Source organism: Pararhodobacter sp., assembly GCF_036802785.1.
In the GTDB taxonomy this organism is placed as follows: domain Bacteria; phylum Pseudomonadota; class Alphaproteobacteria; order Rhodobacterales; family Rhodobacteraceae; genus Pararhodobacter.
Window position 1 is genome coordinate 1 of record NZ_DAIRVN010000006.1, and the last position, 55,834, is coordinate 55,834.

The following is a 55,834-nucleotide window of genomic DNA, read 5'->3' on the forward strand; positions in this document are numbered from 1 at the left end:
CGCCTATACGGTGCCCGAAACCGGCTGGTCCAGCCCCCGCCCCCGCCCGCTGCGTCTGTTTGCGCCTGAGCCGATTGTGGGCGGGCCGGGGACTGAAGGGGCAAGCGATAAAGGGCAGGGCGCCACCGAGCCGGGCACCAGCGCGCAGCTCAGCCAGCCGCCGGACCATTTCCGCTGGCGGGGCATGCGCCTGCGCACGGCCCGCGCCACCGGGCCTGAGCGGATCGCGCCGGAATGGTGGCTGGAGGATGAGAACTGGCATTCCGGGATGCGCGATTACTGGCGGGTGGAAACCCGGCAGGGTCGCCGCCTCTGGCTGTTCTACACGCCGCAAAACCCCGGCTGGTTTGTGCAGGGGGAATTCGCATGAGCTATGCCGAGCTTTGTGTCACCTCGAATTTCACCTTTCTGACCGGCGCCTCGCACCCGGAGGAGCTGGTGCTGCGCGCGGCCGAGCTGGGGCTGGCGGCGGTGGCGATCACTGACCGGAACACGCTGGCGGGGGTGGTGCGTGCCTGGAAGGCGCTGAAAACCCTGCGCGAACAGACCGAGACGGCGCTGCGGGTGCGCTCGGGCACGCGGATGGATGCCTCGTCCCGGCAAGAGGTGGCGTCGCGTGAACTGCCCTGTCCGGCCCCGGGCCCTCTGCCCCGGCTGATCGTGGGGGCGCGGCTGGTGCTGCGCGACTGCCCGGTGGAATGGCTGGCTCTGCCCACCGACCGCGCGGCCTATCAGCGGCTGGCCCGGCTGCTGACGCTGGGCAAGGGGCGGGCGGCCAAGGCTGAATGCCATCTTGATCTGTGCGATCTTGAAGCCGGGTGTCAGGGCATGATCCTGATTGCCCTGCCGCCCGACGGCCTGACCGGGGCCGAGGGCCCTCTCCGGCGGCTGCGGCGCTGTTATCCGGGGCATGTCTTTCTGGGGGCCGCCCCGCGCTATGACGGCAGCGATCAGGCATGGTTCGATGCCTGCGCGGGCCTGGCGCTGCGGTGCTCGGCCCCCATGGTGGCGGTGGGGGATGTGCTGATGCACCGCGCCGCCCGGCGGCAGCTTGCGGATGTGCTGACATGCCTGCGCGAGGGGATCACCATTGACCAGATCGGCACCCGCGCGCTGCCCAATGCCGAGCGCCGCCTGAAGGGCCATGCCGATATGGCGCGCCTTTACCACCGCCATCCTGCCGCGCTGCGCCGCACGCTGGAGATTGCCGCGCGCTGTTCCTTCGATCTGCGGCAGCTCAGCTATGAATATCCCGATGAGGTCGCGGATGGCGAGGCCCCGCAGGCGCGGCTTGAACGGCTGGCCCGCGCAGGCCTTGCCCGCCGCTATCCGCAAGGCGCGCCGCCGCGGGTGCTGTCGCTGATGGACAAGGAACTCGTGCTGGTGGCCGAACTGAACTATGCCGCCTATTTCCTGACCGTGCATGACATCGTGACCGAGGCGCGCCGCCGCGGCATTTTGTGTCAGGGGCGCGGGTCGGCGGCCAATTCCATCCTGTGCTACCTGCTGGGCATCACCGATGTCAGCCCCGACATGATCGGCATGGTGGTGGAGCGCTTCATCTCGCGCCATCGCGGCGAGCCGCCGGATATCGATGTGGATTTCGAGCATGAACGGCGCGAAGAGGTCATCCAGTGGATCTATGAACACTACGGCCGCCACCGCGCCGGGCTGTGCGCCACGGTGATTCACTTCCGCTCCCGCGCGGCGATCCGCGAGGTGGGCAAGGTCATGGGCCTGAGCCTGGATGTGACGGCCGCGCTTTCAGGGCAGATCTGGGGCATGTCGAATGGCGGGGCCGATCCGGCGCGCATCCGCGAGCTGGGCCTTGACCTGCGCGACCGCCGCCTTGCCCAGACGCTGCGCCTGATTACCGAGATCATCGGCTTTCCGCGCCACCTTTCCCAGCATGTCGGCGGCTTTGTCATTACCCGCGGGCGCCTTGATGAGCTGTGCCCCATCGAAAACGCGGCGATGAAGGACCGCACCGTGATTGAATGGGACAAGGACGATATCGACGCCCTCAATATCCTCAAGGTTGATGTCCTCAGTCTGGGGATGCTGACCTGTATTCAGAAATCCTTCCGGTTGCTGGCGCAGTATGAGGATACCCTGCTGACGCTGGACAGCGTCCCGCAGGAAGACCCGGCAACCTATGCGATGCTGCAAAAGGCGGATGCAGTCGGCGTCTTTCAGGTGGAAAGCCGCGCGCAGATGAATTTTCTGCCCCGCATGAAGCCCGCCACCTTTTATGATCTGGTGATCGAGGTTGCCATCGTCCGGCCCGGCCCCATTCAGGGCGGTATGGTCAAACCCTATATCCGCCGCCGTCAGGGGCTGGAAAAGCCCGAACCCTTTGGCCCCGCACTGGCGCAGGTCACGCACAAGACACTGGGTGTGCCGCTGTTTCAGGAACAGGCGATGCAGATTGCCGTGGTCGGCGCGGGCTACACCCCCGAAGAGGCCGACCAGCTGCGCCGCTCGCTGGCCTCGTTCCGGCGCATGGGCACGATCGGCGCGCATCGGGAGCGTTTTGTCAACGGGATGCTGAAGAACGGCTACACCCCCGAGATTGCGGCGGCCTGTTTCAGCCAGATCGAGGGCTTTGCCGATTACGGTTTTCCCGAAAGCCACGCGGCGGCCTTTGCCATGCTCACCTATGTCTCATCCTGGCTGAAATGCCATCATCCGGCGATCTTTGCCTGCGCGCTGCTCAATTCGCAGCCCATGGGCTTTTACGCCCCCGCCCAGATCGTGCGGGATGCGCGCGACCATGGCGTGGAGGTGCGGCCGGTCTGCGTGAACCAGTCGGTCTGGGACAATACGCTGGAACGGCGCGGCGACGGCGTGCTGGCGCTGCGGCTGGGGTTTCGCCAGATCAAGGGTTTCCGCGAGGGCGATGCCGAATGGATCAGGGCTGCGCGCGGCAACGGGTATCCTGACCCCGAAAGCCTGTGGCTGCGGGCGGGGCTTGCCCCTGCGGTGCTGGAACGTCTTGCCGATGCCGATGCCTTTGCCGGTATGGGGAGGATGACGCGGCGGGATGCCCTTTGGGCGGTGCGGGCCATCCGTGCGCCCGCGCCTCTGCCGCTTTTTGCCGGTCCCATTGACGGGGAAGGGCTGCGCGAACCCGTGGTCACCCTTCCCGCCATGCATCTGGGCGAGGAGGTGGTCGAAGATTACATTGCCCTGCGCCTGAGCCTGCGCGCCCATCCGATGGAGCTGCTGCGCCCCTCGATTGCGGGCCTTACCGCGCATGACCAGTTGCCCACCGTGCCCGCCGGGCGCCTGAGCGTCTGCGGTCTGGTCATCACCCGGCAGCGGCCCGGCACCGCCTCAGGGGTGATCTTTCTGACGCTGGAGGATGAAACCGGGGTGTCGAATGTGGTGGTCTGGCCCACGGTCTATGCGCGTTTTCGCCGGATGGTCATGGGCGGGCGGCTGCTGCGGGTGCGCGGGCGGCTGGAGCGCGAAGGGATTGTGGCGCATCTGATTGCCGAACAGATCGAGGATCTGTCACCGCTGCTGTCAGACCTTGGCCACCCGATGGACGAGGCCGTGGGCCGGACCCATCCGCAGGCCGATGATGCCCCCCGGCCCCCACGCCCGCCATCCCGCTACCCGCCCCGCGCCCGCCATCCGCGCGAACAGGCCAAACGGCTGTTCCCCAGCCGGGATTTTCATTGAGCACCGGCTGCCGCACTTCCCGCATGGCTTCCGGATTCCCTTGGAGCATGGCGCGCAAAGATGGGCGCGGTTCTGCGCTTCCCGGGCAGGTGAAATTAGCGGGTCAGCGCGTATCGCGTGAACGCGACAGGCTCTAACGGGGGCGGCGCAGCAGGCTGCGGCGCAGAAACTGGGCGCCCTTGCCCAGACCGCGCCCCGCGCGGCCAAGATTTTCGCGCAGTTGCAACCCGCCCTTGGTGCCCGTCAGGCGGCGGCGGTTGCGCTGGGTCATCAGCGCCTCGCTCAGCGCCGTGCGCAGCGCATCATGCAGCGTATCGATGTTCCATTCCGGCGCCTCGGAACAGACCGGGATGACTGCCCCCGCCCCCATATCCGCCGCAATCGCCGCCATCGCCTGCCCCAGCTTATGCTGCACCCCCTGCGGCAGGCGGTTCTCGGTATAGGGCCAGCCGGGCACCAGCGTATCGGCGGCGGTTGCGACAAACAGCACAGGTGGGCGGCGGCGGGTAGGATCGGCAGTGAACAGCGCGTTGAACCGTTCCAGCAGTGCCACATCCAGCCCCCGGCCCGGGCGGCTGGCGCGTATTGCCCAGACAATCAGATCGGCCTCGGCCATTTCCGCCGCCATTTGGCGCAGCACCTTTTCTGATCCGTCCAGCCCCATCGTATCGACAAGGCGCACGGGAATGTCGTCAATCTCGGTTTCATGCGCGGCCAGGCGGTCGGTGGTGGGGGCCATGTCGGTTTCCGCAGCCGCATCGCCCATTCCCGTCTGACCCAGTAACGCGTTGATCAGCGATGATTTTCCGGCGCTTACCTGCCCCACCACCAGAATGCGCACCGGGTCATCCTCCTGCGCAAGCTGGGCGCGGTCGCGCATCTCTGAGCCCAGTTGAATCTGCATCAGCTCGGCCTCGGAAAACCGCAGCCGCCCCGAATACAGGTCAACCGACGCCTGCGCGACCTCTTCCAGCAGGATCGCCTGCGCATCGCGCATGAACTGATCGCTCAGCTTGTCCTGCATCCCCGAGGTAATGGCGCGCTCAGCCTCGCGCAGCAGGCCAAGGGCGGGGTTGAGCACCAGCCGCACACCGCGATAGGCCAGAAACCCGGTTTCCCAGGCGGCCAGCGCCTGATCCTGCCGCCGCCACAGCCAGTAGAGGGTACGCACCGAAAACTGATCGGAAAAAGGCACATGGCGGCGCAGAAACTCGCGGTAGCGCAGCGAAACGCGGTCAACCAGCAGCAGCGCCTCGGGAACCGTGAAATCAAGCGCGGTGCGCTTGCCGCCGGAAAGATCGGCGGCAACCAGTTCAACCACGGCCAGCGCTTCAGCAGGCAGCTCCTGCCAGGGCAGGGGGGCAGACAGGCGGCTGTTGATAAGACCCTGCGCACGCTCATAGGCTGCAACCTCACGCGGGCTCCATTCCGGGTCGATGGCGGGGGAGTCGACCTGCCGGGGCGTTGGCTCCTGCGGTTTGCGACGGCGCAGCACGAAGCGGGTGGCGCGCGCCCCGGCAAAGAGCGCGATCGAGGCCAGCACGAACCACATCAGCCAGCCGCGCTCAAGCAGCCAGAGGAAACCCAGAACCGAGGTGATCGTCAGCGGCAAAAGCAGCAGCCCGGCCGACCCCAACCTGCTCCAGCGCAGGAAAAACAGCCTGAGCCGGTCAGCGATTTGCATGCCGCGCCCTGGTGAAGGCCTCATCATACAGATGGCGCAGATCCTCGGAATCCAGCGTCTCACCCCGCGCGGCGCGGTAAAGCCAGGCCGAGGCCGCCCGCCCCAGCGCATAGGTTGCCGCAAAACTGGCCGCCGCCGCTGCCGCCGCACCCAGCGTCTGGCCATACACCGGCACCAGCTTGGCGCCCTGACGCAGCATATGGCTGGCCGCATACTGAAGGATCGCTCCCGTCCCCAGCGCCGAGGCGAAAAGGGCAATGCGCGCGGTGGTCCATTCCAGCCCATGGCGCCGCGCCAGCGCATGCAGCAGGGCACCCTGCAACGCCGGAACGGAAACCGAGCCCACCAGCGGCGCAGCATCGCTGGCCCCGGCTGCCCCGGCATACCACAGAACCATCGGCCGCAGCGTGGCAAAGCGCGCGGCCTCTTCGCTCCAGTCGCGTTCACGCATCAGCAGAAGCGTCAGCTCCGGCAGCAGTTCGCCCAGCCGGGCGCGCAGATCGTCTATCCCTTCGGCGCTGTCCATATCCTCGGGCAGGGACAAGGTGACGGCAGGCAGGGCGCTGCGCGCCGCCGCTTCCATCACCGCCTGCGCCTGACCGCGCGCGCGCGCCTGCGCGCCTGCATCGCGCACCAGATCGCCGCCGGTATGGACAACCAGCACCGGCACCTTGGGCCGCCGCGCGCGCACCCGGCGCAGCGTATCGGCCACCGCACCCTGTGCCGGGTCATCCATCCGCATCACCACCAGCACCGCATGGCTGCCCTTTTCGGCGGTGGCCAGATCTTCGGCAGGGTCATACCCCGCCTCGCCCAGCCCGCGCGTATCCAGAAAGCGCAGAACGGGGTGCCCGGCGGGAAAGTCAAAGGCGCGCGCGGTGCGGGTGCAGGGCGCAAAGCCCGAGCCCACCTCGGCCTCGCCGGTCAGGGCGCGCACCAGCGACGATTTCCCCGCCCCGGTATTGCCCAGCAGCCAGAGCGTGGGCAGAGGCAGCTCAATGCTCTCAGGCGGCTCAAGCGCGGCGCCCAGCCCCAGTATCTTACGGATGTAACCCTTCACCAGATGCCCATTCCTGCCAGTTCGGCCCAACCTTTAACTTAGGTGACATGCACTGTCGCTTCAAACCCTGCGCGCAGACAAACCCTTTGCATAGCTCAAACTAACGCGCAGACACCGGCCGTGTTCCCTTGCGCGGTGCAAAATGACAGGGGGCCGGGGCATATGGCGATGCCCCGGCCCCCTGTTGATGGGCTCCCGGTTGGTGGGCCCGGTTGTTGCCGCCCGCTCAGCTTGCCGCGGCAACCGCCCGGCGGGTCATTACCCCCACCAGATGCGCGCGGTATCCGGGCGTGCCATGCAGATCGCCAATCATGCCACCTGCCGGCACGGAAAGGCCGCTCAGTGCCTCGGGGCTGAAATCGCCTGACAGCGTCGCTTCCGCCTCGGACCAGCGGAACACCCCGCCCTCTGACGCGCCGGTGATCGCCACACGGACACCGTCCGCGTATTGCGCCACGAATGCCCCGGTCAGCGCAAAACGCGAGGCCGGTTGCAGGAACTTGGCATAGGCTGATTTCGCCGGGATCGGGAAGCGGATGGCGGTGATGATCTCGCCCTCTTCCAGCGCCGTGGTGAACATGCCCTGAAAAAAGTCCGCCGCCGCGATTTCGCGGCTGTTGGTGACGATGGTCGCGTCTGAGGCCAGCACCGCCGCCGGATAGCAGGCGGAGGGGTCATTATTGGCGACCGAGCCGCCCAGAGTGCCCCGGTTGCGCACCGCCGGGTCACCGATCTGGCCCGCCAGCGCGGCCAGCCCCGGGTAATGCGCCGCCGCCTCAGCGGCGACGGTGGCATGGGTGGTGGCCGCGCCGATGACCAGCGTGTCGCCGTCACGGCGCACCCCCTGCAACTCGGCGATGCCGGTCAGACTGACCAGCGCATCGGGCGCGTTCAGCCGCTGCTTCATCGTCGGCAGCAGCGTCTGCCCGCCGGAGAAGGGCTGCGCCCCCTCCTGCGCCAGCGCCAATACGGCCTCATCCAGTGTTGAGGGTTTTACAAAGTCGAAAGCATACATCCCGTTTCCCCCTTACTTGCCGTTCATCGCCGCCCAGACGCGCGAAGGCGTCAGGGGCATGTCGATATGGGTGATATTGGTGTGCCCGGCGCGGTGCAGCGCGTCGATCACGGCATTGACCACGGCAGGCGGGCTGCCGATCGCCCCGGCCTCGCCGCAGCCTTTTACGCCCAGCGGGTTGTGGGTGCAGGGCGTGTTGCAGGAATGATCGACCTTGTAATTGGGCAGATCATCGGCGCGCGGCATCGCGTAATCCATGTAGGAGCCCGACAGAAGCTGACCGTTCTCATCATAGACGCAGTTCTCCATCAGCGCCTGGCCGATACCCTGCGCCAGCCCGCCATGCACCTGGCCTTCCACGATCATCGGGTTGACGACATTGCCGAAATCATCGGCAGCGGCAAAGGCCATGATTTCAACCTTGCCGGTTTCCGGGTCCAGCTCGATCTCGCAGCCATAGGCCCCGGCGGGGTAGGTGAAGTTGGAAGGGTCATAAAATGCCGTCTCCTCCAGCCCCGGTTCAAGGTCTTCCAGCGGGTAGTTGTGCGGCACATAAGCCGCGAGCGTGACACCCGCCCAGTCCACCGACTTGTCGGTGCCCGCGACCGAGAACTTGCCATCCTTCAGCTCGATATCCGCCTCGGCGGCTTCCAGCAGATGTGCGGCAATCTTCTTGGCCTTGTTGATGATCTTGTTCATCGCCCTGACCAGTGCCGACCCCCCCACCGCCAGCGAGCGCGAGCCATAAGTGCCCATGCCCATCGGGGTGCGCGCGGTATCGCCATGCACGATATCGACCTGCGTGGCGGGGATGCCGATCATCTCAGCCACGACCTGCGCGAAGGTGGTTTCATGGCCCTGCCCGTGGCTGTGACTGCCGGTGAAGACCGAGATGGAGCCGGTAGCGTTCACCCGCACGGTGGCCGATTCATATAGCCCCGCACGCGCCCCCAGTTGCCCCACCAGATTGGACGGCGCGATGCCACAGGCCTCGATGTAATGCGCCAGACCAAAGCCGCGGAGCTTGCCGCGCTTTTTCGACTCCGCCGCGCGGGCCTCAAACCCCGCATGGTCCGCGATGTCCAGCAATTTATCCAGCGTCGCCTGATAATTGCCGGTGTCATAGACCACGGCAACCGGGGTCTGATAAGGGAACTGGTCGGTCTGGATGAAGTTCTTGCGCCGAAGCTCTATCGGGTCCACGCCCAGCTGGCGCGCGGCCTTGTCCACGATGCGCTCAAGCTGGAATGTCGCCTCAGGCCGCCCCGCGCCGCGATAGGCATCGACCGGGACCGTGTTGGTAAACACCGCCTTGACGTTCACATAGATCAGCGGCGTTTTGTAGTTCCCGGCCATCAGCGTGCCATGCAGCCATGTGGGAACCGAGGGGGCGAAGGTGCTCAGATAAGCGCCCATATTGGCGTAGGTCTCGGTGCGGATGGCGGTGAAATTGTGCTCAGCATCCAGTGCCAGTTCCATTTTGGTGACATGGTCGCGGCCATGCGCATCCGACATGAAGGCTTCCGAGCGGCTGGAGGTCCATTTCACCGGGCGTTTGAGCTGTTTGGCGGCGAAGGTGCAGAAAGCCTCTTCGGCGTAATGGAAGATCTTGGTGCCGAAGCCGCCGCCGACATCCGGCGCCACCACGCGCAGCTTATGCTCAGGAATGCCCAGCACGAAGGCGCCCATCAGCAGCCGGATGACATGCGGGTTCTGGGAGGTGGTGTAGAGGGTGTGCATGTCATCCCAGGGGTCATAATCCCCCACGGCGACACGCGGCTCCATCGGGTTGGCGACAAGGCGGTTGTTGACCAGCTCCAGCGTGACGGTATGCGCGGCCTTGGCGAAAGCCTCCTCGACGGCGGCCTTGTTTTCCTCGACAAAACCCCAGTCGTAGCACAGGTTCGAAGTCAGATCGTCATGCACCTTTGGCGCGCCCTCGGCCAGCGCGGCCTTCATGTTCACCACAGCGGGAAGCTCGGTGATATCCACCTCAATCGCCTCGGCGGCATCGCGCGCCTGCTCATAGGTTTCGGCCACGACCACGGCGATGGGGTCGCCGACATGGCGCACCTTGCCGTCGGCCAGCACCGGGTGCTTGGGTTCCTGCATCGGGTTGCCGTGACGGTCGGTGATCTGCCAGCCGCAGGGCAGGCCGCCGACAGCAGCGAAATCCGCCCCGGTGAAGATGCGGACCACGCCGGGCATGCCCTCGGCGGCAGCGGTGTCGATGGCGTTGATCGTGCCATGCGCGACCTGACTGCGCAGAAAATGCGCATGCGCCTGACCACGCAGATTGATATCGTCGGTGTAACGTCCGTTTCCTGTCAGAAAGCGGATGTCCTCGCGCCGCAGTGTTGCCGCGCCGATGCCGTCCTTGGGCATGGTATCCTCCCTTGATCCCATTGCGGGGTGAGGCTTGCCCCCCCGTTGTTCATCCGTCAGAACGCGGCTGTCGGTGCCGGACAGAAGGCGCTTCGAAGTGCCTTCCCCACACGGTTTGCAAACCGCGTGCCAAGCCGCTTGCAAGCGGCTTGGTTACGGGCCTTTGACGGCCCGTTTACCCGCTCGCCCCCTGTCATCGCGCCCGCGCCGGTCATGACCGTCTATTCCGCCGCGATGGTGCCAAGGCCGGAAACCTCCTGCCCGCTGGCAGCAAGCACGGCCTTGACGATGTTGTGGTACCCCGTGCAGCGGCAGATATTGCCTTCCAGATAGTGGCGCACTTCGGATTCGGTGGGGCTGGGGTTCTCGGCCAGCAGTGCTGCTGCCGACATCACCATACCCGGCGTGCAGAAGCCGCATTGCAACCCGTGATGGTCCTGAAACGCCTGCTGGATCGTGCCGAGCGAGCCATCGGCATTGGCCATCCCCTCGATCGTGCGCACATCGGCACCGGCCACGTCCATCACCAGCACCGAGCAGCTTTTGACCGCCTTGCCATCGACATGCACAACGCAGGCCCCGCATTGCGAGGTGTCGCAGCCGATATGCGTGCCGGTCAGGCCCAACCCCTCGCGCAGGAATGCCGACAGCAATGTGCGGCCTTCCGCTTCGGCGGCAACGGCCTTGCCGTTTACCGTCATGGATACTTTTGTCATGCCGTCCTCCCCCTTGGCTCCGACCGGCAGTTAAACACGGCAGGTCCGGGCAGGAAATGCCACCTTTGGGCAATGTTCACCCTGTGCCGCCTGCCAGCGGCAACGCGCCCGGCTCAGGCGATGGTATATCCGGTGCCATGCACCGTCTTTATGAAATGCGAGGTGCCGGGCAGCGCCGGAAGCTTGCGCCGCAAACGGCTGATGAGCCCGTCGACCGAGCGCTCATAGCAGCGCCAGTCCCGGCCTTTTGACAGGCCGATGATCTCGTCGCGGCTGAGAACCTCTCCCTGCCGCTGCGCGAGAACGCTGAAAATGGTGTATTCGGCGGTCGTCAGCGCGATCTCCTTGCCCCGGGCATCAAGCACGCTCCGGCTTTCGGTGATCAGCCGGTAGCCCTTTACCGCGATACCTGCCTGATCGGGCTGTTGCCGGGCGGCGGCGGTGCGGCGGTGCACGGCCTTGACCCGCGCGGCAAGTTCGCGTGGCCGGAAGGGCTTGGTGATGTAATCATCAGCGCCCAGTTCAAGGCCCGCGACCTGGCATGCCTCACTGTCGTGCGCGCTGAGAATGATGATGCCGCTGCTTGAGCGGTCGCGCAGCTCGCGCACCAGATCAAGCCCGTCCCCTTCAGGAAGGGCGATATCGACAATATAAAGATCTATCGCAGATGTTTCTTTTAATTCACCAAGCGCCGTTGATGATTTTGTCGCCGATACAGAGAAGCCTTCTGGTTCAAGGATGTTTTGAATGAGCAGCCCGATGTTGGCATCATTATCCATCACCAGAACCTTCGTCATACCATCCACCCTTTTGCTACCGAACTGATACAATTGTGTATTCTTTTTGTAGATAAATTATGTTTAAAAGCAAGCGGGAACGTGCATATTTGTTGTGAACCTCCGGTTCGCCTTTCCGTGGTGCGGCCCGCAGGGGGCTTAACCGTGCTGCGAGGGCGTCAGGTCAGAAGCGGGAGCGTTCACGCGGGAAGGGCGGCAGGTGACAAAACTCTGGTTGCGAACACAAATTTTCAATTTTCTGGGCGTAAACTTCAGTTACCAATCCTCTTGCAGCGGCGAAAGCCGGTCAGCGGACAGGGGTTTTCTGATTCAGTTCCGGGGTTCTGATGAAATCTGGCAATGATACAAAGCTTCTCGTCCCACGGTTGGTGGAAGCGCAGGGTGCCGAGGGTGACAAGCATGCGCTGAAAGCTGCGCTTCTGGTCGATGATGACCCTTTGATGCTCGAATTTCTTCGTATCGCCCTGGATAAGGCCGGCTGGGTGACATTCTCTGCTGAAACAGTCGCCGATGCCAAAAACATACTGCATGCCCATCCTGAGATTATGGTCATCATCTCGGATATTCAGATGCCGTCTGAAACCGGCTTTGATCTGGTGAACTGGCTGCATGAAGCCCGGCGCGATGACCGGCATGCCGAGGTGATCCTGGCCACCGGGGAGGTCAATAGCGATGCCTTGATTGCCGCCCTGCGCTACCGGGTATTTGATTTTCTGCGCAAGCCCTTCGACATGCGCAACCTCGTTGCTGCGGCCGAGCGCGCCTATCGCACCGCCTTTGCCCGGCGCGACCGTTTCCAGCGGCTTGCTGCGATGGATCTGGCGCTTGAACAGGTCAGGAAAGAGCGGATGCATTATCAGGATCAGCTACGCCAGACCGAGGCGCGGTTTGAAGACACCCATGCCCGGCTGACCTATGTCGGTCAGACCATGGCCGGGATCGTCAGCCATGAGCTGCGCACCCCGCTGATACCGATTATCGGCCTGGCGCAGGTTCTGGAAAATGCCGATGCATTGTCTGCCGGGGAAATCCGCGATTTTGCCGCCGAAATCCGCCGCGCTGGCGAGAGCCTGGCCAATATCGTCGACAATGCGCTCAACTTCATTGATATCGACCGGCAGGTGCGCACCCAGCCGCATGACCTGATCGATCTGGCGGAGCTGGCGCGCGACATCGTCACCGAGCTGGCGCCGCAGACCGGCGCCAAAAGGGTGACGGTGACGGTTGCCTGTATGGCCCGGCTCAAGGTCCGTGGCCCGCGGTTTCTTCTCCGCAGCGCGCTGCGTTCGCTCATGGACAATGCGGTCAAGGCCAGCCCGGACGGTGGTACCGTATCCATGGCCGCCCGTATTGATGAGCGGGTCACCATCGATATCCGCGACCGTGGTCCGGGTCTGTGCGATCATGTCCGCGGAAATCTTGGTGCGCCGTTCATGAACGGCGACAATTCCGATACGCGCATCTGGCCTGGCATCGGGCTGGGCATTGCCAGCGCCCTGAGGATTGTCGAGGCTTGTGGTGGCAGCCTTGAAGTGGTCGCAACCGGCGTGGAAACCGGCACCGTCATGCGCATAACGCTTCCCGTGCCTGATCTGCACCCGCCGGGCGGCTGAGCGGTCGCACTGGCCTGCAGCGGGTGCAGGAATTGGCTTCAAGCCCGTCTGCCGTCACCACGCAGGTCAAAGCTCTTGTGGCCGCCGGTTTCATCGCAGCCGTGTCCCGCCCTTGCGCTCACCGCCAATGCCGAAGTCGTGGCGCGTTATGCGGCTGGCAGCATCCAACAGCCCTGAACACCAGCACTCTTGCCGAAATCAGACCGATATGCAGTGAAACCCCGGCTGCGGGCTAAGGCTCAGCCCTCCGCCTGATCGGCGTCGCGCGGCAGTCTGCGCGGGCGGGGGCGGCTGGGAATTTCCTTGAGCAGGCCACCCACGCCCATCCGGACAATCTCGTCCCCGCTGACCGGAATGCCGCAGATGATCCGCTCCATCACCCAGTCGGCACCGTTCAGCGCGGGGCTCCGGGCGCAGCCGGGCAGGCCCACCACGGGCCGCCCGGCAAGCTGGCCGATGAACAGCAGATTCCCGGGATCGACCGGCATGCCGAAATGCGCGACCACCCCGCCTGCCTGTCTGAGCGCGCCGGGCGCAACATCGCGGCTGTCCGATGTGGCCGAGCCGGTGAGGATCAGAAGCAGGTCCCCCTGTGCCTGCGCAAGCGCCCCGGCCAGCGCGGCTTGCGTATGGGCCACTACCGTTTCCGGCCCCAGCGCCACGCCCAGCCGCTCCAGCCGCGCGCCGATCACGCGCTGGCCTTTTGCGCCCTCCATCTCGCCCCCCACCGTGGTCTGGATCAGGCAGGCGGTTTTCAGCACCGGCGCGCAAAGGGACAGAGCACCGCGCCCCGCCGTGCAGGCGCGCGCCAGGGCCGCGCCGGGCAGAGCGTAGGTGATGATCTTGACGGTTGCGACCATGCCGCCCGGCTCCATCCGCGCCCATTCCGGCACCGTGGCCAGCGTGATTGACGCATCACAGGCGTTGACGGCATGAACCTGCCCCGCGTTGATCTGCGCAACGCCCGGCCCCTCCGCCAGAATGTTCACCCGTCCGGTGCCCACCGCCTGCAACCGCAGCCCGGCCCCTGCCGGGTCAGGCACCAGCGCCTGCGCCAGTTGCAGCGCGGCGCTGTCCTCGTCGATATCGCCTGCCTCCAGCCGCGCCACGGTAACGCTGTCCAACCCGGCGGCGGCCAGTGCGCGCAGATCGTCGCGCCCCAGCACCTTGCCCTTGCGCAGCCGACCGCCGCCGGGCAGCGGCACCGAATGCGCCAGCACCGCGCCCTCTGCCTGATCCAGCGGAACCGGGCCGAACTGCATCAGCCCTTCCTCAGCGCCTGAGTGACCTGCGCAAGCACCGACACCGCGATCTCAGCCGGGGTCTTTGCGCCGATATCCAGCCCCACCGGCGCATGGATGCGCGCCAGCGCCCCCTCGCTGACACCCGCTTCGCGCAGCCGGTCCAGCCGCTTGGCATGGGTGCGGGTGGAGCCGAGGCAGCCCAGATAGAACACATCGGACGCCAGCGCGCTGAGGATCGCCGGGTCATCCAGCTTGCTGTCATGGGTCAGCGTCACCACCGCCGTGCGCGTGTCCAGTCCCTGCGCCTGCAAGGCTTCGTCGGGCCAGTCATGCACGATGACTTCCCCCGGAAACCGCCCGGAGGAACCGAATGCCTCACGCGGGTCAATCAACACCGGGTCATAGCCCGCCAGCCGCGCCATCGGCAAAAGCGCCTGCGCGATATGCACCGCGCCCACCACCAGCATGCGCAGCGGCGGGTTGAAGATGGCGATGAACTCGCCGTCTTCCTCCAGCCCCGAACGATCGGCGCGGAAGCGGTCCTGCATGGCGGCGTCATCGGGCAGGATCAGCCGCCGTTCCCAAAGGTCAGGCCTGACGCCATAGGCCACGGGCTGGCGCGCGGCCCGGTGCGCGACAAGGGTTTCCAGCATCGCCACCGGCAGGCCTCTGCCGGTGCCCACCGGCTCCACCAGAATGCGGATCGTGCCGCCGCAGGCCAGACCCACCTCAAACGCGGTCTCATCGGCGACACCAAAAGTCAGCACGCGCGGTGTGCCATCCGCCAGCGCCTCCTGCGCCTCAACCACCACCGCCCCCTCGACGCAGCCGCCCGAGACCGAGCCCATGATCTCGCCGCCGCCCGAAATCGCCAGTTGCGAGCCCGCCTGACGGGGTGCCGATCCCCAGGTTTCAATCACCGTCGCCAGTGCCGCTCCGCGCCCCTCACGGTGCCAGTTGAGCGCGATTTCCGGTATCTGGTCATGGTCCATGCCGCTCTCCTTGTTGCGCTGAATATGGATGCCGCCCTGCCGCGCCGCCAGTGCAATCGTCTAGCCTTGCCCCATCATCGCCATCAGCCGTGCCTTTTCGCCCCGGTCCTGCGGGTCCGATATTGCCCCGGCGAGGGCGGCAAGCGAGGCCACCGAATGCCCGGCGCGCAGCGTATCGACATGCGGCAGGATCGCCCGGATGCCCTGCGCACGCGGCGCGAAGCCGTCCCAGCGCAACAGCGGGTTCACCCAGACCACCCGGCGCGCGGAAAGCTGCAGGCGTTCCATCGCGCGGGCCAGCAGCGCCGGGTCGTCGCGGTCCAGCCCGTCGGTGATCAGCAGGACCACCGCGCCTTGCCCCAGCACCCGGCGTGACCAGTCGCGGTTGAACGCATGCAGGCAGGCGCCGATCCGGGTGCCACCCTGCCAGTCCTGCGCCTGCGATCCGGCGGCATTGAGCGCGGTATCGACATCGCGCTGGCGCAGGTGGCGGGTGATGTTGGTCAGCCGGGTGCCAAAAGTGAAGGCATGCACCCGCGCCCAGCCCTGCCCCTGCCGGTTGGCGACCGCATGGATGAAATGCAGTACCATGCGCGAATACTGCGACATGCTGCCCGAGATATCGCAGAGCACCACCAGCGCGGGCCAGCGCGTGGCGGGGCGACGGCGCGCAATGGCGGAAATCTCGCCCCCCTGCCGCACCGCCAGCCGCATGGTGCGCCGCCAGTCGGGGCGATTGCCAAGGTTTGAGGGGGTCAGGCGGCGGGTAGGGACGGGCTGAACCGGCAGCGAAAGCCGCGCCAGCATGCGCCGGGCCGCGGCGGCCTCATCAGTTGACATCTGCTCGAAATCAAGGGTGCGCAGCCGTTCCTCGGATGAGGCCGTTTGCGTGGCGTCGATCTCGATCTCGGTCTCACCCTCCTGCGCCGCGTCCTGCTTTTGCTCCGGCCCCCCGGCCCCGTCCAGCAGCGCCTCGGCGGCACGTTTGGCGGCGGCTGCCGCCGCCTGCTCCTCCTGCGTGCCACGGATGGCGGGCAGCATCAGGGCCATCATATGCTCCAGATAGCGCGGGTCACGCCAGAACAGGCGGAACACCTGATGGAACACCTGCCGCTCTTCCGGGCGGTTGACGAAACAGGCGTGCAGCACCCAGTAGAAATCTGCCTTGCGGGTAAAGCCCGCCGCCTCAACCGCTTCAATCGCGGTCAGCACCCTGCCGGGGCCGATGGGCAGCCCCGCCTTGCGCAAGGCACGGGCGAAATGGGTGATATTGGCGACAAGGCGCGGGTTGTCCGGCAGCGCAAGGTCGGGCAGGGTAGTCATGCCCCGGCCAGCGACTGGCGCGCCTCATCAAGGATCTTCTTCGCTTCCATCCCCTGAAGGCGCTGAATATCGTCCTGATACTTGAGGATCGCGCCCAAGGTATCGGCGATCACTTCGGGCGACAGGTTTATCACATCCAGCGCCAGCAGGCATTTCGCCCAGTCGATGGTTTCAGCCACGCCGGGCTTCTTGAACAGATCCTCAGTACGCAGGCGCTGCACAAAGGCCACCACCTCACGCGACAGGGCCTCCGAGGCTTCGGGCGCGCGGGCATGCAGAATTTCCAGCTCACGCGCGAAATCAGGGTAATCGACCCAGTGATAGAGGCAGCGCCGTTTGAGCGCATCATGCACCTCGCGCGTACGGTTCGAGGTGAGGATGACGATGGGCGGCTCGGGCGCCTTGATCGTGCCCAGTTCGGGAATGGTCACCTGAAAATCGCTCAGCGCCTCCAGCAGGAAGGCCTCGAACGGCTCATCCGTGCGGTCGATCTCGTCGATCAGCAGCACCGGCGCGCCACCGGGCTGGGGGCGCATGGCTTGCAGAAGCGGGCGCTCGATCAGGTATTGCTCGCTGAAAAGCGTGTCGCGCAGATGCCCGGCATCACCGCCGCCGGTGACCTCGGCAGCGCGGATGGCGATCATCTGGGCGGGGAAGTTCCATTCATAGACCGCAGACGCGGCATCCAGCCCCTCATAGCATTGCAGCCGGATCAGCCGCCGCCCCAATGCCGCCGCGATGGCCTTGGCGATCTCGGTCTTGCCGGTCCCTGCCTCGCCCTCCAGAAACAGGGGGCGGCCCAGTTTGAGCGCCAGAAAAGTGACCGTCGCCAGCGACCGGCCGCAGACATAATCCTGCCCGGCCAGCAGCGCCTGAATGTCGTCGATCGTGCTGAATGTCACGAAGCCCCCCTCCCGTTGGTGATGCCATGCTCAGGGCTGGGCGTGCCGGGGTCAAGCACGATGGCGGCGCTTGCGACCAATGGACAGGTCAGGCCCGGGCTGGCCGACCGAGGCAATGAAACGCTCCAATGTCCGCGTGTCGATGGGCTTATACAGGATCGCCACACCTTGCGCGGCGGTCTGCGCGTGCAACGCCGCGCTGCGCTCGGCGGTGATCAGCCGCACGGGGATGGGGCCGTAACGCGCGCTCAGCGTGGCGATCAGCTCCAACCCCGTCGGCCCGTTGCCCAGTTGATTGTCGATCAGCATGAAATCGGGCTGAATGCCGATCTCGTCCAGCAGGGCCGTGGCCTCATCGGCACCGGCGGTTTCCAGCATGCTGACCCCCCAGCCTTCCAGCAGATGCACCAGCGCCCGGCGCAGCGAGGCGTCATTTTCCACCAGCAGACCGATCAGGTCTTGCCGGTGGCGGGCTTGCAGCGTGGTTTCGGGCAGTTCCGGGCGCCGGGCGGGCATTGCGGGCGCCAGACCCAGCCGCACCGAGAAGCGGGAGCCGTGGCCCATCCGCGACAAAAGCCGGATGTCATGGCCCAGCAGCGCCGCCGCGCGCTCGACAATCGCCAGCCCCAGCCCCAGCCCCTCGGAGGCCGAGGCGCGGGCATTGAGCCGGTGAAATTCGCGAAAGATGGCCTGATGTTCATGCGCGGGAATGCCGGGGCCGGTATCGGCCACCTCCATCCGCACCGCATCCGGCCCGGCCAGCCGCAGACCAACCACCACGCCGCCGCGATCGGTGTAGCGCAGGGCATTGGCAATCAGGTTTTGCAGGATGCGGCGCAGATAGGTGGCATCGGACAGCACCACGCGGTCGGTGGGCCGGATGTGCAGCCGCAACCCCTTTGCCGCAGCAACCGGGGCAAACTCACTGCCCAGCCGCTCCAGCATCGGCCCCAGCGCCACCGGGCCGATACTGACCGACAGCCGCCCGCTTTCCAGCCTTGAGATGTCAAGCAGCGCATCGAGAATGGTTTCCACCGATTCCAGCGCCGAACGCGCCTTGCCCAGGGCCTCCGCGCTGCGCGCGCCAAGGGGCTCATCCTCCATCGAGGCCAGGAACAGCTTGGCCGCTGACAGGGGCTGCAACAGGTCATGGCTGGCCGCCGCCACAAAGCGTGAGCGCGTGGCATTGGCGCGCTCGGCATTGGCCAGCGCATCTTCCAGCTCCAGCGTGCGCGCGGCCACACGGGCCTCCAGCGTCTCATTGGCGCGGCTCAGCGCGGCAATGGCGCGGCGCTCGGTGCTGACATCGGTGAACGAGAAGACAAACCCCCGGTCCGGCATTTCCTGCGCAAAGGCATCCAGCGCCATGCCGCCCCCCCCGGCGCTGCCATCGCGCCGCATCTCAAAGCGCAGGGGCAGGCGGGGGCTGTCCTGATAGGCCCAGTCGCGCAGGGCGGCGGGGCTGACCCCCTCACCCAGCACGATCCGGTCGCGCAGCCGGTCCAGCAGATCGCCGAACGCCAGCCCCGCCCGGAACCGCGCGCGCGGCACCGCCAGCAACTCACCCGCCCGCGCATTCCATCCGATCATCCGGGCGCGGGCATCGAAAATGCACACCCCCTGGCTGATATGGTCCAGCGTGGCGCGCACCACCCGCGCCTGATCGTCCAGCAGCTTGCCGCGCTCCTCGCGCTCGGCGCGGATGATATCGGTAACGTCGGTCTGCAAGATGACCGTGCCGCCATCGGCTGTGCGATGCTCGGACACCTGCACCCAGCGATCGCCCCGGAACTGCACGTTGAAAATGACATGCGCGTCGCGGTGCCGCGCCATCCGGGCCACCGCCCAGTCCTGCGGGGTTTCCCCCTCCGGCAGCGACAGATCGCGCGAGCGGCTGACCAGATCGACGTAATCGGCAAAGCGCAGTCCGGGCACCAGCCGCGCGCTGATATCGCTCATCTGCTTGCCGAAGCGCGCATTGCACATCACCAGCACCTCGTCCGGCCCAAAAAGGGCGAACCCCTCCTGCACGGTCTCGATGGCATTGGCGAGGTTCTGGCGTGCGGCCTCGGTGGCACGGTTGGCATCGGCCAGCCGCGCGTTGGACTGGTTGAGCAGGTCCAGCGCGCGCTCCAGATCGCGGGTGCGGGCGCGCACCTGATCTTCCAGCATCGCCGCACGCTCGAACTGGGCATAAGCCGCGCCCGACTGGTCGGTGCCCTGCTCGACGCGGCGCATCAGCGCCTCGACAATGGTCAGAAGCTTTTCGCGCTGGCGCTCTATCGGGTCAGCGGGGTTGATCAGCGGATGGTCCATCACGGGCTTTCCGGGGCATAAAGGGCCACGCCGGTGATGGTCTGGTTCACATGCATGGCGTTGAACTGCTCACCATAGGTGGAAAACCCGGTCACGCGGTTGTGGCGCAAAATCTCGGACAACTGCCCGGAAAGCTGCTTTTCCTGCGCCTCCATACGCCTGAGCATGCAGTCGCAGGCAAGGATGGCCTCGGGCTGGGCAGTCTCGCACAGGCTGTCAAACCCATCGGCCAGATGACCCACCATATCCAGCGGTTCGGCAAGGGTCAGCACCAGCCCCTCGTCGATGGCCGAATAGAAAACCAGATCGCCATTGTTCTCCACCTGCCGGATCGAGCGCACATGATGGCGCCCGCCGATCCGCACCACCACAGGATGCGCGGCAAAGGTGAAGGGGTTGAGCTGCGCCGGGTCCTTGCCCAGCAGGCGCGCATATTCGCGCGCTGCCGGTTCGGCATTGATCTGCCGCACGATCCGCCGCGCGGGGTCAGCGCTGGTGACCACCATGCGGGTCTCTGTCGGGCGGAAATGGTCGAACTTGAACACCCTGACCGGGCATTGCGTGCGCATCACCGCCAGCACGGCGGCATTGCGCAAAAGCTGGCCGCCATGCAGCACGAAGGTTTCCAGAAAGCGTGTGCCATCGGCGGCCGAGCCACCGAACAACGGCATCGCCCCCAACCCTGAGGCCAGCGCCGAGGCGAGCGCGTCTTCCTTGGTTGACAGCCCGTCCACCATCAGAAAGGCGAATTCATGCTCCCATCCCGGGCAGGCGCGGGCCATTGCGCCGCGCGCGCGGATCAGATCGCCGATCACCGCCTGCGCATCGAACCGCGCCAGATCCGGGATCAGCAGGGGCGAGGCGCGGAAATACCTTGAGGGCAGGGCGGCGGCCACGATCATGCCATCGCCATACCCCTCAGCGGTGATCTCGCCCGCTGTGGTGCAGCCGATGACCGGGGTATCGCCAAAACATTGCTGCAACTCCCGCGCCAGCGCAGGCAGATCGGCCTGGGGAGAGACAAAGACGATGACCAGTGCAAAGGGGCCATCGCCAAGCCGCGCCCGCAGCGCCTGCGCCGGAAAAGGCGCCTGCGCCGGAACCTGCGCCACTGATAGCACCGATTGCTGCATGCCCGCGCGCCCTCCCCTGGCAGGGTGAAGCTAGGCAGACCGGCGCTTCTTGGCAAGCGCCGTGGTCAGTCGGCATTGCCCATGGGGCCGGCACCCAGCTTGCCGGGCAGCCCCTCGCCCATCTGGCCACGGTGCAGCAGCAACTGGTCCAGCAACACGCAGGCCATCATCGCCTCACCCACCGGCACGGCGCGGATGCCGACACAGGGGTCATGGCGCCCCTTGGTAACCACATCCACCGCCTCGCCCTCGCGGGTGATCGACCGGCGCGGCGTCAGGATTGACGAGGTCGGCTTGACCGCAAACCGCACCACCACGTCCTGCCCGGTCGAAATGCCCCCCAGCACCCCGCCCGCGTGGTTGGAGCCATAGACCGGGCCATCCGGCCCCATGCTGATCTCGTCGGCATTCTCTACCCCGGTCAGCGCGGCGGCAGCGAAACCCGCGCCGATCTCCACGCCCTTCACGGCATTGATGGTCATCATGGCGCTGGCCAGTTCGCTGTCGAGCTTGGCATAGATCGGCGCGCCCAGCCCGGCGGGCACGCCGCGCGCCACCACCTCGATCACCGCGCCCACCGAATTGCCGTCCTTGCGCAGTGTGTCCAGATCATCAGCCCAAAGCACGGCGGTTCCGGCATCGGGGCACCAGAACGGGTTTTCCTCAATCGCCGCCGGATCAAGCCGCGCCCGGTCAATCGCCCGCGCGCCCATCTGTACCATATAGCCGGTGACCGACAGGCCGGGCGCAAGCTGGCCCAGCACCGCGCGCGCCACGCCGCCCGCCGCTACCCGCGCCGCGGTTTCCCGCGCCGAAGAGCGCCCGCCACCGCGCGGATCGCGGATGCCGTATTTCTGCCAATAGGTGATATCGGCATGGCCGGGCCGGAACCGCTCGGATATCGCGCTGTAATCCTTTGAGCGCTGATCGACATTGCGGATCATCAGCTGGATCGGCGTGCCCGTCGTCCGGCCTTCATAGACGCCGGACAGAATTTCCACCGCATCCGGCTCCCGCCGCTGGGTGGTGAAACGGTTCTGCCCGGGCCTGCGCTTGTCCAGCCAGTGCTGGATCGCCTCTGCTTCCAGCGCAATGCCCGGCGGGCAGCCGTCGACCGTGGCCCCCAGCGCAGGGCCGTGGCTTTCGCCCCAGGTGGTCACGCGAAACAGACGGCCAAAGGTGTTGACGCTCATGCACACCGCTCCTTTTGCGCATGGTCTAGCCGCGCGCCCGGCAAGGCTCAAGCGTAAACACCTTGTCTGCCGCCCGCTTTCATCTTGCCGGAAATACGCTCGGGGGTGAATTCGGCGCAGCCGAAGAGGGGGTGGAAACCCCCTTGCGCCCGGCTGCCCGGGCTTCCTGCGGCGCCGCTCGCGCGGCGCGCGCCACGCTCCGGTGCGGGGCTAGAAAACCGATGTCACTTCATACATCACCGGCTCGAACCGTGCGCAAAGCGCCGCGATCGCGCGGTTGCGCACCCGCATCTCGGGGGTGCGCAGCATCGCCTGAAAATCGCGCCGGTCAGTCCAGCGCGAATAGGTGCAAATGCGCGTCTGGGCATCGTTGACATGGATCGCCCCGCTGATGAAGCCGGGCTGAAGGCGGATCACCGTGTCATAGGCATCGGTCAGCGCCTCAAGGACATCGGCGCAGGTGCCCGGTGTCATCTCAAATGTGCTGATGACCGTCTGACCGTTGAAATCGGCTGAAATCTTCACCTTTGCCTCCTCCTGTTGCTCATATCTGGCCCAGTATGGCACAGAGCGCGCGGCCGCGCATCCGCCAGTTCCCCCTTGAACCTGCGGGCTGCAAGGGTTTAACCTTGATCCAGACCTCGGGGTGCCGTCACCGGCTGAGATGCGTCAAGCGAACCCGTTGAACCTGAACCGGTTAGGACCGGCGGAGGGAAGGTGACAGGGATCTTCCTCCACCCGGCCCCGCCGTTCGCAAAAGGAGGAAGAGACATGCGCTACCTGACACTTTCCGCAGGCCTGCTTGGCGCCGCGCTGGCAGGCCCGGCGCAGGCCGAAAACCCGGTGCTGACAGTCTATACCTATGACAGTTTCATCAGCGAATGGGGGCCCGGCCCCGCCGTGACCGAGGCTTTCGAGGCGGTCTGTGACTGCACGCTGAACATGGTTGCCACCGGCGATGGCGCGGCACTTCTGGCGCGGCTTCAGCTGGAAGGTGTGCGCACCGAGGCCGATATCGTGCTGGGGCTTGATACCAATCTCACCGCCCGCGCGCTGGAAACCGGGCTTTTCGCACCCCATGGCATCGAGGCCGCGCTGGACCTGCCGGTCACCTGGGATGACCCGGTGTTTCTGCCCTTTGACTGGGGCTGGTTTGCCTTTGTCCATGACCGCGCGCGCACGCCCGCGCCGCCCACCAGCTTCCGCGCGCTGATCGATTCCGACCTCAGAGTGATCATTCAGGATCCGCGCTCTTCCACGCCGGGGCTGGGCCTGCTGATGTGGGTCAAGGCCGCTTACGGCGACGAGGCCGCCGCGATCTGGGAGGGGCTGGCACCGCGCATTCTGACCGTCACCTCCGGCTGGTCCGAGGCCTATGGCCTGTTCCTTGATGGCGAGGCCGATATGGTGCTCAGCTACACCACCTCACCCGCCTATCACATCATCGCCGAAGAGGATGACAGTAAGGCCGCCGCACCGTTCGACGAAGGGCATTATCTGCAGATCGAGGTGGCAGGCATGGTCGCTGACACGGATCAGCCCGAACTGGCGCGCCGGTTTCTGGCCTTCATGCTGACCGATGAATTCCAGTCCGTGGTCGCAACGACCAACTGGATGTATCCCGCCGTCACGCCCGCAGACGGGCTGCCCGAAGGGTTCGAGGGGCTGCACCAGCCGGAAACCTCGCTTCTGTTCAGCGCCGATGAGGCCGCCACCCTGCGCGACGGCGCGCTGGATGAATGGCGGAATGCCCTCGCGCGCTGATCCGCTCTGGCGACACCGCCCGCCTGCGCTGCTTTGGGGGCTGGCGGCGCTTGCCGTGGCGGTGCTGCTGGCGCTGAACCTTGGGGCGCTGGGCGCGGTCTATCGCCGCGCGGGGCCCGCGGCGGCGGTGTTCGGCCCAGCTGACTGGGCGGCGCTGCGCTTCACCCTGTTGCAGGCCACGCTTTCCGCGCTGATCTCGGTGGCGCTGGCGATCCCGGTGGCGCGCGCGCTGGCGCGGCGGCGCTTTGCCGGGCGGCGCGCGCTGGTGGTGCTGACCGGCGCGCCCTTCATCCTGCCCACGCTGGTGGCGGTTTCAGGGCTGCTGGCGGTCTTCGGGCGCGGGGGGCTGGCCAATCAGGCGCTGGGCTGGGCCGGTTTGCCCACTGTCTCCATCTATGGGCTGCAAGGCGTGTTGCTGGCGCATGTGTTCTTCAACCTGCCGCTGGCCACGCGGCTGATCCTGCAAGGCTGGTCGCGCGTTCCGGCCGAGCATCTGCGCCTCGCCGCGTCGCTGGGTTTTGGCCGCCGCGCGATGTGGCGGCACATCGAGGGGCCGATGCTGACCCGCGTGGTGCCGGGCGCTTTGGCGGTGGTGTTTCTGATCTGCCTGACCTCTTTCGCGGTGGCGCTGACACTGGGCGGCGGGCCCCGCGCCACTACGCTGGAACTGGCGATCTATCAGGCCTTCCTCTTTGATTTTGATCTGGGCCGCGCGGCGCTTCTGGCGCTGGTGCAGGCCGGGCTGGGCATTGCGGCATTGCTGGCGCTGGCGGGTTTCACGCTGCCGGGCATGGCGATGACCGGGCTTGACCGTGACGCCCCCGCCGCCCCCGGCGGCATGGCGCGGCTGCTGGATGGCATCGCCATTGCGCTGGTCGCCGCGTTTCTCCTGCTGCCGCTGGCGATGATCGTGCTCCGGGGCGCGCCGCATCTGGCCGGGCTTCCCGCGTCGGTGTGGATGGCGACGCTGCAATCGCTCAAGGTAGCGGCGCTGTCGGTCGTCCTGCTGGCGGTCTTCACCGCTGCACTGGCGCTTGCGGCGGTCTGGTCTCGCCGTGCCGCCCCGCTGCTGGAAGGGGTGGGGATGAGCGCGCTGGTCGCCTCGCCCATGGTGATCGGCACGGGGCTGTTCATCATGGCCTTTCCGTTCATCGCCCCCGCGCGCCTTGCCCTGCCGGTGACCGCGCTGGTCAATGCCGCCATGGCGTTGCCCTTTGCCCTGCGCGCTGTTCTGCCCGCGCTGCACCGGGCGGAAGCCGATTATGCGCGCCTCTCGGCCTCGCTGGGGCTGGGGGTGGGGGCGCATCTGCGGCTGGTGCTCTGGCCCCGGTTGCGGCGACCGGCGGGGTTTGCGCTGGGGCTGGGGGCTGCGCTGTCCATGGGTGATCTGGGGGTGATCGTGCTTTTCGCGCAGACGGGGGGAGAGACATTGCCGATGCAGCTTCAGCGCCTGATGGGCGCCTATCGTACGCAGGACGCAGCCGGAGCCGCGCTTTTGCTGCTCGTGCTGTCGTTGGCGGCTTTCACCCTGCTGGAGCGCCTGATTGGCGGGAAGGAGCCACGCCATGCTGGAACTTGATGCGCTGGTCATCCGGCAGGGCGACTTTCGCCTCAGTGCGACACTGCAGGTTGCGCAGGGCGCGCGGGTTGCCGTGATCGGCCCCTCGGGGGCGGGGAAGACAACGCTGCTGGCGGCCATTGCCGGTTTTGTGCCGCTCACGCAGGGGGAAATCCGCTGGCAGGGCGCGCGGATTGATGCGCTGCCCCCGGCCAGACGCCCGCTCAGCATTCTCTTTCAGGACAACAACCTGCTGCCGCATCTCAGCGTCTTTGACAATGTCGCGCTGGGTATCGACCCGTCGCTTCGGCTGAACGCTGCGCAGCGCACGCAGGTAACGCAGGCGCTGGAACGGACCGGGCTGGCGGAGCTTACCGCGCGCCGCCCGGCAGAACTGTCGGGCGGGCAGATCAGCCGGGCGGCGCTGGCGCGGGTGCTGTTGCGCGCGCGGCCACTGATCCTGCTGGATGAACCCTTTGCCGCGCTTGGCCCCGCGCTGAGAGCCGAGATGCTTGATCTGGTCGCCCGGATCGCCATTGAGCAGGGCGCGACGCTTATGATGATCACTCATGAACCGTCAGACGCGCTGCGCATCTGCCCGCAGACGCTGGTGGTGGCCGATGGCCGCGCGGCGCCGCCTGAGCCCACCGAGGCGCTTCTGGCCAACCCGCCCCCGGTTCTGGCGGCCTATCTTGGCCCGCGGGCTGGCTAGCGCTTCCCGTCAAAGCGACCCGGCAATGAAAAACGCGCCCCGAAGGGCGCGTTATCCGTTTCCGGCAAAGGGTGGCAAAGGGTGCGGCCTCAGGCCTCCTTGGCCTTCTTCTTGACCGGCGCCCAGAGGCGCTTGTTCGTCAGATACAGAAGCGAGCCCAGCAGAATGAGGAAGACAGAGCCGACAAAGCCCCATTTCTTGCGCTCGGTCAGCTTCGGCTCGGCGGCCCACATCAGGAAGGCGGCAACGTCCTGTGCCTGCTGTTCGATCGTGGCGGGGGTGCCATCGGCATAGTCCACACCATCTTCCCACAGCACCGGGTTCATCGAAACCCAGCCGTCATAGGCCGTGTTGAAATAGAACATCGTGCCCGCCTGCATCTCTTCGCGGCCATCGAAACCGGCCAGGAACGAGGCGATGTACTCAGGCCCGCCGATGCCGCGCATCAACTGGTTGATGCCCAGCCCGTAGGGGCCGGAAAAGCCCACGCGGGCCTTGGCCATCAGGCTCAGGTCCGGTGCGGTTTCCATGCCCGACCCCGGAAAGTGGTCCGGGCCGCCAGCAGGCCGGAAGTCGCCGGTATCGGAATCGACAACCTCGAAATTGGCGGCATAAGCGCGCATTGCATCGGGCGACAGTGCCGGGCCGGTTTCCGCTGTCAGCGTGCGGAAGGGCACGTACTGCAAGCCGTGGCAGGCCGCGCAGACCTCGGTATAGACCTGCAGACCGCGCTGAAGCTGCGCCCGGTCATAGCTGCCGAACGGGCCTTCGAACGAGAAGGAATAATCCGTGATCTCGCCGTGGCCCCCGGCCGCCAGCGCCGGAGAGGCGGCCAGCGACAGGGCGGTCAGGGCCGAGAGGGCAAGTTTCCTGATCATGATATCACTCTATTCCTTTCTCTCACTCGGCCGGGATGTGCTCGGGCGGGACGCCCTTGCCGGCAGACTTCCTGACGGTCATCTTGAAGTCTTCCTCGATCGTCGCAGGCGGTACCGTCGGCTTTTCAAGCACGCCCAGCAGCGGCAGGATCACCAGGAAGTAGGCGAACCAGTAGGCCGTCGCGATCAGCGAGATGGTTGCATAGGGTTCTTCCGCCGGCATCGCACCGGCCCACATCAGGACAAAGAAATCGACGATCAGCAGCCAGAAGTACCATTTGAACATCGGGCGGTAGCGGCCCGAACGAACCGAGGACGTGTCCAGCCAAGGCACCAGCACCATCACGAAGATCGCACCGAACATCGCAAGCACGCCGAAGAACTTGGCGTCAATGATCCCGAAGCTGAGCCATTCGACCGCGATCACCACCCAGACATCGGCGGTGAAGGCACGCAGGATCGCGTAGAACGGCAGGAAGTACCATTCGGGCACGATATGCGACGGCGTGACCAGCGGGTTGGCCTCGATGTAGTTGTCAGGGTGGCCAAGGAAGTTGGGCATGAAGCCCACGATCATCCAGAACACCAGCAGCACCACGACCAGCGCGAACACGTCCTTGATCACGAAGTAAGGCCAGAAGGGCAGCGTGTCTTTCTCGGCCTCTTCTTTCGAGGCCTTGCGCACCTCCACACCGGCGGGGTTGTTGTTGCCGGTGGTATGGAAGGCCCAGACGTGCACGATCACCAGCCCCAGAATGACGAAGGGCAGCAGATAATGCAGCGAGAAGAAGCGGTTCAGCGTGGGGTTGCCCACGGCGGGCCCGCCCAGCAGCCAGGCTTGCAGCGCGTCACCGATGCCGGGGATCGCACCGAACAGGCCGGTGATCACCGTGGCGCCCCAGAACGACATCTGACCCCAGGGAAGCACATAGCCCATGAAGGCGGTCGCCATCATCGCCAGGTAGATCAGCATGCCGATGATCCAGGTCACCTCACGCGGGGTTTTGTAGCTGCCGTAGTACAGGCCACGGAAGATATGAAGGTAAACGGCCGCAAAGAACAGCATCGCGCCGTTCTGGTGCAGATAGCGCAGCATGTAGCCGCCGTTGACGTTGCGCATGATATGCTCGACCGAGGCAAAGGCCATGTCGGCATGCGGCGTGTAATGCATCACCAGCACGATGCCCGTGATGATCTGCAGAACAAGGCAGAACATCAGGACGATGCCCCAGATCCACATCCAGTTCAGGTTCTTGGGTGTGGGGATCATGATGGTGTCGTAGAGGAGCCCGACAATGGGAAGACGGCGGTGAAGCCACTTCTCGGCATTGGTTTTCGGCTCGTAATGGTCGTGCGGAATACCGGACATGGCCTTCTCCCTCAGCCGAGCTGGATTGTGGTTTCGTCAACGAAGCTGGCGACCGGAATCCAAAGGTTTTCCGGTGCCGGCCCGCGGCGGATGCGGCCAGAGGTGTCGTAGTGCGAACCATGGCAGGGGCAGAACCAGCCATTGAAATCGCCCGCGCCATTGCCCAGCGGTACGCAACCCAGATGGGTGCACACGCCAGTCATGACCAGCCACTCGCCTTCCTCGTCCAGCGCGCGGTTGGCGTCGCTCGCGTCCGTGCCGGGGCGGTTGGGGTTCTGCGAGTCGGTATCCATCAGATCGCTCAACTGGACAGCGCGTGCTTCAGCGATCTCTTCGGGCGTGCGTCGGCGGATGAAGACCGGCTTGCCAAGAAAGTTCACCGTCAGCTGGGCGCCGATCTGGACATCGCTGACATCAACGAAGATTGAGGACAGGGCCTGCACATCGGCCGACGGGTTCATCTGATTGACCAGCGGCCACACCGCTGCCCCTGCGGCGACAGCACCGGCACCGGCGGTCGCGTAATACAGAAAATCCCGGCGAGTGCCTGCGTTGTCGTCTGCGTGGGACACGAGCATTCTCCATTTCAAGGTCATGGGTTCGGCGGCATAGCCGAAACGAGCCGCAGATACTGCAGCCTCCAAGCCGGGTGTTTAGCGACGATTTCACGCTCCGTCCAGCCGCGAATTGGGGCAAAAACGCCGCACCTGTGCCCATTTGCAGGCGTCAGGGGCCTGGGTGCGCCCGGCGCTGCCCGCGCGAAGAGCATGCGCTGAGCGTGACCCGGGCATGCGTCAGCAGTGCGCCGGTGATGCGCTGCCCTTGCACCGGGGCGGAAGCAGACCCGTCTTCGCAACCAGTGGCTGCCGGGTCTGCAGGCGGATCGCTCGCCCGGCAGGCCGTGCGGGAAGGGCGGGGTCAGCCCGGAACGGTGGCTTTCATCGACGGGCGCTCGGCGAATCGCGCCTGCCAGTCGGCCAGCGCGGGGCGGCCCTGGCGCCAGTTGCGGGCATCATGGCGGAAATCAAGATACCCCAGCGCGCAGCCTGTGGCGATCTGCCCCATGCACAGCGGCCCTGCCAGATGCCCCATCCAGCGGCTTTCCAGCGCGTCAAGGCTGCGGGCGATCTTGGCCCACTGGGCTTCCAGCCACTCGGACGATTGCCGCTCTTCGGGGCGGAGTGCGACTTCATAACGCATGCCCACGGCCGCATCCAGAATACCCTCGGCGGTGGCTTCCAGCGTCAGCACCTCCCACAGGCGGGGGGCCTCGGGGTAAAGGCGCGGGCCTTTGGGCGCGCGTTCGGCCAGATAGCGGCAGATCACCCGGCTGTCATAAAGCGTGCAGCCGTCAGGGCGTTCCAGCGTGGGGATCTTGCCCAGCGGGTTGATATCGACCGGCAGAGAGCCGGGTTCAAGCGGGGTGCCGGTGGCCTGTTTCAGCGTGACCTCGCCCAACTGGCCCGTTTCGTGCAGCAGCACCACAACCTTGCGCACGAAAGGCGAGGCGGGGCTTTGATGGAGTGTCAGCATATTCTGTCCCTCAGATTTTTATGTGCCATCAGATTTGGGCTGTCAGCCTGTCAGACTTTGCGGGTGCGCAGGCGGGCGTAGAAGGCGGCGTCAATTTCAACGGGGCGCGCCATTCCGGGCAACTTCACCTGACGGGACAGCCGGCCGGTGGCGTTGGACTGGTCGCGGTCACGCGGACGGCGAATGCCCAGACCCTCGGGCATGGCATCAAGCGCATCTTCGGCGCGCTGGTCGATGCGCGCGGGGGCAACGGCGCGCGTCACCAGCCAAGCGGCCAGCGCGACACCGCCGTACTTCAGCGCGGCACCGGCAAGGGGAACAAGGGGCAGGGGCATGACAAACCTCCGGACAAGCCATTGGCGCACACGCTATGCGCAGCCGGGGCCGCTGTCTACTCACAGACGCGCAAGGCGCTTGACGGAACAGAGGGCGCTTGACCGCACAGGGCCGGGCGTGATTTCTCTGGCGGCCATGGCGAAAGCACGCAAATCCCGCGCCCGGCCGCGCCCCGGTCTGTTTGACCGGCTTGCCCACGCGGTCCGGCGTGTGCTGCGCTGGCTTGTACTGGGGCTTGTGGGGGCCTTGGCGCTGATGTTGGCCTGGGTGGCGCTGTATCGCTTCGTGGACCCGCCGGGTGGGGTCTATATGTGGCAGGAATCGCGCAGGCTGGGCGATATCCGCTATGAATGGGTGCCGATGACGCGCATCGCGCCGGTCATGGCCCGTTCCGCCGTCGCGGCCGAGGATGCCAATTTCTGCCAGCACTGGGGCTTTGACATGGCCGCGATCCGCGCCGCACTTGATGCGGGCGCCGGGCGCGGGGCCTCGACGATCAGCCAGCAGGTGGTGAAGAACGTGTTCCTCTGGCATGGCCGCAGCTGGGCGCGCAAGGCGCTGGAGGCGATGCTGACCCCGGTGGTGGAAACGCTGTGGAGCAAGCAGCGCATTCTTGAGGTCTATCTGAATATCGCCGAGTTCGACACCGGGGTCTTCGGCGTGGAGGCTGCCGCCCGGCACTATTTCAACCGCTCCGCCGCTGATCTGACGGCGCGTCAGGCGGGGCTGCTGGCCGCTGTCCTGCCCGCGCCGCAAAGCCGGAATGCCGCGCGCCCGTCGGATTTTGTCTCGCGCCGGGCCAATTCGATCGCCGACGGGGCCGCCACGATCCGGCGCGATGGCCGGGCGGCCTGTTTCGACGGTTGAACTTTTCGCGCCCAGCAGGCATGAGGGGGGCTGCCAACCGAAGGTCCGATCTGCCCATGCTGCGCCTCTTTCACATGCCCCTCTCACCGTTCTGCCGGAAGGTTCGCCTGACGCTGGGCGAAAAGCGTATCGAGGTGGAGCTGGTGGAAGAGCGGTACTGGGAAGCGAGCAGCGACTTCCTGCGCCGCAACCCGGCAGGCAAGGTGCCGGTGCTGCGCCTTGAAGGCCGGATGCTGGCCGAAAGCCAGGCGATCTGCGAATATATCGACGATCTGCACCCCAACCCGCCGCTGGTCCCCAAGGATGCCGCCGCCCGCTACGAGATGCGCCGCCTCTGTTCCTGGTTCGACGACAAGTTTCACCATGAGGTCACTGCGAACCTGCTTTATGAGCGGGTGAACAAGAAGCTGACGGGCAAGGGCTATCCGGATTCGCAGAAGATCAAGGCCGGGGCGCAGCGTATCAAGTTCCATCTCGATTACATGGGCTGGCTGCTGGAGCACCGCCGCTGGCTGGCCGGAAACGAGATGACCTTGGCCGATTTTGCCGCCGCCGCGCATCTGTCCTGCCTCGACTACATCGCCGATGTCGACTGGGACCGCACCCCCGGCGTGCGCGAATGGTATGCCAAGATCAAGTCACGCCCGGCGTTCCGCCCGCTTCTGGCCGATCAGGTGCCGGGCTTTCCCGCCGCGCGCCACTATGCCGACCTTGATTTCTGAGACCGGCCGGGAAGGGGGGCTTTTTGCCCCCCTCGGCGCTGCGCGCCTCACCCCCCGCGCGTATTTCTGGCAAGATGAGAGCCCATGGACAGCGCGGCGCTGAAAGCGGCGCTGGCCGCACAGGCGCGCGCCGAGGGGTTCGCCGCGATGGGCGTGGTGCGGCCCGATGCGATACCGCTGGCGGCTGGGCGGCTGGGCGCATTTGTGGCGAAGGGGCGGCATGGCCAGATGGGCTGGATGGCCGAGCGGATGCACTGGCGCGGCGATCCGGCGGTGCTATGGCCCGAGGCGCGCACGGTCATTATGCTGGCAGAGCCCTATACCCCCGCCTTCAACCCGCTGGAACTGCTGGAGAAACGCGACCGGGCGGCGCTGTCGGTCTATGCCATGGGGCGCGATTATCATGATGTGCTCAAGAAACGGCTGAAGCGGCTGGGGCGCTGGCTGATCGATCAGGCGGGCGGCGAGATCAAGGTGTTCACTGATACCGCGCCGGTGATGGAAAAGCCGCTGGCGGCGGCGGCCGGGCTGGGCTGGCAGGGAAAGCACACCAACCTTCTGTCGCGCGATCTGGGCAACTGGTTCTTTCTGGGCGCGCTGTTCACCACCCATGCGCTGCCGCCCGATGCCCCCGCGCGTGAAAACTGCGGCTCCTGCACTGCCTGTCTGGACATCTGCCCGACCAATGCCTTTCCCGCGCCCTTCCAGCTGGATGCGCGGCGCTGCATTTCCTATCTGACCATCGAACATCATGGCCCGGTGCCGGAAGAGCTGCGCGGCAAGATGGGCAACCGCATTTATGGGTGCGACGATTGTCTGGCGGTCTGCCCGTGGAACAAGTTTGCCGTCACCGCGGCGGAGGCGAAATATGCCGCGCGCGATGATCTGGTCGCGCCCGATCTGGCGGATCTGGCTGCGCTGGACGATGCCGCGTTCCGCCTGCGTTTCTCAGGCTCGCCGATCAAGCGGATCGGACGCAACCGTTTCGTGCGCAATGTCCTCTATGCAATCGGCAATTCGGGCGCGCCGCGGCTGGCCGGGGCGGCGCGCGCGCTTGTCAGCGACCCCGACCCGACGGTGGCGGAGGCCGCGCACTGGGCGCTTTCACGCCTTCAGGAGTGACATGGCCTGCGGCCAGGCGGCGACATCGGCCAGTGTCTTGTCACGGCAGAACGGGTTGCAAAAGCCCAGAACCTGCCCCTGCACCCGCAGGAAATGGGTGACCGGCCTGCCCGAATAGGGGCAGGCTGCGTTCACCGACGGGCCATCGCAGATTTCTGCGGGCAGGGGGGCTGGCCCGGGCCAGGGACGGGTGGGCCAGTCGCGGCGATAGAAGGGCTGGTCGGGGCCCGTAGCCAACCCCATGGCGCGCCAGCGCCGGAACGGGCCATGCGCCAGATGGGCAGCCACATAGGCCATGGCATCGTCCGGCATCGGCAGATTGTAGCCTGCCACCCGCGCGGCGACCGGCGCAAAGAAGGCATCCGCCACCGAGTATTCCCCGCAAAGCCAGGGCCCGGTGTTGCCGGTGGTGTTTTTGGTGGTTTCGCGCGCCCAGCGCCAAAGGTCCGCAAGCCGCGCAAGGTCATCCAGCACCGCCTGCGGGGGCGCGCAATCTTCGTAGCTGACGCGCAGGTTCATCGGGCAATGGCTGCGCAGGGGCGCGAAACCGGCATGCATCTCCGCCGCCAGCGCGCGCCCCACGGCGCGGGCGCGCGGGTCGGTGGGCCAGTGCCCGGCATCCGGGTGACGGCTGGCGAGCTCTTCGGCAATGGCGAGGCTTTCGGCCACCACGACCCCGCCCTCGCCCGCCTCATCGGGCAGGCGAAGCGCGGGAACGGTGCGCGCCGGGGCAAAACCGGCGAGGATACGCGCGAAATCATCGCTGTAGAGTTCGGCCAGCGTGACCCTGGTGTGCAGGCCGAAGGCCTCGAACAGAAGCCAGCCGCGCAGCGACCAGCTGGAATAGGCGCGATCGCCGATGCAAAGGTGATAGTCCATCCTGCCCTCCGGTTTCGGCCATCATACGGCAGCCCGTGCGCCGCCACAAATCAGCAATTGTGCGGTGATTCATTCGAAAAGCTGAACCTTGGGTGAACCAATCACCGCCCTGCTGCGTAGTCTTCTATAAACCGGGAGAGAAGACATGGCACTTGACGGAGTCGAAATGCGACGCTTCTCGCGCACGGTCATGCGCGCCGAGCTTCTGGATGCAGAAACCGAACGCAGGCTTGCCTATGCCTGGCGGGACCAGCGCGATGAGGCTGCCCTGCACCGGCTGATCACCGCCTATATGCGCCTCGCCATCTCGATGGCCTCGAAATTCCGCTCCTACGGCGCACCGATGAATGACCTTATTCAGGAGGCCGGGCTGGGCCTGATGAAGGCCGCCGAGAAATTCGACCCTGACCGCGGCGTGCGTTTCTCAACCTATGCGGTGTGGTGGATCAAGGCCTCGATGCAGGAGTATGTGATGCGCAACTGGTCGATGGTGCGCACGGGCTCCACCTCAAGCCAGAAGTCGCTGTTCTTCAACTTGCGCCGGGTGCAGGCCCAGTTGCAGCGCGAGGCACAGGATCTGGGCGAAGAGCTGGATGGTCACCAGCTGCGGGAACGCATCGCCCAGACCATCGGTGTGCCGCTGGCGGATGTGGAGATGATGACCGGGCGGCTTTCGGGGTCGGATCTGTCGCTCAATGCCCAGCAATCGGGTGACGAGGACGGGCGCGAATGGATCGAAACGCTGGAAGATGACGGCGTTCAGGCCGCCGAGGCGGTGGAAGAGCGCCACGACTGCGCCGCGCTGCGCAACTGGCTGAAAGCGGCGATGGACACGCTGAGCGCGCGCGAGCGCTATGTGGTGGCGGAGCGCAAGCTGCGCGACGAGCCGCGCACCCTTGAATCGCTGGGCGACGAGCTGGGCCTTTCGAAAGAGCGGATCCGCCAGATCGAGGCGGCCGCCTTTGGCAAGATGCGCCGGGCACTGGAAAGCCAGTCACGCGAGGTATATCAGCTGTTGGCATGACACCGCACAACAGCCCCCGCCTGCCGTTCATGATTGCCGCCCTGGCACTATGGTGCACGGCGCTTGCCATTCTCACGCTTGCCCGGCCCGCGTTTGCCCAGCCGCTCAGCCCTGAGGCGCTGGATACCCTGCCCCGGGCCGATATCGTCATACTGGGCGAGGTGCATGACAACCCTGTGCATCACATCAATCAGGCGCGCGCCGTGGCGGCGCTTGCCCCGCGCGCGCTCGTCTGGGAAATGCTGACCCCTGAGCAGGCCGCCCGCATGCCGCAGGACCGCAGTGATGCGCAGGCGGTCGGCGCTGCCATTGGCTGGGATGACAGCGGCTGGCCGGATTTCAGCCTGTACCATCCAATCCTGCTGGCCGCACCCGATGTGCCGGTCTATGGCGGGGGTGTCCCGCGCGGGACCGCGCGGCGGGTGTTTGATGAGGCCGCCGCCGGGGTCTTTGCCAGCCTGTTCGGGGCCGAAGCTGATACGCTGGGGCTCGAAAAGCCCCTTTCACCTGAAGATCAGGCCGCGCGCGAGGCCGGTCAGGCCGCCGCCCATTGCGATGCGCTGCCCGAACACCTGCTGCCCGGTATGGTTGCGGCACAGCGGCTGCGCGACGCGGCGCTGGCGCATGTCGCGCTTGAAGCCTGGGCAGAGACAGGCGGGCCGGTGGTGGTGATCGCGGGCACCGGGCATGCGCGCGTTGATATCGGCATCCCGGCCTATCTGCGCCGGGCCCCTGCGGCGCCGGGGGTGGTATCGCTTGGTCAGATGGAGGAGGGGCCGGCTGAGAATGCGCCCTATGACTTCTGGATAGTCACCGAACCGACGTCGCGCCCTGACCCTTGTGAAGGCCTGCGCTGATGCGCTTCGAGGGGCGTTTCCATCCCTCGCCACGCGGTGGCTGTTCCGACCCTTGATCAAAAGCAGGGGGCTTTGCCCCCTCTGGCCTGCGGCCATTCACCCCCAGCGTATTTGTGGCAAGATGAAGGGAGGGCTGCGCTTCATTTTCTGTCTGAAAGTATCCTCGGGGGGAGCCGCGTAGCGGCGTGGGGGGCAGAAAGCCCCCCTGCCCGGTTTCGACATGCGTGGCGTCAGTCGTTGAGCACCCGGGCAATGCCCGCTGCCACCCGGTCAACCGTATCCTCTTTCAGCCCGGCGATGTTCATCCGTCCACCGCCGACCAGATAGAGGCCGAATTCCTCGCGCAGGCGGGCGATCTGGGCATCGGTGCCGCCAAGGAGTGAGAACATCCCTTTCTGCGCGCCCAGAAACCCGAATCTGTCCGACCCGGTCTCCTTGCGCAGTGCCGTCGCCAGCGCCGCGCGCAGCCCGTTCACCCGCGCGCGCATTTCAGCCAGTTCCTGAAGCCACTGATCCTTCATCATGGGGTCATTCAGGATGGTCGTCACCACCCGCGCCCCGTGATCGGGCGGGAAGCCGGTGCTGGAGCGGTTGAGCCAGGCCATCATTGCCTGTGTCGTATCGCGCTCGGCAGGGGGGCAGACCACCATGTAGATCCCCGCCCGCTCACGATAGAGGCCGAAGTTCTTGGCCGCCGAACCTGCGATCATCAGCCGGGGCAGGCGCGCGGCCAGATGGCGCAGGCCCGCGGCGTCGGCATCGACGCCATCGCCAAAGCCCTGATAGGCGATATCGACGAAGGGGATCAGCCCGCGACGCTCCAGAAAGGCGGCTATATCAGCCCAGTCGGATTCGGTGAAATCGGCGCCGGTGGGATTGTGGCAGCAGCCATGCAGCAGGATCACATCGCCCTCCCGTGCGCCGTCAAGGTCAGCCATCATGCCCGCGCGGTCGATACCGCCGTTTTCCGCGTCATAGTAGCGGTAAGGCCGCCATTCCAAGCCTGCCGCCTCGGCCAGCGCGGGGTGGTTGGGCCAGGTGGGCTGGCTGATCCAGACGCGCGCCTGCGGGTTGGCAGTATGGATCAGCTCCATTGCCTGACGCACGGCGCCGGTGCCCCCGGTTGCTGCGGCCGCCGCAATCCGCTCAGCCCCAACCACACCGCCCAGCACCAGCGCGGCCATCGCGCTGTGAAAGGCCGTATCCCCGGCCATGGCGACATAGCCCTTGCTGTCCTGCGTTGCGACCAGATGTGCCTCGGCGGCCTTGACCGCCCGCATCACCGGCGTCACCCCCGTGGCATCGCGGTACACGCCGACCCCCAGATCGACCTTGTCGCTGCGCGGATCGTCACGGAACTGCTGCATCACCTTCAGGATCGCATCAGGAGGGGGCGGGGTGAGATTGTTGAACATCGGATGCCCTCTCAGAGCAGGGGTTGGAGAAAGATCTGGTCCTGCGTCAGCACCGCAGACCGTGTTTCGGTGCGCACCGGCTCAAACCCGAAGCGCTGATACTGGCCAAGCGCGCGCGGGTGATCCAAGGTGCAGGTGTTGACGGTCAGGCGCTCAACGCCGGGCAGCGCCCAGCCGGTCAGGATCGCGGTCTGCAGAAGCCAGCTTCCCAGCCCGCGCCCCACCGCCTCGGGGACGAGGCCGAAATAGGCCAGATCGCAGACCCCTTCCTCGCGCGTATCCAGCATGAAGAAGCCCTGTGGCCAGCCCTGTGCCATCAGCGTATGCAGCGAGATGGCCGGGTCATGCAGCCACTGCGTCAGGGCTTCGGGCGACATTTCATGCTTTTCGGTCCAGGCATAATCGCGGCCCACGGCATCGTAGAGTGACAGAAAATACCAGCGCGGCGGGGTTTCGGCCTTCAGCAGCATCCCCTCACGGCCCACGGGCAGGCGTGGCCAGCCAAAAGCGGGCCGCGTGGTCATTTCAAGCCAGGTCACACGGTAGTCGACCTTGTCGCCAGCCTTGAAGGCGAACATCGCTCAGCCCTTCTCGACAGCCAGATCAGGATACATGCCCCATTCCGACCATGACCCATCATAAAGCGCATGCCGGTTGTGGCCCAGCCGCTCCAGCGCCAGACTGAGCACTGCCGCCGTCACGCCGGAACCGCAGGTGGTGATCACCGGCCTGGCCAGATCAATGCCCGCCCCCTCGAACGCCGCTTGGAGGGCGGGCAGGTCTTTCATCGTGCCGTCGGCGTTGAGCAACTCCATGAACGGCAGGTTCATTGAACCCGGAATATGACCGGCGCGCAGGCCGGGCCGGGGCTCTGGCACCTCGCCCCTGAACCGCGCGGCGGCGCGGGCATCAAGGATCTGCCAGTCCTTCAGCTTGGAGGCGGCGGCCACCTGCGCCACGTCGCGCACCAGATGCGACTGGCGCTGCACGGTGATGTGGCGGTCGCGCACCACGGGGGGCATATCTTCCAGCGGATGGTTTTCTGCCTTCCATTTCGGCAGGCCGCCGTCCAGCACCGCCACATCGGTCTTGCCCATCAGCTTGAACAGCCACCAGACGCGCGCCGCCGAAAAGATCCCCATGCCGTCATAGACCACCACCTGATGCCCGTCGCCCACACCCAGCGCCCGCATCCGGCTGATGAATTTCTCCGGCGGCGGGGCCATATGCGGCAAGGAGGAGCGCTGGTCGGATATCTCGTCGATATCGAAATAGCGCGCGCCGGGGATATGGCCCGCCTCATATTCTGCGCGCGCATCGCGGCCGGAATCGGGCATGTACCATGAACCGTCCAGCACCCGCAGATCGGGGTCGCCCAGATGCGCGGCAAGCCATTCGGTGGAAACGAGGGTCTTGGGGTCATCGGCCATCGGTGGCTCCCAGTCAGAACGGTTGCCCAACCGTTACAAGGCGGGGGGGCAACAGGCAAGAGCGGGCTGGCGGGGCGGTGGCGGAACCGGGCGAAAGAATTGCGGTTCAACCCGGCAAAAAGGCGCAGTATGGAGTGGGGTATGCGCCAGACCCTGACCCAGCTTTATGATCAACGCGTGGCCGCAGGCGCAATCCGCCCTGACGCCGCGCAGCGTGCGGTTCTTCCCGCCCTCGATGCCCTGCGCGACTGGGCGGAAACCCCGCAGAAACGCGGCCTTCTGGATACGGTTTTCAGGCGCCCGCCGCCCGCGCCAAAGGGGCTTTATCTGTGGGGCGGGGTGGGGCGCGGCAAGTCGATGCTGATGGATTTCTTCGCCGATGCCACGGCCATCAAGGCCAAGCGGCGGGTGCATTTTCATGCCTTCATGCAGGAAATCCACGCCGGGATGCATGCGGCGCGCAAGACCGGGGTCAGTGATGCGCTCGCCCCTGTTGCGGCGGCGGTGATCGCCGAGGTGCGGCTTCTGGCCTTTGATGAGATGCAGATCACCGACATCACGGATGCGATGATCGTGGGGCGGTTGTTCCAGATGCTGATGGATGCGGGGGTGGTGATCGTCACCACCTCGAACCGCCCGCCCGATGATCTTTACAAAGACGGTCTGAACCGGGCCGTGTTCCTTCCCTTTATCGAGCTCTTGCACCAGCGCATGCAGGTGATTGAGCTGGAGAGCGAGACAGATTACCGCCAGCACCGGCTGACGGGCGCGCAGGTCTATTTCTCTCCGGCTGACGGGGAGGCGCGCACGCAGATCGACAAGCTGTGGGATGAGCTGACCGGGCATGACCCGGGCGCGCCGCTGGTGTTGCGGGTGCAGGGCAGGGACGTGACCCTGCCGCGCCATCACAACGGCGTGGCGCGCGCCGGGTTCTGGGACATCTGCGGCCAGCCGCTGGGGCCTGCGGATTATCTGGCGATCGCGGGCGCCGTCCGGGTGCTGATGCTGGAGGATATCCCGCGCCTGTCCGCCGCCAATTATAACGAGGCCAAGCGATTCGTGACGCTGGTGGATGCCCTCTACGAGGGCCGTGTACGCCTGATCGCCAGCGCGGCAGAGGCGCCGGAAGGGCTTTACAGCGAGGGGGCCGGCGCATTCGAGTTCGGACGCACCGCCAGCCGCCTGCGCGAGATGCAGGGCGCCGACTGGGGCGTCTGACACCTTCTTCAGAATGGCGGGTGCCGGGGCCCATTCATCTTGCCAAAAATACGCGGGGGTGAATGGGCCGCAGGCCCAGAGGGGGCAAAGCTCCCTTTGCCCCCTGATACCACACCGGACGGGGAGCCTGTTTCCGTCATTTCGGCAGGTTCAGCGGTCGAAGAAGTCTTCCTCGGCCTCGGTCACGTCGATATCCAGCGCCTCCAGCCCGGATTCAAGGTTCTCCGACAGATGCGGCATGCCCAACAGGTAATCGGCGGTGGGGGTTGTCGCTTCGGCAAAGGCGGTTGCCAGTGCCTCGCTGTAATCCTCTGGCTCGAATGCGCCGCGTCCGACCCAGGCGACAGCCACCAGATGTGCCTTCTCATCCTCGTTGAGCGAATCGATAAAGGCGTGAACCTCGCCCTCGCGGTTGGCTTCGCGGGCCTGAAAGATGATGTGAACCACCTTCTTGATGCTGATCTCGGGGCGCATGGGCGACTCCTTGCTATGGGGAAGTGTCGCCTTTGCCCGCCGTTTTGGCAAGGGAAACCGGCGCGGCGCGTATGGAGGGCGGGCAGGGGTGCAGGCCCGGCTTGCGCCCGGATATGCGCCGATTCAAGGGGTTGCCGCGTTCAGCCTCTGGCAAAAAGCCGCTGATAGACCGTCTCGGGCAGAAAGCGCGACAGCCGGAAGACCCATGAAAACACCATCGGAAAGCTCTTGCGGAACCGCCCGGTGCCCATATGGTCGAAAATCTCGGTGGCGGCGGCCTCGGGCGTCATGATGAACGGCATGTTGAAGCTGTTTTTCCGGGTAAGCCGGGTCTGGATGAAGCCGGGATTGACCAGTTGCACCTCAACCCCCGTTCCATGCAGATCGGCCCGCATGCTTTCAGCCAGATGCATCAGCCCGGCCTTGGAGGCACCATAGCCGATCGCGCCGGGCAGGCCGCGGAACCCGGCCAGCGAGCCGGTCAGCACCAGATGCCCGCCTCCACGCTCCACCATCGCGGGCACCACCGCACCCATGACCCGCGCGGCGCCGGTGAAATTGATGTCGCACATCGCCTCGACCTGATCGGTGTCCCATGCCTGCGCGGCCTGCGGCCAATAGACCCCGGCCAGATAGACAACGCCGTCCACCGCCCCCGCCGCATGCGCTGCTTCGCGCACCGAGGCCATGTCGCGCACATCGACCGGCACCACCAGCGCGCGGCCCGGCAGGGTCTCGGCCAGATCCTCCAGCCGCTCGCGGCTGCGCGCGCTCAGAACCAGCTCGACCCCGGCGCGGCTGAGATGCGCGGCCAGTGCCCGGCCCAGCCCTTCCGAGGCGCCGACCAGCCAGTAGCGTTTGCCCTGCCAGTTTCTCATGCCCCGGCCTGGCGCATTGTGGCGACCAGTTCGGCAACCTTGATGCCGAATTTGCGGAACTGGCTGCGGTTGATGATGGTGCCGTTTTCCATGACATACATCCAGTCGGTCACATCCAGCGCCCAGCCGCCCGCATGTTCAGGCAGGCGGATACGGTAGCGCAGATGAACGCTGGCGCCTTCCTGCTGGCCGGTGCCGGTGCCGATCAGGTCGTCGGCCTCGGCGCGGATGGTGCCGTCATTGCCCAGCGTCAGCCGCCACTGGCGGTCTTGCCGGTTGCCGCCCGCGTAGTGGAAATGCTCATCCAGCGTGCCGCGGTTGCCGTTCCAGCGCCCTTCCATCTGCGCGGTAAAGCGTGAGGTCACCCGCCCGGTGGGGCCATAGATGACGCCTTCGCAGTGCAGCGGCCCGCTCAGGTGCTGGCGGATATCGGCGGCGGGTACGGTGCCGCTGTAATCCGCCGGGCGCTGGGCCATGAAACCCGTGCGCCATTTCAGCACCCCCAGTGCCAGCAGGATCAGGGCAAGGATCAGCGCAAGGGGTTCAGCCATGGTGGGGGTCACTTTCAAGCGGGGTGGTGGCCAGAGTGGCGATGGCAAGAAGTTTCAGCGCGCAGGGCAGCGCTGCGTAGAGCAGGCCCAGGGTCAGCAGTGCCTGTGGCGGGCTTTGCGGCCCGGTGAAGCCCTGCCATTGCAACAGGGGCAGCACGGTGATGGCGGCCAGTGCCAGCGTTGCTTTGGAGACAAAAGCCCAGAGCGCAAAGCCGGTGCTGGCATCGGGCAGCACCTGCGCCATGCGCCGCGCGAACAGGGCCGACAGCAGCGTCAGGTCAGCCCCCAACGCCGCGCCGGTGGCGATGCAGATCAGGGCAAAGGCCGTGGTGTCGCCTGGGCCCAGAAAGCCGGTCAGGGCAAAGGCCGCAATCGCCAGAGCCATCCCGCAAAGCAGCGCGGGCTTTGCGCCATAGCGGCGCGCGGCCTTTGCCCAGAGGGGCGCCGCCGCCGCCGACAGGAAAAACAGCAGCAGCAGCGGCCCCTCCTGTCCCGGGGCCTGCAGGCGCGATTCGACAAAGAACAGAAACAGCGTGGAGCTGACCGCGACGGGGGCAGCATTGAGCAGCGCCACAATCAGCAGGCGCCGCGCCACCCGGTCGCGCAACACGATGCCAAAGCCGTTGAGGGCCGGGGGCGCGGTTGTGGCCTGCGCGGTGTTTGTCTGCGCGGTGAAGGCATCGCGCATCAGCCAGAGCGCACCCATGGTGAAGGCCGCGAACAGGATGGCGAAGGCTTCAAACGGCGGGTTGGGGCCAAGCGCCAGCAGCGTCGGTGCGGCGGCGGCGGCGCAGACGCCCAGCAGCGCCCCGGCCTCGCGCCAGGCGGCAAGGCGGATATGGCCGTTTTCGCCCATGGTTTCGCCCTTGGTCACGCCCTGCGCATAAAAGCAGATGGTCAGAAAGCTGAACGCGCTGAAAAGCCCGGTGAGGGTGAGGGCGAACCACGCCAGCGGGGCGATGGGCGGCGGCACGGCGAAAAGGCCCAGCATCGACACTGCCATCACCGCGCCCGCGCCCGCCACCATCGCCCGGCGATGCGCGGCAGTGGCATGCGCCAGCCAGCCCAGCACCGGGTCCTGCACAAAATCCAGCAGCCTGAGCGCGAACAGCATCACCCCCAGCGCCGCAAGGCTGGTGCCATATTCATCGACATAGAATTTCGGCGCATGGATATAAATGGGCAGCCCCGCCATGGCGAGCATCGCGGCAAAGGCCCCCCACGCAGCGGGGTGGGTGGAGCGGCCAAGACCGAGCCGGATCATCGGGAGACCTCGTCAGCCGGGGGCGCGGTATGCGGATGGAAGCGCGCGCCTTTCCACCAGAGCTTGAGCGCCTGCCAGTGAATCAGCGCCAGCACCCGGCGCGACCCGAAAGGCCGGCGCAGCATCGCACCCAGCAGGCCAAGGCTGGTCGCCGGGCGGCGCGGGCCGGTCAGGGTGGCGATCAGCCCGCCAGCCTCATGGCCGAAATCAATGCGGATATTCACCTTGTCCCTCGTGATATCGAACCGGAAACGGTAACCGCCCGCGATGGGCTGAAAGGGCGAGACATGGAAAATCTTGCTGGCGGTCAGCTCATCGGCAGCTGTGATCGGGCGCTGGTCTTCGTGGTGGCACAGATAGCAGTGGCGATCACCGAAGGTGTTGTTCACCTCGGCGATGACGGCGCGCATCGTGCCGTCGCGCCCGAAGCAAAGCCAGAAGGCGACCGGGTTGAACACATGGCCGAGAATACGCGGCTGGGCGAGCAGCAGAAGGCGGCCATCGGCCTGCGCCAGCCCGGCCTGCGCCAGAACCCGGCGCGCCCAGACAGCGCCCTCACCCGCGCCGCGCATGCCGCCATGGTCGCGGTCATGCAGCGAGAAGAGCGCGGCGCGGTTGCGCGCGAAAATGGCAGGGGGGCGGGCGAGGGGCGCTTCGGCGTCAATCAGCAGATAATCGACGCCATAGGTGAAACGGTTGGCGAGCGCGCCCTTGCGGGCGTGGAACGTGTGCCCGGCGACATGATCAAGGCAACTCATAGGGTGCGCCCGGTGTGCAGGGGGCCAAGGCGCGTGAGCGCGCCTTCACGCGGTTTCGAAACCGCGTGGCCGACAGCGCAAACGGGCGCGGCATGGATCATGCCGCCACCCCGACCCGCCGGGCCCGCTCAGCCATCGCCTGCACCACATCCACCGCCGAGGCAAAGCCGTCTTCATGGAAGCCGTTGCGCATCCATGCGCCGCAGAACCAGCTGTTGCGGCTGCCGTTGAAAGCGCGGATCCGGTCCTGCGCGGCAAAGGCCGCAAGGTCGAACACCGGGTGACGGAAGGTGTGGCTGTCGTAGATCAGCTCTTCCCGGATCGGTCGTGTCGCGTTCAGCGTGACGATATGCAGGTCATAGGCCGGGATCGGCTGCAACGAATTCATCCAGTAGCTCAGGCTGATGCGCTCCCGGTCAGCGGGCGCATGTTCGGTATAGGTCCAGCTTGCCCAGCATTTGCGCCGCTTCGGCATGACCGAGGCATCGGCATGCAGCACCGCGTGGTTGTCCTGATAGCCCACCGCCCCCAGCGCCGCGCGCTCTTCGCCCGAGGGGTCGGCAAGCATCGCCAGCGTGTCATCGGAATGGGTGGCAAAAACCACCTCGTCAAATCCCTCCCACCCGGCGCCGTGCAGCTTTACCTCCACCCCACCAGCAAGCCGCCGCACCGCCGCCACCGGCGCGCTGGTGCGGATATCGACGCCGCGCGCCGTCAGATCGTCCGAGAGCCTGCGCACATATTCCACAGAGCCCCCTTTGACCGTGAACCACTGATGCTGCCCCTGATAGCCAAGAAGCGCATGATTCTCAAAGAAGCGGATCATGGCGCGGGCGGGAAACCGCATGATCTGGTCCTTGGGCGTTGACCAGATCGCCCCCGAGAAGGGTTGCAGATACCGCTCACGGAACCAGCGGCCCATGCGCAGCCGGTCCATCAGATCACCGATGGTCATCGCCGGATCATCGGCCACGCTGAGCGCGCGTTTGTTGAAGCGCAGGATATCGCTGATCATCCGCAGAAAGCGCGGGTCGGCCAGATTGCGGCGGCTGGCGAACAGCTGATCGAGCGAGTTCAGGTTGTATTCGCAGGCCCCGTCATCAAACGATGCCCCGAAGCTCATGTTGCTTCTGACCGTTTCCACACCCAACTGGTCAAACATCGCGGTCAGGTTGGGGTAATTGGCCTGATTGAAGACAATAAAGCCCGTATCGACCGGCTGATCGCCCCTTTTTCCGGCGATGACGGTGCGCGCATGCCCGCCCAGCTTCGGCGCGGCCTCGATCAGCGTCACCCGGTTGCCCGGCGCCAGAAGCCAGGCCGCACCCATGCCGGAAATGCCCCCTCCGATGACAGCAATGCGGCGGGGGTGCAGGCTGGGGCTTTCGAACGGCATGGGCGGCTCCTTGGGTGTTTGAAAGGGAATACGCCGGGCGGGGCATAACGGATTACATTGGCTGCAGAGGTTTTTTCGCGCTGCGACTGATCCGGTGCCGGGTGGGGCACGTAAACCGCTCATGTTGCAGTTGCTTGACGAAAGCCCGATAACAAAGCGGCAGCTGCCGCCACCTGGTCCGACGGGGGCCGGGGGTGTGCTGCAGACCGGAAGGGTGCGGGAAGTGTCGCAGGCCGAAGAGGCACAGGGAGAATGGGTGGCGCAGATATTGCGTGTGGCGCAAAAGCGCGATGAAGCGGCCTTTGCCGAGATCTTCGCCCATTTCGCACCACGGGTAAAGGGTTTCCTGATGAAGTCAGGGGCCGGTGCCGCGCTGGCCGAGGAATGTGCGCAGGATGTCATGGCGACGCTGTGGCACAAGGCGCATCTCTTTGACCCGTCGCGCGCCAGCGTGGCGACCTGGATTTTCACCATCGCCCGCAACCGCCGCATCGACGCGCTGCGCAAGGCCCGGCGGGTTGAGCCCGAGGACCTGCCCTGGGGGCCTGAGCCGGAGCCTGATCAGGCCGACGCGCTGGCGCTGCAACAGGAGAGCAAGAAACTGGGCGTGGCGCTTGCCCGTCTGCCCGAGAATCAGCGGGCGCTGATCGAACAGGCCTATTTCGGCGATCTGTCGCATGGCGAGATTGCCAAGATAACCGGCCTGCCGCTTGGCACGATCAAGTCCCGCATCCGTCTGGCGCTGGAAAAGCTGCGCCAGGCCATGACGTGAAGGTTAGACTGCGATGATCCGCCACCACCTCAATGACGCGCTTCTGATGGGCTACAGCGCCGGGCAACTGCCCGAGGCGTTCAGCCTGATCGTGGCCACGCATATTTCGATGTGCGACGAATGCCGGGCGCGGCTCGAAAGCTTTGATGCCGTGGGCGGGGCGCTGCTGGGCGCGCTGCCGGAAGCAGGGATGGGCGCGGACAGTCTGGCGCAGGTAATGGCGCGTATCCGTCAGGCCCCGCCACCGCCGCCCGCGCCAAAGCCCCGCGCGGGCGTCTTCCCCGCGCCGCTGCGCGACTATGTGGGCGGCGATGTCGAGGCCGTGCGCTGGCGGGCGGTGGGCGGCGGCGTGCGTCAGGCGATATTGCCCACCGCGCGCGATGCCTCGGCGCGGCTGCTGTACATTCCCGCCGGCATGGCCGTGCCCGATCATGGCCACCGGGGAATGGAGCTGACGCTGGTGCTGCAAGGCGCCTTCCGTGACGAGGTGGACCGCTTTGGCCCCGGCGATATCGAGATTGCTTCCGAAGAGCTGGAACATACGCCGATCGCTGAACCCGGCGCAGACTGCATCTGTCTGGCCGTGACCGACGCGCCGCTGCGGTTCAACAGCTTCATACCGCGCCTGTTGCAGCCCTTCCTCAAGATCTGAGGCGCTTGGCCCCTGCTTCAGGGTGTCGGCAGCGGGGTGATCTTGCCAGGCGTTTCGGCGGCACCATCCGCAGGCGCGATTTCCTCGAAGTCGAAATTATCCAGCCGCCGGGCGCGCCGCCCCGCCTTGTCGGCGGAAATGCGGATTTCGGCGACATCCTTGGCCGCCTGCCCGAAATGCCGGTCAAGGTTTTCAACCCGCACGCCCAGCCGCTCGATATCCTTGTAAAGCTCGCCCAGCTCACGCCGGATAGCGCCCGCCTGCTCGCGCATCCTTGCATCCTTGAGTACGGCGCGCATGGTATTGAGCGTGGCCATGCAGGTGGTGGGTGAGACAATCCAGACGCGCGCCGAAAACCCCTCGCGCACGATCTCGGGGAAATTGGCGTGGAGTTCGGCATAGACCGCCTCGGACGGCAGGAACATCAGCGCGCCATCAGCGGTTTCGCCTTCAAGGATGTATTTTTCGGAAATCGCCTTGATATGATAGCGCAAGGCGGTGCGCATGGCGCGCCGCGCCTCGGCCATCTGCGCTGCATCCGTGGCGTTGCGCAGCGCCTCATAGGCCTCAAGCGGGAATTTGGCGTCGATGACGATGGGGCCGGGCGGGTTGGGCAGATGCACCAGACAATCGGCGCGCTTCCCGTTCGAGAGTGTCGCCTGCATCGTATAGGCATCCGAGGGCAGGGCGCGCAGCACGATATCATGCAACTGAATCTCGCCAAACGCGCCGCGCGTCTGCTTGTTTGACAGGATGTCCTGCAAACTCAGTACATTGCCCGAGAGTTTCTCGATATTGGCCTGCGCCTTGTCGATGGTCTCCAGTCGCACATGCAGATCACCGAGTGATCGCGCGGTGCGCAGTGCGTTGCCTTGCAGCGATTCTGACATGGTTTCCGTGACCTGCGCCAGACGTTGCTCCACCAGCTGGATCATCTGGGTCTGCGCCTTTGCCTGCGCGTCAGAGACATGGTGCAGCCCGCCCGCCAGTTGCTGCTGGCCGTCCGACAGCGACTGCACGCGCTGGCCAAGCTGGTCCATCTGCCAGATCACCGGCTCCACCGCGCGGGCGGCATTCACGCTGGCGCGCAGCACCAGAAGCAGCAGCACGGCCAGAACACCAAGCGCCAGCGCGCCCAGAAACAGCGGGTTCAGCGGGTCAAGCGGTGGGGTCATCGGCGGCCGAACAGCTTTTCGATATCCGCCAGCTTCAGTTCCACATAGGTGGGCCGCCCGTGGTTGCACTGGCCGGAATGCGGCGTCGCCTCCATCGCGCGCAACAGCGCGTTCATCTCATCGGCGCGCATCTGGCGGCCAGAGCGGATGGAGCCGTGGCAGGCCATGCGGCTGAGGACGGCATCAAGGCGGGTGGTCAGGCTCTGACTTTGCCCCAGATCGGTGAGTTCATCGAGAATGTCGCGCAACAGCGCCGCCGCATTGACCGCGCCCAAAGCGGCGGGGGTTTCGCGCACGGCCACCGCATCGCCGCCGAAGGGCTCCACCGTCAGGCCCATGCGCGCCAGATCACCGGCATGGGCGAGCAGCCGTGCGGCATCGCCCGCCGACAGGGGCACGATTTCGGGGATCAGCAGCGCCTGCGCGGGCACCCCGTTTTCCGCCATCTGATGCTTGAGCTTTTCATAGACCAACCGCTCATGCGCGGCATGCTGGTCAACGATGACAATGCCATCCGAGGTCTGGGCGATGATGTAATTCTCATGCACCTGCGCGCGGGCGGCACCAAGGGGGGCGTCGGTGGGGCCGGTTTCAGGCTCGATCCGGGCAGAGGGGGCGGTGGCGTCGAAGGCGGCGGTCATGTCGCCAAAGCCGGGGGCCTGAAAACCCGCGGCCTGAAAACCGGGGGCCTGTGCGGCGTAGCTTTGCTGGATCGTCTCAGCCCGGGGCAGGTGAGGGCGCGATGACAGGTCCATCTGATAGATTCGCGGCCCCGTCACCTCGGGCCGCAGCGCGCCCAGCGTGGCATTGGCCACGGTGGAGGATGCACGGTGCCCGGCCTCGGCCAGCGCATGGCGCAGGCCGGAAACCACCAGCCCGCGCGCCAGACCGGGGTCACGGAAGCGGACCTCGGCCTTGGCAGGGTGGACATTCACATCGACCAGCTCCGGCGGGCAATCAAGGAACAGCACCGCCGCCGGGTGCCGGTCCCGCGCCAGAAAATCGCTGTAGGCCGCACGCAAAGCGCCGATCAGAAGCTTGTCGCGCACCGGGCGGCCGTTGACGAAGAAGAACTGCGCCACCGCCGCGCCGCGCGAATAGGTGGGCAATGCTGCATGGCCGGTCAGGTGCAGGTCATCGCGTTTTGCGTCAATGCGCAGGGCATTGTCGGTAAAGTCACGGCCCAGAAGGCGGGCCAGACGGGCTTCCAGCGCGTCAAACAGATCGCCCTGTTCGCCTTCCAGCCGCAGGATATCGCGCGCCTCGCCGCCTGACACGTCGGTGAGGGTGAAGCTGACGAAGGGCTCCGCCATGGCCAGCCGCTTGATGCAATCAGCGATGGCCTGCGCCTCGGCCCGGTCCGTGCGCAGGAATTTCAGCCGGGCGGGGGTGGCGCGGAACAGATCGCGCAGCTCAACCTGCGTGCCCCGGTTTGCGGCGCAGGGCCTGACCGGCCCGATGCGCCCGCCGGTAACGGTGATCTGCGCACCCTCCTGCCCCTCGGCGCGGCTGGTGATGGTCAGCCGCCCCACGGCACCCAGCGAAGGCAGCGCCTCGCCGCGAAATCCGAAAGTGTGGATGTTCAGCAGGTCAGAGCCGTCGATTTTCGAGGTGGCGTGGCGCGACAGCGCGAGTGGCAGATCATCCGGCGCCATGCCATGGCCATCGTCACTGACGCGGATCAGGGTTTTGCCGCCATCGGCATAGGCGATGGTAACGCGCCGCGCGCCTGCATCGAGCGCGTTTTCCACCAGTTCCTTGACCGCAGATGCCGGGCGTTCAACCACCTCGCCTGCCGCGATGCGGTTGGCAGCGGTTTCGTCGAGCTGACGAATCACCGGCGGGGTGTGGCTTATGTTGGGGCGGGTGGCATGCATGCTACCAGACATAGCATGCTACCCCTTGGTTGAAAAGCTGTCAGTCCAGCCCTTCCGGCTGACCGACGATCACGAAATGCAGCGCCTCAGGCTTGATCAGTCGCGCCGCCGTGCGCTCAAGATCGGCCAGCGTGATCGCGTTCACCAGATCGTTGCGGATGTTCACATAGTCGATGTCAAAGCCCTGAAACTGCATCGAGGCCAGGATTGACGCGATGGAGCCGTTGCCATCGAACCGCAGCGGATAGGCGCCGGTCAGATAGGTCTTGATGCGCTCCAGATCATCCTCCGAGATGCCGCCACCGGCCAGCCATTCCCACTCATTGCGCAGAATTTCCACCACCTCGGCCACACGGTTGTTGGCGGTCGAAAGGCGGCCCTGAAAGCTGTCGCCATGGCTGGCCGATGCCAGCGAGGTGCCGACGCCATAGGTCAGCCCACGGGTTTCGCGCAACTCGGTCATCAGCCGCGTGCCGAAGCGTCCGCCGCCAAAGATTTCATTGAGCACGAAGGCGGGCATGAAATCAGGGTCATCGCGCGGCAGGCCCGCATGGCCAAAGGCGATAACCGATTGCGGGCCGTCATGGGGGACAACCGTAATGCCCGGCGGGGCGGTGAAACCGGCATAGTCCGGCAGCGGCACGCTGGCCTCGGGCAGATCCGCGAGCAGGCGGTCAAGGATGGCGCCCAGCTCTTCGGCGGAAATGTCGCCCGCCGCGCCGATCAGCACCCGGTCGCGGGTCAGCGCCGTCTGATGGGCGCTGAGGATGGCGTCACGGTCCAGCGCGGCCACGCTTTCAGGCGTACCGCCGGTGGGGCGCGCATAGGGATGGCCCACATAGGCCAGTTCGTTGAAGGTGCGGCTGGCGATGCTGTTGGGGTCACGCGCCGCCCGTTCCAGCGAGGACAGCTGCTGCGCGCGCGCCCGGTTCAGCGCGGCATCGTCAAAGCGCGGCTCCATCAGGGCAAGGCGCGCAAGCTCGATCACCTGATCGCGGTTTTCCGACAGCGCCTGTATCGACAGCGAGACCGAGTCGCGCCCGGCACTGAAGGCGACACTGCCTGCCAGCGATTCCAGCGCGGCGGCGTATTCCTGCGCATCCAGATCGCCCGCCCCTTCAGAGAGCAGGCCGCTCATCAGCGACACCGCACCCTCGGCCCCTTCGGGATCAAGATTGGCGCCGCCAGGGAAGATGATTTCGATGGCCACAAACGGGATCGAGCTTTCTTCGGACAGCCAGGCGCTGAAGCCTTGCGGCGATGTGACCGGCTGAATGTCGATTTCGGCATGCAGGGGCGTGGCAAAGGCCAGCGCAAGGGCAAGCGGTTTGAGCAGGTTCATCATTCTTCTCCCATCAGCCAGCCGGTGACCGAGGCGCGCCGGTCAAGCTGGCGCGCGGCGGCGAGGATTTCATCGGGGGTGATGTCTTGCAGGATATCGATCCAGCTTTGCGAATCCTCCAGCGTCAGCCCGGTGGCAAGGTCGGCGCCGATGGTCCGGGCACGGGATGTGGCATTGTCCTGTTCATAGATCACGGCGGCGCGCAGCATCATGCGGACCCGCTCAAGCTGCTCCATATCGACACCGTTTTCGATAAAATCGGCCAGCGCGCGGTCCAGTGCATCCTCAGCCTCCTGCATGTCCACACCGGGGGCGGGCATGATGCCCAGCGAGAACACCCCGTGATCGACCGCCGTGCCCATATACCCCGCCCATGCGGACAGCGAGACACCCTCATCATAGGTCAGGCGCCGCTCCAGCACCGAGGTTTGCGCGCTGCCGCCCAGAAGCCCGGCCAGCACCTGAAACGCCGCCGCTTCGCGCTGGTCACCCGCCTGGCGGCTGGGGGCCAGATAGAGGCGGCTGACATAGGGCTGGCCCACGCGCGCATCGCGCAGGGTCAGACGGCGCTCGGCATGTTGCGGCGGCTCTTGCGGGCGGGCGCGCGGCGGCAGGTCAGGGTTGGCCGGGATCGGCCCGTAATGGCGTTGCGCCAGCTCCAGCGCCTGCGCCGCATCGACATCGCCCGCGATGATCAGCACCGCGTTGTTGGGGGCGTAATGGGTGCGGTAAAAGCTTTCCGCGATCACGTCATCCAGCTGTTCCATCTCATGGCGCCAGCCGATGATCGGCACGCCGTAGCGGTGGTTCTGAAACAGCGCCGCGCGCATCTGTTCGTTGAACACGGCATCCGGGCGGCTTTCCAGCACCTGCCCGCGCTCTTCCAGAATGACCGCGCGTTCGGGCAGCCAGTCTGAGCGGTCAAGGCGCAGATTGACCATGCGATCGGCCTCCATCTGCATCATCAGCTCCAGCCGGTCCGAGGCGACACGCTGGTGATAGGCGGTATAGTCCCATGAGGTGAAGGCATTGTCGCGCCCGCCCTGCGCCTCGACGGTGGCGGAAAACTCGCCCTGTTCCATCGTGTCGGTGGCTTTGAACAGCAGGTGCTCCAGATAATGCGCGATGCCTGACTGGCCCGGCGCCTCATCGGCGGCGCCCACGCGATACCAGATCATCTGCGTGACCACCGGCGCGCGGCGATCCTCGATCACCACCAGCTCAAGCCCGTTATCCAGCGTGAAATGTTGCGGCGTGGTGGCGCGGGCGGGCAGGGTGGCGAGCAGGACAAGCGCGAGAACCGGGAAAAGGCGTGTCAGGGGACGCATGCAGCAATACTCCGTTTCGGTGTCGCACCACAGATACCGTTCCGGGGGGTGAGGGCAAGCGGCATGGCGCAGACGTGATGGCCGGGTGGCCTGATTGACCCCGCCCGGCGCTGCCCCTAGCATCCGCCCGCCCCGCCCGGCGTGAAGGCGCTGCCCGGCGGGGCGGCAGGCACAAAGCACAGGAGAGGCAGGATGCTGAACGTGGCAATCGTGGGGATCGGCGGCTGGGGCAAGACCCTTGTGAACGCTGTGCAGGGTAAAAGCGACAAACTGCGCTTCGTCGCGGGCGCTACCCGGCGGCGCGCACAGGCCGAGGGTTTTGCGGCCGAGGCCGGGTTCCGGCTACATGACAGCTACGCGCAGGTGCTGGCCGATCCGCAGGTGCAGGCGGTGGTGCTGGCCACCCCGCATCTGGACCATGAGGAACAGATGATTGCCGCAGCAAAGGCAGGCAAGCACGTTTTCGTGGAAAAGCCCTTTACGCTGAATGCCGCCAGCGCGCGCCGCGCCCTTGCCGCCATCGGGCGTGCCGGGGTGACGGTGGCTTTGGGCCACAACCGGCGCTTCCATCCGAACATGGCCGAACTGCGCTCGCGAATTCGCGACGGGCGGCTGGGTGTGGTGGAGCATATCGAGGCGACGATGACCGGGCCAAGCGCGCTGTTCATGCCACCGGAACACTGGCGCGCCGTGCCCGAGCAGTCGCCGGTGGGGGGCATGGCCCCGCAGGGTATCCACATGCTTGACGGCATGATCGACCTCAACGGTACGGTGGCCGATGTGATCTGCCAGACCACGCACCGCGCCGCGCCCACGGGTGTGCCGGACACGACCGGCATTCTGCTGCGGTTCGACAATGGCGCGACGGGGTATCTGTCCTGCCTGATTTCGACCGCCGCCAGCTACCGGATGTGCGTCTATGGCAGCAAGGGGATCGCCGAGATCCGCCTGCCGGGCCTGGATGAATTCACCTTCCGCGCCGTACCGCCCGCGCCCGGTGTGTCCGCTCCCGCTGAAGAACGGATCCTGCGCCCCGGTTTCGATACCCCATGCGCCGAGCTGGAAGCGTTCGCCGATGCCGTGGCCGGGCACGTGCCGTATCCGATCACGCCCGATCAGATGCTGCATGGCGTGGCGGTCTATGAGGCGATGATCCTCTCGGCCATGGACCGCAGTGTGGTGGCGGTGCAGCGATGAGTGGGGCGGGGATGAGCGGGGCTGCGCTTTTCGCGCTGATGGTGGTGGTGCTGGCAGGCGCGGTTCTGGCCACGCAGGCGCCGATCAATTCCGCCCTCGCCCGGCAGGCGGGCGACCCGCTGGTCGCGGCCTGTATCAGCTTTCTGGTGGGGTTTGTGGTGCTGGCGGCGATCTGGGCCTTTCGCGGCACCGGCCTGCCGCGCGATGTGCTGACAACCGCGCCGCCCTGGGTCTGGGTCGGCGGGGCGCTGGGGGCGTTCTATATCGCCGCGATGATCTGGGCGGTGCCGGTCACCGGGGCGTTCAGCGCCACCATGGCGCTGGTGGTGGGCCAGCTGGTGGCGGCGCTGGTGCTGGACCGGATCGGCGCGTTCGGCCTGCCGGTGCATGACATCAGCCTGACGCGCCTGGCCGGGTTGGGGCTGGTGCTGGCGGGGCTGGCGCTGTCGCGCATCTGAAGCCCCGCGCGTTCAGGAGGCGGCGTTTGCGGCTGCGGACGGGACTGCGACCGGGGTGGCCGCCGCCGGGCGCAGGGGCGGAAAGTCATCCGGGGTGATGGTTTCACGCTCCATCAGCAGTTTCGCGCCCGCCTCCAGATCGGTGCGGTGCTCCTCCAGCAGGCGGATCGCGCGCTGATAGGCGGTATCCAGCAGCTCCCGTACCGCAAGATCCACCTCGCGCGCCGTGGCCTCGGAATGGTCGCGCGGGTTGAAGCTGACCCGGTCCTCGCCCAGATAACCGCCGCGATCCTGCTCCAGCACCGCCTGGCCCAGCACGTCATGCATGCCGAAACGGGTGACGATCTGGCGGGCGATATCGGTGGCGCGTACCAGATCATCGGCCGCCCCCGTCGATACCTCGCCCATGGCGATCTGCTCTGCCGCGCGGCCCGCCAGCAGCATCACCATACGGTTTTCCAGCTCAGACCGCGTGATCAGGAAGCGGTCCTCGGTGGGGCGGGTCATGGTATAGCCCAAAGCGCCGATGGTGCGTGGGATGATCGACACCTTGTGCACCGGATCGGCGCCCGGCAGGGTGGCGGCGGCCAGCGCGTGGCCCATTTCATGCCAGGCAACGGTCTCACGCTCGCGCGGGTTCAGCAGGCGGCCCTTGCGCTCCATCCCCGCCACCACACGCTCAAGCGCCGATGTCAGGTCTTCCATCGTCACCAGTTCGGCCATGCGGCGGGTGGCGTGGATCGCGGCTTCGTTCACCAGATTGGCCAGCTCGGCACCCGTGAAACCCGGGGTCAGCCCCGCCACGGCGTCCACATCCAGCGCGGGATCAACCTGCACCTTACGCAGATGCACGCGCAGGATGGCGGCGCGGCCTGTCTTGTCTGGCCGGTCAACCACCACCTGCCGGTCAAACCGACCCGCGCGCATCAGCGCCGGATCAAGGATTTCCGGGCGGTTGGTGGCGGCCAGCAGCACGATGCCTTCGCGCGGGTCAAAGCCATCCAGCTCGGCCAGAAGCTGGTTGAGGGTCTGTTCCTTCTCATCATTCCCGCCGCCAAAGCCGCCGATGGAGCGCCGCTTGCCCAGTGCGTCCAGCTCATCAATGAAGATGATGCAGGGCGCGGCCTTGCGGGCCTGATCGAACAGATCGCGCACCCGCGCGGCGCCCACACCCACAAACATCTCGACAAATTCCGAGCCGGAGATGGAGAAAAACGGCACCCCCGCCTCACCGGCCACGGCGCGGGCGAACAGGGTCTTGCCGGTGCCCGGCGGGCCGGTGAGCAGAATGCCCTTCGGGATGCGCGCGCCAAGGCGACCGAATTTCTCGGGCTCCTTGAGGAAATCGACGATCTCTTTCAGTTCCGATTTCGCCTCGTCCACGCCCGCGACATCCTCAAAGGTGACGCCGGTGTCCTTCTCGACATAGACCTTGGCCTTGGACTTGCCGACACTCATCATTCCACCGAAATTCTGCTTTTCAATCACCCGGCGGAAGACGAACATCCACAGCGCGAAGATTAGCACGATCGGCAGCACCCAGGACAGAACCGCCCCCAGCGCCGTGTTCTCCACGGTGCCGTCAAACTCGGCGGTGGAACGCTCCAGCCGCGCTGTCAGGTCATCGGGCACGATATTGGTGACAAAATGGGTGCGCCCGTCGATGGCTTCGCGGTAGCGGCCCTGAATCTGTTCTGACTGCACTGTGAGCGTGGAAATGCGGTCAGATTCCAGATGCTCCAGAAAGGTGGAATAGGGAATACGCTCGGTCACCGACGCCGTCGAGAACCAGCTCTGAAACGCCATGAGGGCCAGGAACATGGCCACGAAATACCACAGGTGGAACTGTTGCTGCTTTTCCATTGCCCGTTCATCACCCTTTGCCGGCCGCTGCCTGCGACCAGTGCCAGTATGAATGGCCCGCAAAAGTTGCAATATGATTGAAATCAAAGGCAAGTGGCGGATGTG

The 55,834-nt window shown here is 66.0% G+C and carries 49 protein-coding genes, 1 pseudogene and 1 riboswitch; of the genes and pseudogenes, 16 read left to right on the forward strand and 34 right to left on the reverse strand.

The features are described from left to right. Both V7Q53_RS03940 and V7Q53_RS03945 read left to right on the forward strand, forming a co-directional pair. Positions 1-370 (forward strand): annotated as a pseudogene (locus V7Q53_RS03940) (hypothetical protein); the annotation flags it as partial. Further along, positions 367-3,687 carry an error-prone DNA polymerase gene (locus V7Q53_RS03945; RefSeq protein ID WP_333827080.1) on the forward strand — a complete coding sequence of 1,107 codons (3,321 nt, stop codon included), beginning with the start codon at positions 367-369 and terminating at the stop codon, positions 3,685-3,687. The pseudogene V7Q53_RS03940 and the gene V7Q53_RS03945, both read left to right, overlap by 4 nt. A 133-nt stretch (positions 3,688-3,820) precedes the next feature. Here V7Q53_RS03945 and V7Q53_RS03950 read toward each other — a convergent pair whose 3' ends face one another. From V7Q53_RS03950 to V7Q53_RS03975, 6 genes are all read right to left on the reverse strand, one after another. Continuing rightward, positions 3,821-5,371 carry a GTPase family protein gene (locus V7Q53_RS03950; RefSeq protein WP_333827081.1) on the reverse strand — a complete coding sequence of 517 codons (1,551 nt, stop codon included), beginning with the start codon at positions 5,369-5,371 and terminating at the stop codon, positions 3,821-3,823. Further along, on the reverse strand, positions 5,358-6,431 hold the full coding sequence (locus V7Q53_RS03955) for a GTPase family protein (protein WP_333827082.1): 1,074 nt from the start codon (positions 6,429-6,431) through the stop codon (positions 5,358-5,360). The genes V7Q53_RS03950 and V7Q53_RS03955 overlap by 14 nt, the downstream gene beginning before the upstream one ends. 226 nt (positions 6,432-6,657) lie before the next feature. After that, positions 6,658-7,446, reverse strand: coding sequence for an FAD binding domain-containing protein (locus tag V7Q53_RS03960; protein ID WP_333827083.1), 789 nt, complete (start codon positions 7,444-7,446; stop codon positions 6,658-6,660). 12 nt (positions 7,447-7,458) lie between these two features. After that, positions 7,459-9,831 carry a xanthine dehydrogenase family protein molybdopterin-binding subunit gene (locus tag V7Q53_RS03965; protein ID WP_333827085.1) on the reverse strand — a complete coding sequence of 791 codons (2,373 nt, stop codon included), beginning with the start codon at positions 9,829-9,831 and terminating at the stop codon, positions 7,459-7,461. A 221-nt stretch (positions 9,832-10,052) separates the two neighbouring features. Continuing rightward, the gene (locus V7Q53_RS03970) at positions 10,053-10,547 is read right to left on the reverse strand and encodes a (2Fe-2S)-binding protein (protein ID WP_333827087.1); all 495 of its coding nucleotides are present in this window, start codon (positions 10,545-10,547) and stop codon (positions 10,053-10,055) included. A 113-nt stretch (positions 10,548-10,660) separates the two neighbouring features. Further along, complete coding sequence (locus V7Q53_RS03975) at positions 10,661-11,344, reverse strand: response regulator transcription factor (RefSeq protein ID WP_333827088.1); 684 nt, start codon at positions 11,342-11,344, stop codon at positions 10,661-10,663. A gap of 326 nt (positions 11,345-11,670) precedes the next feature. Between V7Q53_RS03975 and V7Q53_RS03980 the strand changes: the two genes are divergently transcribed. Continuing rightward, complete coding sequence (locus tag V7Q53_RS03980) at positions 11,671-12,957, forward strand: hybrid sensor histidine kinase/response regulator (protein ID WP_333827089.1); 1,287 nt, start codon at positions 11,671-11,673, stop codon at positions 12,955-12,957. A 239-nt stretch (positions 12,958-13,196) separates the two neighbouring features. Here the strand turns inward: V7Q53_RS03980 and V7Q53_RS03985 are convergent, their stop codons facing one another. From V7Q53_RS03985 to V7Q53_RS04020, 8 genes are all read right to left on the reverse strand, one after another. Next, a complete protein-coding gene (locus V7Q53_RS03985; RefSeq protein WP_333827090.1) occupies positions 13,197-14,219 on the reverse strand; it encodes a molybdopterin-binding protein in 1,023 nt (340 codons plus the stop codon). Next, positions 14,219-15,193: an XdhC family protein gene (locus V7Q53_RS03990; protein WP_333827091.1), complete on the reverse strand. Its 975-nt coding sequence runs from the start codon at positions 15,191-15,193 to the stop codon at positions 14,219-14,221. The genes V7Q53_RS03985 and V7Q53_RS03990 overlap by 1 nt, the downstream gene beginning before the upstream one ends. Positions 15,194-15,253: 60 nt before the next feature. Next, entirely contained in the window at positions 15,254-16,516 is a 1,263-nt protein-coding gene (locus V7Q53_RS03995; protein WP_333827093.1) for a vWA domain-containing protein, read from the reverse strand. Then, entirely contained in the window at positions 16,513-17,418 is a 906-nt protein-coding gene (locus V7Q53_RS04000; RefSeq protein WP_333827094.1) for an AAA family ATPase, read from the reverse strand. Before V7Q53_RS04000 ends, V7Q53_RS03995 begins: the two co-directional genes overlap by 4 nt. Positions 17,419-17,469: 51 nt before the next feature. Then, a complete protein-coding gene (locus V7Q53_RS04005; RefSeq protein ID WP_333827096.1) occupies positions 17,470-19,734 on the reverse strand; it encodes a hybrid sensor histidine kinase/response regulator in 2,265 nt (754 codons plus the stop codon). Further along, positions 19,734-20,867 (reverse strand): FIST N-terminal domain-containing protein, encoded by a 1,134-nt coding sequence (locus V7Q53_RS04010; RefSeq protein WP_333827097.1) that lies wholly within the window; start codon positions 20,865-20,867, stop codon positions 19,734-19,736. The genes V7Q53_RS04005 and V7Q53_RS04010 overlap by 1 nt, the downstream gene beginning before the upstream one ends. A gap of 65 nt (positions 20,868-20,932) precedes the next feature. Beyond that, complete coding sequence (gene aroC, locus V7Q53_RS04015; RefSeq protein ID WP_333827099.1) at positions 20,933-22,060, reverse strand: chorismate synthase; 1,128 nt, start codon at positions 22,058-22,060, stop codon at positions 20,933-20,935. A 210-nt stretch (positions 22,061-22,270) separates the two neighbouring features. Continuing rightward, on the reverse strand, positions 22,271-22,585 hold the full coding sequence (locus V7Q53_RS04020) for an antibiotic biosynthesis monooxygenase family protein (protein ID WP_333827101.1): 315 nt from the start codon (positions 22,583-22,585) through the stop codon (positions 22,271-22,273). Positions 22,586-22,692: 107 nt separating this feature from the next. Then, a riboswitch (TPP riboswitch) is annotated at positions 22,693-22,792 on the forward strand. Positions 22,793-22,831: 39 nt separating this feature from the next. On the opposite strand from V7Q53_RS04020, the gene thiB reads away from it, so the two are divergent. Genes thiB through V7Q53_RS04035 form a run of 3 tightly spaced genes read left to right on the forward strand, consistent with a single transcriptional unit; the run spans position 22,832 to position 26,094 of the window. Further along, positions 22,832-23,824 (forward strand): thiamine ABC transporter substrate binding subunit, encoded by a 993-nt coding sequence (gene thiB / locus V7Q53_RS04025; protein WP_333827103.1) that lies wholly within the window; start codon positions 22,832-22,834, stop codon positions 23,822-23,824. Then, entirely contained in the window at positions 23,808-25,403 is a 1,596-nt protein-coding gene (locus tag V7Q53_RS04030; protein WP_333827104.1) for a thiamine/thiamine pyrophosphate ABC transporter permease ThiP, read from the forward strand. Before thiB ends, V7Q53_RS04030 begins: the two co-directional genes overlap by 17 nt. Beyond that, on the forward strand, positions 25,390-26,094 hold the full coding sequence (locus tag V7Q53_RS04035) for a thiamine ABC transporter ATP-binding protein (RefSeq protein WP_333827105.1): 705 nt from the start codon (positions 25,390-25,392) through the stop codon (positions 26,092-26,094). Before V7Q53_RS04030 ends, V7Q53_RS04035 begins: the two co-directional genes overlap by 14 nt. Positions 26,095-26,183: 89 nt before the next feature. On the opposite strand, the gene V7Q53_RS04040 is transcribed toward V7Q53_RS04035, so the two are convergent. From V7Q53_RS04040 to V7Q53_RS04060, 5 genes are all read right to left on the reverse strand, one after another. Beyond that, complete coding sequence (locus V7Q53_RS04040) at positions 26,184-26,972, reverse strand: cytochrome c1 (RefSeq protein ID WP_333827107.1); 789 nt, start codon at positions 26,970-26,972, stop codon at positions 26,184-26,186. Between the two features lie 22 nt (positions 26,973-26,994). After that, positions 26,995-28,341, reverse strand: a complete 1,347-nt coding sequence (petB, locus tag V7Q53_RS04045) for a cytochrome b (protein ID WP_333827108.1) — start codon at positions 28,339-28,341, stop codon at positions 26,995-26,997. Positions 28,342-28,352: 11 nt separating this feature from the next. Then, positions 28,353-28,913, reverse strand: a complete 561-nt coding sequence (gene petA / locus V7Q53_RS04050; protein ID WP_333827109.1) for a ubiquinol-cytochrome c reductase iron-sulfur subunit — start codon at positions 28,911-28,913, stop codon at positions 28,353-28,355. A 346-nt stretch (positions 28,914-29,259) separates the two neighbouring features. After that, positions 29,260-29,874 carry a glutathione S-transferase family protein gene (locus V7Q53_RS04055; RefSeq protein ID WP_442954409.1) on the reverse strand — a complete coding sequence of 205 codons (615 nt, stop codon included), beginning with the start codon at positions 29,872-29,874 and terminating at the stop codon, positions 29,260-29,262. A gap of 50 nt (positions 29,875-29,924) precedes the next feature. After that, entirely contained in the window at positions 29,925-30,209 is a 285-nt protein-coding gene (locus V7Q53_RS04060; protein WP_333827110.1) for a hypothetical protein, read from the reverse strand. Between the two features lie 136 nt (positions 30,210-30,345). Here V7Q53_RS04060 and mtgA point away from each other — a divergent pair, with 136 nt between their 5' ends. The 3 genes from mtgA to queG all read left to right on the forward strand — a co-directional run bounded on the left by mtgA (position 30,346) and on the right by queG (position 32,921). Further along, positions 30,346-31,077, forward strand: coding sequence for a monofunctional biosynthetic peptidoglycan transglycosylase (gene mtgA / locus V7Q53_RS04065; RefSeq protein WP_333827111.1), 732 nt, complete (start codon positions 30,346-30,348; stop codon positions 31,075-31,077). A gap of 56 nt (positions 31,078-31,133) precedes the next feature. Next, positions 31,134-31,799, forward strand: a complete 666-nt coding sequence (gene fzlA / locus V7Q53_RS04070; protein WP_333827112.1) for an FtsZ-binding protein FzlA — start codon at positions 31,134-31,136, stop codon at positions 31,797-31,799. 84 nt (positions 31,800-31,883) lie between these two features. After that, on the forward strand, positions 31,884-32,921 hold the full coding sequence (gene queG, locus V7Q53_RS04075; RefSeq protein WP_333827113.1) for a tRNA epoxyqueuosine(34) reductase QueG: 1,038 nt from the start codon (positions 31,884-31,886) through the stop codon (positions 32,919-32,921). Here the strand turns inward: queG and V7Q53_RS04080 are convergent. Continuing rightward, positions 32,904-33,800: a glutathione S-transferase gene (locus V7Q53_RS04080; protein ID WP_333827114.1), complete on the reverse strand. Its 897-nt coding sequence runs from the start codon at positions 33,798-33,800 to the stop codon at positions 32,904-32,906. The two genes, queG and V7Q53_RS04080, sit on opposite strands and share 18 nt — an antisense overlap. 145 nt (positions 33,801-33,945) lie before the next feature. Between V7Q53_RS04080 and V7Q53_RS04085 the strand changes: the two genes are divergently transcribed. Further along, complete coding sequence (locus V7Q53_RS04085; RefSeq protein ID WP_333827115.1) at positions 33,946-34,824, forward strand: RNA polymerase factor sigma-32; 879 nt, start codon at positions 33,946-33,948, stop codon at positions 34,822-34,824. After that, complete coding sequence (locus V7Q53_RS04090; protein ID WP_333827117.1) at positions 34,821-35,681, forward strand: ChaN family lipoprotein; 861 nt, start codon at positions 34,821-34,823, stop codon at positions 35,679-35,681. Before V7Q53_RS04085 ends, V7Q53_RS04090 begins: the two co-directional genes overlap by 4 nt. Before the next feature lie 230 nt (positions 35,682-35,911). Here V7Q53_RS04090 and V7Q53_RS04095 read toward each other — a convergent pair whose 3' ends face one another. Genes V7Q53_RS04095 through sseA form a run of 3 tightly spaced genes read right to left on the reverse strand, consistent with a single transcriptional unit; the run spans position 35,912 to position 38,526 of the window. Further along, complete coding sequence (locus V7Q53_RS04095) at positions 35,912-37,096, reverse strand: amino acid aminotransferase (RefSeq protein WP_333827118.1); 1,185 nt, start codon at positions 37,094-37,096, stop codon at positions 35,912-35,914. A gap of 11 nt (positions 37,097-37,107) precedes the next feature. Continuing rightward, entirely contained in the window at positions 37,108-37,674 is a 567-nt protein-coding gene (locus V7Q53_RS04100; RefSeq protein WP_333827120.1) for a GNAT family N-acetyltransferase, read from the reverse strand. A 3-nt stretch (positions 37,675-37,677) separates the two neighbouring features. Further along, positions 37,678-38,526 (reverse strand): 3-mercaptopyruvate sulfurtransferase, encoded by an 849-nt coding sequence (sseA, locus tag V7Q53_RS04105; protein ID WP_333827121.1) that lies wholly within the window; start codon positions 38,524-38,526, stop codon positions 37,678-37,680. A gap of 141 nt (positions 38,527-38,667) precedes the next feature. Here sseA and zapE point away from each other — a divergent pair, with 141 nt between their 5' ends. Continuing rightward, entirely contained in the window at positions 38,668-39,744 is a 1,077-nt protein-coding gene (zapE, locus tag V7Q53_RS04110) for a cell division protein ZapE (protein ID WP_333827122.1), read from the forward strand. A gap of 150 nt (positions 39,745-39,894) precedes the next feature. On the opposite strand, the gene V7Q53_RS04115 is transcribed toward zapE, so the two are convergent. The 6 genes from V7Q53_RS04115 to V7Q53_RS04140 all read right to left on the reverse strand — a co-directional run bounded on the left by V7Q53_RS04115 (position 39,895) and on the right by V7Q53_RS04140 (position 45,065). Then, complete coding sequence (locus V7Q53_RS04115; protein WP_333827123.1) at positions 39,895-40,218, reverse strand: DUF3775 domain-containing protein; 324 nt, start codon at positions 40,216-40,218, stop codon at positions 39,895-39,897. 140 nt (positions 40,219-40,358) lie between these two features. Next, positions 40,359-41,096, reverse strand: a complete 738-nt coding sequence (locus tag V7Q53_RS04120) for an SDR family NAD(P)-dependent oxidoreductase (protein WP_333827124.1) — start codon at positions 41,094-41,096, stop codon at positions 40,359-40,361. Next, positions 41,093-41,647: a DUF3833 domain-containing protein gene (locus tag V7Q53_RS04125; protein ID WP_333827125.1), complete on the reverse strand. Its 555-nt coding sequence runs from the start codon at positions 41,645-41,647 to the stop codon at positions 41,093-41,095. The genes V7Q53_RS04120 and V7Q53_RS04125 overlap by 4 nt, the downstream gene beginning before the upstream one ends. Further along, positions 41,640-42,911, reverse strand: coding sequence for an MFS transporter (locus V7Q53_RS04130; RefSeq protein WP_333827126.1), 1,272 nt, complete (start codon positions 42,909-42,911; stop codon positions 41,640-41,642). The genes V7Q53_RS04125 and V7Q53_RS04130 overlap by 8 nt, the downstream gene beginning before the upstream one ends. Further along, the gene (locus V7Q53_RS04135; protein WP_333827128.1) at positions 42,908-43,669 is read right to left on the reverse strand and encodes a DUF1365 domain-containing protein; all 762 of its coding nucleotides are present in this window, start codon (positions 43,667-43,669) and stop codon (positions 42,908-42,910) included. The genes V7Q53_RS04130 and V7Q53_RS04135 overlap by 4 nt, the downstream gene beginning before the upstream one ends. A 97-nt stretch (positions 43,670-43,766) precedes the next feature. Next, positions 43,767-45,065 carry an NAD(P)/FAD-dependent oxidoreductase gene (locus V7Q53_RS04140; protein ID WP_333827130.1) on the reverse strand — a complete coding sequence of 433 codons (1,299 nt, stop codon included), beginning with the start codon at positions 45,063-45,065 and terminating at the stop codon, positions 43,767-43,769. Positions 45,066-45,186: 121 nt separating this feature from the next. Here V7Q53_RS04140 and V7Q53_RS04145 point away from each other — a divergent pair, with 121 nt between their 5' ends. After that, positions 45,187-45,837 (forward strand): sigma-70 family RNA polymerase sigma factor, encoded by a 651-nt coding sequence (locus tag V7Q53_RS04145; protein ID WP_333827132.1) that lies wholly within the window; start codon positions 45,187-45,189, stop codon positions 45,835-45,837. A gap of 13 nt (positions 45,838-45,850) precedes the next feature. Next, positions 45,851-46,489, forward strand: a complete 639-nt coding sequence (locus tag V7Q53_RS04150) for a ChrR family anti-sigma-E factor (protein ID WP_333827133.1) — start codon at positions 45,851-45,853, stop codon at positions 46,487-46,489. A 17-nt stretch (positions 46,490-46,506) separates the two neighbouring features. On the opposite strand, the gene V7Q53_RS04155 is transcribed toward V7Q53_RS04150, so the two are convergent. From V7Q53_RS04155 to V7Q53_RS04170, 4 genes are read right to left on the reverse strand one after another with little or no spacing between them, the layout of a single operon-like run. After that, positions 46,507-47,664 carry a DNA recombination protein RmuC gene (locus V7Q53_RS04155; protein ID WP_333827134.1) on the reverse strand — a complete coding sequence of 386 codons (1,158 nt, stop codon included), beginning with the start codon at positions 47,662-47,664 and terminating at the stop codon, positions 46,507-46,509. Beyond that, positions 47,661-49,541 (reverse strand): DNA mismatch repair endonuclease MutL, encoded by a 1,881-nt coding sequence (mutL, locus tag V7Q53_RS04160; protein ID WP_442954411.1) that lies wholly within the window; start codon positions 49,539-49,541, stop codon positions 47,661-47,663. Before mutL ends, V7Q53_RS04155 begins: the two co-directional genes overlap by 4 nt. Before the next feature lie 40 nt (positions 49,542-49,581). Next, positions 49,582-50,886 carry a M16 family metallopeptidase gene (locus V7Q53_RS04165; protein WP_442954410.1) on the reverse strand — a complete coding sequence of 435 codons (1,305 nt, stop codon included), beginning with the start codon at positions 50,884-50,886 and terminating at the stop codon, positions 49,582-49,584. After that, positions 50,883-52,211 carry a M16 family metallopeptidase gene (locus tag V7Q53_RS04170; protein ID WP_333827138.1) on the reverse strand — a complete coding sequence of 443 codons (1,329 nt, stop codon included), beginning with the start codon at positions 52,209-52,211 and terminating at the stop codon, positions 50,883-50,885. The genes V7Q53_RS04165 and V7Q53_RS04170 overlap by 4 nt, the downstream gene beginning before the upstream one ends. Positions 52,212-52,403: 192 nt before the next feature. On the opposite strand from V7Q53_RS04170, the gene V7Q53_RS04175 reads away from it, so the two are divergent. Then, positions 52,404-53,408 (forward strand): Gfo/Idh/MocA family protein, encoded by a 1,005-nt coding sequence (locus tag V7Q53_RS04175; RefSeq protein ID WP_333827139.1) that lies wholly within the window; start codon positions 52,404-52,406, stop codon positions 53,406-53,408. Positions 53,409-53,419: 11 nt separating this feature from the next. Next, positions 53,420-53,866, forward strand: coding sequence for a DMT family transporter (locus V7Q53_RS04180; protein ID WP_333827141.1), 447 nt, complete (start codon positions 53,420-53,422; stop codon positions 53,864-53,866). A 12-nt stretch (positions 53,867-53,878) separates the two neighbouring features. Here V7Q53_RS04180 and ftsH read toward each other — a convergent pair whose 3' ends face one another. Further along, positions 53,879-55,729, reverse strand: coding sequence for an ATP-dependent zinc metalloprotease FtsH (gene ftsH, locus V7Q53_RS04185; RefSeq protein WP_333827143.1), 1,851 nt, complete (start codon positions 55,727-55,729; stop codon positions 53,879-53,881). Positions 55,730-55,834: the final 105 nt, after the last annotated feature.

Excerpts from the sequence above, each read along its gene's own strand:
- V7Q53_RS04125 (WP_333827125.1), bottom strand. The coding sequence starts at position 41,647 with ATGGCTGAACCCCTTGCGCTGATCCTTGCCCTGATCCTGCTGGCACTG.
- V7Q53_RS04095 (WP_333827118.1), bottom strand. The coding sequence starts at position 37,096 with ATGTTCAACAATCTCACCCCGCCCCCTCCTGATGCGATCCTGAAGGTG.
- V7Q53_RS04035 (WP_333827105.1), top strand. The coding sequence starts at position 25,390 with ATGCTGGAACTTGATGCGCTGGTCATCCGGCAGGGCGACTTTCGCCTC.
- V7Q53_RS03990 (WP_333827091.1), bottom strand. The coding sequence starts at position 15,193 with ATGGACCATGACCAGATACCGGAAATCGCGCTCAACTGGCACCGTGAG.
- V7Q53_RS04130 (WP_333827126.1), bottom strand. The coding sequence starts at position 42,911 with ATGATCCGGCTCGGTCTTGGCCGCTCCACCCACCCCGCTGCGTGGGGG.
- sseA (WP_333827121.1), bottom strand. The coding sequence starts at position 38,526 with ATGGCCGATGACCCCAAGACCCTCGTTTCCACCGAATGGCTTGCCGCG.
- thiB (WP_333827103.1), top strand. The coding sequence starts at position 22,832 with ATGCGCTACCTGACACTTTCCGCAGGCCTGCTTGGCGCCGCGCTGGCA.
- V7Q53_RS03975 (WP_333827088.1), bottom strand. The coding sequence starts at position 11,344 with ATGACGAAGGTTCTGGTGATGGATAATGATGCCAACATCGGGCTGCTC.
- V7Q53_RS03945 (WP_333827080.1), top strand. The coding sequence starts at position 367 with ATGAGCTATGCCGAGCTTTGTGTCACCTCGAATTTCACCTTTCTGACC.
- V7Q53_RS04060 (WP_333827110.1), bottom strand. The coding sequence starts at position 30,209 with ATGCCCCTGCCCCTTGTTCCCCTTGCCGGTGCCGCGCTGAAGTACGGC.
- V7Q53_RS04085 (WP_333827115.1), top strand. The coding sequence starts at position 33,946 with ATGGCACTTGACGGAGTCGAAATGCGACGCTTCTCGCGCACGGTCATG.
- V7Q53_RS04140 (WP_333827130.1), bottom strand. The coding sequence starts at position 45,065 with ATGCCGTTCGAAAGCCCCAGCCTGCACCCCCGCCGCATTGCTGTCATC.
- V7Q53_RS04040 (WP_333827107.1), bottom strand. The coding sequence starts at position 26,972 with ATGATCAGGAAACTTGCCCTCTCGGCCCTGACCGCCCTGTCGCTGGCC.
- V7Q53_RS04145 (WP_333827132.1), top strand. The coding sequence starts at position 45,187 with ATGTTGCAGTTGCTTGACGAAAGCCCGATAACAAAGCGGCAGCTGCCG.
- V7Q53_RS04030 (WP_333827104.1), top strand. The coding sequence starts at position 23,808 with ATGCCCTCGCGCGCTGATCCGCTCTGGCGACACCGCCCGCCTGCGCTG.
- V7Q53_RS03980 (WP_333827089.1), top strand. The coding sequence starts at position 11,671 with ATGAAATCTGGCAATGATACAAAGCTTCTCGTCCCACGGTTGGTGGAA.
- V7Q53_RS04180 (WP_333827141.1), top strand. The coding sequence starts at position 53,420 with ATGAGCGGGGCTGCGCTTTTCGCGCTGATGGTGGTGGTGCTGGCAGGC.
- V7Q53_RS04165 (WP_442954410.1), bottom strand. The coding sequence starts at position 50,886 with ATGATGAACCTGCTCAAACCGCTTGCCCTTGCGCTGGCCTTTGCCACG.
- V7Q53_RS03970 (WP_333827087.1), bottom strand. The coding sequence starts at position 10,547 with ATGACAAAAGTATCCATGACGGTAAACGGCAAGGCCGTTGCCGCCGAA.
- V7Q53_RS04150 (WP_333827133.1), top strand. The coding sequence starts at position 45,851 with ATGATCCGCCACCACCTCAATGACGCGCTTCTGATGGGCTACAGCGCC.
- V7Q53_RS04120 (WP_333827124.1), bottom strand. The coding sequence starts at position 41,096 with ATGAGAAACTGGCAGGGCAAACGCTACTGGCTGGTCGGCGCCTCGGAA.
- fzlA (WP_333827112.1), top strand. The coding sequence starts at position 31,134 with ATGCTGCGCCTCTTTCACATGCCCCTCTCACCGTTCTGCCGGAAGGTT.
- V7Q53_RS04175 (WP_333827139.1), top strand. The coding sequence starts at position 52,404 with ATGCTGAACGTGGCAATCGTGGGGATCGGCGGCTGGGGCAAGACCCTT.
- V7Q53_RS04155 (WP_333827134.1), bottom strand. The coding sequence starts at position 47,664 with ATGACCCCACCGCTTGACCCGCTGAACCCGCTGTTTCTGGGCGCGCTG.
- V7Q53_RS04010 (WP_333827097.1), bottom strand. The coding sequence starts at position 20,867 with ATGCAGCAATCGGTGCTATCAGTGGCGCAGGTTCCGGCGCAGGCGCCT.
- V7Q53_RS04135 (WP_333827128.1), bottom strand. The coding sequence starts at position 43,669 with ATGAGTTGCCTTGATCATGTCGCCGGGCACACGTTCCACGCCCGCAAG.
- zapE (WP_333827122.1), top strand. The coding sequence starts at position 38,668 with ATGCGCCAGACCCTGACCCAGCTTTATGATCAACGCGTGGCCGCAGGC.
- V7Q53_RS03960 (WP_333827083.1), bottom strand. The coding sequence starts at position 7,446 with ATGTATGCTTTCGACTTTGTAAAACCCTCAACACTGGATGAGGCCGTA.
- queG (WP_333827113.1), top strand. The coding sequence starts at position 31,884 with ATGGACAGCGCGGCGCTGAAAGCGGCGCTGGCCGCACAGGCGCGCGCC.
- mtgA (WP_333827111.1), top strand. The coding sequence starts at position 30,346 with ATGGCGAAAGCACGCAAATCCCGCGCCCGGCCGCGCCCCGGTCTGTTT.
- V7Q53_RS03950 (WP_333827081.1), bottom strand. The coding sequence starts at position 5,371 with ATGCAAATCGCTGACCGGCTCAGGCTGTTTTTCCTGCGCTGGAGCAGG.
- V7Q53_RS04080 (WP_333827114.1), bottom strand. The coding sequence starts at position 33,800 with ATGGACTATCACCTTTGCATCGGCGATCGCGCCTATTCCAGCTGGTCG.
- V7Q53_RS04115 (WP_333827123.1), bottom strand. The coding sequence starts at position 40,218 with ATGCGCCCCGAGATCAGCATCAAGAAGGTGGTTCACATCATCTTTCAG.
- petB (WP_333827108.1), bottom strand. The coding sequence starts at position 28,341 with ATGTCCGGTATTCCGCACGACCATTACGAGCCGAAAACCAATGCCGAG.
- V7Q53_RS04100 (WP_333827120.1), bottom strand. The coding sequence starts at position 37,674 with ATGTTCGCCTTCAAGGCTGGCGACAAGGTCGACTACCGTGTGACCTGG.
- V7Q53_RS04005 (WP_333827096.1), bottom strand. The coding sequence starts at position 19,734 with ATGGACCATCCGCTGATCAACCCCGCTGACCCGATAGAGCGCCAGCGC.
- V7Q53_RS04170 (WP_333827138.1), bottom strand. The coding sequence starts at position 52,211 with ATGCGTCCCCTGACACGCCTTTTCCCGGTTCTCGCGCTTGTCCTGCTC.
- aroC (WP_333827099.1), bottom strand. The coding sequence starts at position 22,060 with ATGAGCGTCAACACCTTTGGCCGTCTGTTTCGCGTGACCACCTGGGGC.
- mutL (WP_442954411.1), bottom strand. The coding sequence starts at position 49,541 with ATGCATGCCACCCGCCCCAACATAAGCCACACCCCGCCGGTGATTCGT.
- V7Q53_RS03995 (WP_333827093.1), bottom strand. The coding sequence starts at position 16,516 with ATGACTACCCTGCCCGACCTTGCGCTGCCGGACAACCCGCGCCTTGTC.
- V7Q53_RS03985 (WP_333827090.1), bottom strand. The coding sequence starts at position 14,219 with ATGCAGTTCGGCCCGGTTCCGCTGGATCAGGCAGAGGGCGCGGTGCTG.
- V7Q53_RS03965 (WP_333827085.1), bottom strand. The coding sequence starts at position 9,831 with ATGCCCAAGGACGGCATCGGCGCGGCAACACTGCGGCGCGAGGACATC.
- V7Q53_RS04090 (WP_333827117.1), top strand. The coding sequence starts at position 34,821 with ATGACACCGCACAACAGCCCCCGCCTGCCGTTCATGATTGCCGCCCTG.
- V7Q53_RS04055 (WP_442954409.1), bottom strand. The coding sequence starts at position 29,874 with ATGCTGACACTCCATCAAAGCCCCGCCTCGCCTTTCGTGCGCAAGGTT.
- ftsH (WP_333827143.1), bottom strand. The coding sequence starts at position 55,729 with ATGGAAAAGCAGCAACAGTTCCACCTGTGGTATTTCGTGGCCATGTTC.